The organism is Duganella sp. CF458, from assembly GCF_900113115.1.
In the GTDB taxonomy this organism is placed as follows: Bacteria; Pseudomonadota; Gammaproteobacteria; order Burkholderiales; family Burkholderiaceae_D; genus Rugamonas.
Map to the genome: position 1 here is coordinate 1 of NZ_FOOF01000018.1, position 57,105 is coordinate 57,105.

The 57,105-nt window shown below is 63.6% G+C and carries 49 protein-coding genes, 1 rRNA gene and 1 riboswitch (1 of these 51 only partly in view); of the genes, 19 read left to right on the forward strand and 31 right to left on the reverse strand.

The annotated features are described in order from the left end of the window. The first annotated feature begins 130 nt into the window (after nt 1–130). Both rrf and BM269_RS23855 read left to right on the forward strand, forming a co-directional pair. A 5S ribosomal RNA gene (gene rrf, locus BM269_RS23850) occupies nt 131–243 on the forward strand. 248 nt (nt 244–491) lie between these two features. After that, nucleotides 492–1,574 (forward strand): SEL1-like repeat protein, encoded by a 1,083-nt coding sequence (locus tag BM269_RS23855; RefSeq protein WP_170860471.1) that lies wholly within the window; start codon nt 492–494, stop codon nt 1,572–1,574. A gap of 42 nt (nt 1,575–1,616) precedes the next feature. Here BM269_RS23855 and BM269_RS23860 read toward each other — a convergent pair whose 3' ends face one another. Both BM269_RS23860 and BM269_RS23865 read right to left on the reverse strand, forming a co-directional pair. After that, a complete protein-coding gene (locus BM269_RS23860) occupies nt 1,617–2,198 on the reverse strand; it encodes a C39 family peptidase (RefSeq protein WP_090443210.1) in 582 nt (193 codons plus the stop codon). Between the two features lie 13 nt (nt 2,199–2,211). Further along, on the reverse strand, nt 2,212–2,856 hold the full coding sequence (locus tag BM269_RS23865; protein WP_229204778.1) for a hypothetical protein: 645 nt from the start codon (nt 2,854–2,856) through the stop codon (nt 2,212–2,214). A gap of 153 nt (nt 2,857–3,009) precedes the next feature. Then, nucleotides 3,010–3,104: riboswitch (glycine riboswitch) on the reverse strand. Between the two features lie 169 nt (nt 3,105–3,273). On the opposite strand from BM269_RS23865, the gene BM269_RS23870 reads away from it, so the two are divergent. The 8 genes from BM269_RS23870 to BM269_RS23905 all read left to right on the forward strand — a co-directional run bounded on the left by BM269_RS23870 (nt 3,274) and on the right by BM269_RS23905 (nt 13,526). Then, nucleotides 3,274–4,497: an ABC transporter substrate-binding protein gene (locus BM269_RS23870; protein ID WP_090443213.1), complete on the forward strand. Its 1,224-nt coding sequence runs from the start codon at nt 3,274–3,276 to the stop codon at nt 4,495–4,497. Nucleotides 4,498–4,512: 15 nt separating this feature from the next. Then, complete coding sequence (locus BM269_RS23875; RefSeq protein WP_090443216.1) at nt 4,513–5,331, forward strand: carbohydrate ABC transporter permease; 819 nt, start codon at nt 4,513–4,515, stop codon at nt 5,329–5,331. After that, nucleotides 5,328–6,173, forward strand: coding sequence for a carbohydrate ABC transporter permease (locus tag BM269_RS23880; RefSeq protein ID WP_229204779.1), 846 nt, complete (start codon nt 5,328–5,330; stop codon nt 6,171–6,173). The genes BM269_RS23875 and BM269_RS23880 overlap by 4 nt, the downstream gene beginning before the upstream one ends. A 4-nt stretch (nt 6,174–6,177) precedes the next feature. Next, complete coding sequence (locus BM269_RS23885) at nt 6,178–7,272, forward strand: ABC transporter ATP-binding protein (protein ID WP_090443221.1); 1,095 nt, start codon at nt 6,178–6,180, stop codon at nt 7,270–7,272. A 16-nt stretch (nt 7,273–7,288) separates the two neighbouring features. After that, complete coding sequence (locus BM269_RS23890; protein ID WP_090443224.1) at nt 7,289–8,320, forward strand: LacI family DNA-binding transcriptional regulator; 1,032 nt, start codon at nt 7,289–7,291, stop codon at nt 8,318–8,320. Nucleotides 8,321–8,400: 80 nt separating this feature from the next. Further along, on the forward strand, nt 8,401–9,768 hold the full coding sequence (locus BM269_RS23895; RefSeq protein WP_090443227.1) for a GH1 family beta-glucosidase: 1,368 nt from the start codon (nt 8,401–8,403) through the stop codon (nt 9,766–9,768). Nucleotides 9,769–9,779: 11 nt separating this feature from the next. Further along, nucleotides 9,780–12,260 (forward strand): glycoside hydrolase family 3 protein, encoded by a 2,481-nt coding sequence (locus BM269_RS23900; RefSeq protein WP_090443230.1) that lies wholly within the window; start codon nt 9,780–9,782, stop codon nt 12,258–12,260. Beyond that, nucleotides 12,261–13,526: a sugar MFS transporter gene (locus tag BM269_RS23905; RefSeq protein ID WP_090443233.1), complete on the forward strand. Its 1,266-nt coding sequence runs from the start codon at nt 12,261–12,263 to the stop codon at nt 13,524–13,526. Here BM269_RS23905 and BM269_RS23910 read toward each other — a convergent pair. From BM269_RS23910 to BM269_RS23925, 4 genes are read right to left on the reverse strand one after another with little or no spacing between them, the layout of a single operon-like run. Next, nucleotides 13,484–15,007 carry a tryptophan halogenase family protein gene (locus tag BM269_RS23910; RefSeq protein WP_255372313.1) on the reverse strand — a complete coding sequence of 508 codons (1,524 nt, stop codon included), beginning with the start codon at nt 15,005–15,007 and terminating at the stop codon, nt 13,484–13,486. The genes BM269_RS23905 and BM269_RS23910 overlap by 43 nt on opposite strands. Nucleotides 15,008–15,019: 12 nt before the next feature. After that, nucleotides 15,020–16,051, reverse strand: a complete 1,032-nt coding sequence (locus tag BM269_RS23915; RefSeq protein ID WP_090443237.1) for a cupin-like domain-containing protein — start codon at nt 16,049–16,051, stop codon at nt 15,020–15,022. Further along, on the reverse strand, nt 16,035–16,742 hold the full coding sequence (locus BM269_RS23920; RefSeq protein ID WP_090443240.1) for a SapC family protein: 708 nt from the start codon (nt 16,740–16,742) through the stop codon (nt 16,035–16,037). Before BM269_RS23920 ends, BM269_RS23915 begins: the two co-directional genes overlap by 17 nt. 42 nt (nt 16,743–16,784) lie before the next feature. Then, the gene (locus BM269_RS23925) at nt 16,785–19,703 is read right to left on the reverse strand and encodes a TonB-dependent receptor (protein WP_090443531.1); all 2,919 of its coding nucleotides are present in this window, start codon (nt 19,701–19,703) and stop codon (nt 16,785–16,787) included. A gap of 299 nt (nt 19,704–20,002) precedes the next feature. Here BM269_RS23925 and BM269_RS23930 point away from each other — a divergent pair, with 299 nt between their 5' ends. The 4 genes from BM269_RS23930 to BM269_RS23945 are packed head-to-tail and all read left to right on the forward strand — an operon-like array spanning nt 20,003 to nt 24,845. Then, nucleotides 20,003–21,445, forward strand: a complete 1,443-nt coding sequence (locus tag BM269_RS23930) for a family 16 glycosylhydrolase (RefSeq protein ID WP_090443243.1) — start codon at nt 20,003–20,005, stop codon at nt 21,443–21,445. Between the two features lie 45 nt (nt 21,446–21,490). After that, nucleotides 21,491–21,949, forward strand: coding sequence for a hypothetical protein (locus BM269_RS23935; protein WP_090443246.1), 459 nt, complete (start codon nt 21,491–21,493; stop codon nt 21,947–21,949). After that, a complete protein-coding gene (locus BM269_RS23940) occupies nt 21,949–23,355 on the forward strand; it encodes a DUF2868 domain-containing protein (protein WP_090443249.1) in 1,407 nt (468 codons plus the stop codon). Before BM269_RS23935 ends, BM269_RS23940 begins: the two co-directional genes overlap by 1 nt. After that, on the forward strand, nt 23,352–24,845 hold the full coding sequence (locus tag BM269_RS23945; protein ID WP_090443252.1) for a DUF3482 domain-containing protein: 1,494 nt from the start codon (nt 23,352–23,354) through the stop codon (nt 24,843–24,845). The genes BM269_RS23940 and BM269_RS23945 overlap by 4 nt, the downstream gene beginning before the upstream one ends. Here BM269_RS23945 and BM269_RS23950 read toward each other — a convergent pair. Then, the gene (locus BM269_RS23950; RefSeq protein WP_090443255.1) at nt 24,797–25,525 is read right to left on the reverse strand and encodes an SDR family oxidoreductase; all 729 of its coding nucleotides are present in this window, start codon (nt 25,523–25,525) and stop codon (nt 24,797–24,799) included. The genes BM269_RS23945 and BM269_RS23950 overlap by 49 nt on opposite strands. 100 nt (nt 25,526–25,625) lie before the next feature. Between BM269_RS23950 and BM269_RS23955 the strand changes: the two genes are divergently transcribed. Both BM269_RS23955 and BM269_RS23960 read left to right on the forward strand, forming a co-directional pair. Next, nucleotides 25,626–26,549, forward strand: a complete 924-nt coding sequence (locus BM269_RS23955) for a LysR family transcriptional regulator (protein ID WP_090443257.1) — start codon at nt 25,626–25,628, stop codon at nt 26,547–26,549. Between the two features lie 51 nt (nt 26,550–26,600). Beyond that, a complete protein-coding gene (locus BM269_RS23960) occupies nt 26,601–27,524 on the forward strand; it encodes an exopolyphosphatase (protein WP_090443260.1) in 924 nt (307 codons plus the stop codon). 64 nt (nt 27,525–27,588) lie between these two features. Here BM269_RS23960 and BM269_RS23965 read toward each other — a convergent pair whose 3' ends face one another. Both BM269_RS23965 and BM269_RS23970 read right to left on the reverse strand, forming a co-directional pair. Then, nucleotides 27,589–28,848 (reverse strand): nitronate monooxygenase, encoded by a 1,260-nt coding sequence (locus BM269_RS23965; RefSeq protein WP_090443263.1) that lies wholly within the window; start codon nt 28,846–28,848, stop codon nt 27,589–27,591. Between the two features lie 13 nt (nt 28,849–28,861). Then, entirely contained in the window at nt 28,862–29,347 is a 486-nt protein-coding gene (locus tag BM269_RS23970; protein WP_090443266.1) for a YajQ family cyclic di-GMP-binding protein, read from the reverse strand. Between the two features lie 134 nt (nt 29,348–29,481). Between BM269_RS23970 and murB the strand changes: the two genes are divergently transcribed. After that, nucleotides 29,482–30,507 carry a UDP-N-acetylmuramate dehydrogenase gene (murB, locus tag BM269_RS23975; protein WP_090443269.1) on the forward strand — a complete coding sequence of 342 codons (1,026 nt, stop codon included), beginning with the start codon at nt 29,482–29,484 and terminating at the stop codon, nt 30,505–30,507. A 73-nt stretch (nt 30,508–30,580) separates the two neighbouring features. On the opposite strand, the gene BM269_RS23980 is transcribed toward murB, so the two are convergent. From BM269_RS23980 to BM269_RS24040, 13 genes are all read right to left on the reverse strand, one after another. After that, entirely contained in the window at nt 30,581–31,597 is a 1,017-nt protein-coding gene (locus tag BM269_RS23980) for a diguanylate cyclase (RefSeq protein WP_090443272.1), read from the reverse strand. A 9-nt stretch (nt 31,598–31,606) separates the two neighbouring features. Beyond that, on the reverse strand, nt 31,607–32,635 hold the full coding sequence (gene cheB / locus BM269_RS23985; RefSeq protein WP_090443275.1) for a chemotaxis-specific protein-glutamate methyltransferase CheB: 1,029 nt from the start codon (nt 32,633–32,635) through the stop codon (nt 31,607–31,609). Further along, the gene (locus BM269_RS23990; RefSeq protein WP_090443278.1) at nt 32,632–34,920 is read right to left on the reverse strand and encodes a hybrid sensor histidine kinase/response regulator; all 2,289 of its coding nucleotides are present in this window, start codon (nt 34,918–34,920) and stop codon (nt 32,632–32,634) included. The genes cheB and BM269_RS23990 overlap by 4 nt, the downstream gene beginning before the upstream one ends. Beyond that, nucleotides 34,917–35,588, reverse strand: coding sequence for a chemotaxis protein CheW (locus BM269_RS23995; RefSeq protein WP_090443281.1), 672 nt, complete (start codon nt 35,586–35,588; stop codon nt 34,917–34,919). The genes BM269_RS23990 and BM269_RS23995 overlap by 4 nt, the downstream gene beginning before the upstream one ends. 15 nt (nt 35,589–35,603) lie before the next feature. Next, entirely contained in the window at nt 35,604–36,908 is a 1,305-nt protein-coding gene (locus BM269_RS24000; RefSeq protein WP_090443284.1) for a CheR family methyltransferase, read from the reverse strand. Then, nucleotides 36,905–37,363, reverse strand: a complete 459-nt coding sequence (locus BM269_RS24005; protein ID WP_090443287.1) for a chemotaxis protein CheW — start codon at nt 37,361–37,363, stop codon at nt 36,905–36,907. The genes BM269_RS24000 and BM269_RS24005 overlap by 4 nt, the downstream gene beginning before the upstream one ends. After that, complete coding sequence (locus BM269_RS24010) at nt 37,360–39,171, reverse strand: methyl-accepting chemotaxis protein (RefSeq protein WP_090443290.1); 1,812 nt, start codon at nt 39,169–39,171, stop codon at nt 37,360–37,362. Before BM269_RS24010 ends, BM269_RS24005 begins: the two co-directional genes overlap by 4 nt. A gap of 97 nt (nt 39,172–39,268) precedes the next feature. Beyond that, a complete protein-coding gene (locus BM269_RS24015) occupies nt 39,269–40,501 on the reverse strand; it encodes an argininosuccinate synthase (protein ID WP_090443293.1) in 1,233 nt (410 codons plus the stop codon). Between the two features lie 62 nt (nt 40,502–40,563). Further along, a complete protein-coding gene (gene argF, locus BM269_RS24020; protein ID WP_090443296.1) occupies nt 40,564–41,487 on the reverse strand; it encodes an ornithine carbamoyltransferase in 924 nt (307 codons plus the stop codon). Nucleotides 41,488–41,532: 45 nt separating this feature from the next. Further along, nucleotides 41,533–44,367, reverse strand: a complete 2,835-nt coding sequence (locus BM269_RS24025) for an ATP-binding protein (protein ID WP_090443299.1) — start codon at nt 44,365–44,367, stop codon at nt 41,533–41,535. Between the two features lie 11 nt (nt 44,368–44,378). Then, entirely contained in the window at nt 44,379–45,278 is a 900-nt protein-coding gene (gene rsgA, locus BM269_RS24030) for a ribosome small subunit-dependent GTPase A (RefSeq protein ID WP_090443302.1), read from the reverse strand. Then, on the reverse strand, nt 45,275–45,616 hold the full coding sequence (locus BM269_RS24035) for a 4a-hydroxytetrahydrobiopterin dehydratase (RefSeq protein ID WP_090443535.1): 342 nt from the start codon (nt 45,614–45,616) through the stop codon (nt 45,275–45,277). Before BM269_RS24035 ends, rsgA begins: the two co-directional genes overlap by 4 nt. A gap of 8 nt (nt 45,617–45,624) precedes the next feature. Further along, the gene (locus BM269_RS24040; protein ID WP_090443305.1) at nt 45,625–46,896 is read right to left on the reverse strand and encodes a M48 family metallopeptidase; all 1,272 of its coding nucleotides are present in this window, start codon (nt 46,894–46,896) and stop codon (nt 45,625–45,627) included. 58 nt (nt 46,897–46,954) lie between these two features. Here BM269_RS24040 and orn point away from each other — a divergent pair, with 58 nt between their 5' ends. Continuing rightward, the gene (gene orn / locus BM269_RS24045) at nt 46,955–47,542 is read left to right on the forward strand and encodes an oligoribonuclease (RefSeq protein ID WP_170860473.1); all 588 of its coding nucleotides are present in this window, start codon (nt 46,955–46,957) and stop codon (nt 47,540–47,542) included. A gap of 58 nt (nt 47,543–47,600) precedes the next feature. On the opposite strand, the gene BM269_RS24050 is transcribed toward orn, so the two are convergent. The 8 genes from BM269_RS24050 to BM269_RS24085 form a co-directional block, all read right to left on the reverse strand. Then, the gene (locus BM269_RS24050) at nt 47,601–48,956 is read right to left on the reverse strand and encodes a DUF3526 domain-containing protein (RefSeq protein ID WP_090443308.1); all 1,356 of its coding nucleotides are present in this window, start codon (nt 48,954–48,956) and stop codon (nt 47,601–47,603) included. After that, nucleotides 48,956–50,389 carry a DUF3526 domain-containing protein gene (locus BM269_RS24055; RefSeq protein ID WP_090443312.1) on the reverse strand — a complete coding sequence of 478 codons (1,434 nt, stop codon included), beginning with the start codon at nt 50,387–50,389 and terminating at the stop codon, nt 48,956–48,958. Before BM269_RS24055 ends, BM269_RS24050 begins: the two co-directional genes overlap by 1 nt. Then, the gene (locus BM269_RS24060) at nt 50,386–51,111 is read right to left on the reverse strand and encodes an ABC transporter ATP-binding protein (protein WP_090443315.1); all 726 of its coding nucleotides are present in this window, start codon (nt 51,109–51,111) and stop codon (nt 50,386–50,388) included. Before BM269_RS24060 ends, BM269_RS24055 begins: the two co-directional genes overlap by 4 nt. Nucleotides 51,112–51,128: 17 nt before the next feature. Next, complete coding sequence (locus BM269_RS24065) at nt 51,129–53,234, reverse strand: TonB-dependent siderophore receptor (RefSeq protein WP_090443318.1); 2,106 nt, start codon at nt 53,232–53,234, stop codon at nt 51,129–51,131. 58 nt (nt 53,235–53,292) lie between these two features. Beyond that, entirely contained in the window at nt 53,293–53,625 is a 333-nt protein-coding gene (locus BM269_RS24070) for a hypothetical protein (RefSeq protein ID WP_090443321.1), read from the reverse strand. A gap of 74 nt (nt 53,626–53,699) precedes the next feature. Beyond that, on the reverse strand, nt 53,700–54,077 hold the full coding sequence (locus tag BM269_RS24075; RefSeq protein WP_090443325.1) for a hypothetical protein: 378 nt from the start codon (nt 54,075–54,077) through the stop codon (nt 53,700–53,702). Between the two features lie 2 nt (nt 54,078–54,079). Then, entirely contained in the window at nt 54,080–54,901 is an 822-nt protein-coding gene (locus BM269_RS24080) for a crotonase/enoyl-CoA hydratase family protein (protein ID WP_229204780.1), read from the reverse strand. A gap of 14 nt (nt 54,902–54,915) precedes the next feature. Next, entirely contained in the window at nt 54,916–55,605 is a 690-nt protein-coding gene (locus tag BM269_RS24085; RefSeq protein ID WP_090443328.1) for a UPF0149 family protein, read from the reverse strand. Between the two features lie 66 nt (nt 55,606–55,671). Between BM269_RS24085 and BM269_RS24090 the strand changes: the two genes are divergently transcribed. Further along, nucleotides 55,672–56,649 (forward strand): serine/threonine protein kinase, encoded by a 978-nt coding sequence (locus tag BM269_RS24090; protein WP_090443331.1) that lies wholly within the window; start codon nt 55,672–55,674, stop codon nt 56,647–56,649. Nucleotides 56,650–56,694: 45 nt separating this feature from the next. On the opposite strand, the gene BM269_RS24095 is transcribed toward BM269_RS24090, so the two are convergent. After that, nucleotides 56,695–57,105: the 3' portion of a YidB family protein gene (locus BM269_RS24095; protein ID WP_090443334.1), read on the reverse strand. It continues 6 nt past the right edge of the window; only the last 411 of its 417 coding nucleotides appear in the window; its start codon lies beyond the right edge, outside the window; it ends in the stop codon at nt 56,695–56,697.

Sequence of the window (57,105 nt, forward strand, 5' to 3'; positions counted from 1 at the left end):
TGCATTAAGCTAACTGATACTAATTGCCCGTACGGCTTGTCCCTATAACCTTGCCGGTTATACAGCGCTTGCCTGTGTTTGAGACTACACCCCCCGCTTTTACTTCTTCCCGGATTGTTGACAAGTCATGCCTGATGACCATAGCAAGTCGGTCCCACCCCTTCCCATCCCGAACAGGACCGTGAAACGACTTTGCGCCGATGATAGTGCTGCAACCAGTGTGAAAGTAGGTTATCGTCAGGCTCTTATTAGAAAAATCCCCTTCGGCACCGCGCGCGATCTAGAGCGCGTGCAGGCTGAAGGGGATTTTTTGCTTTTTCCGGCTTACTTGTCCGCCTTTCACGCTGCTGTTGCAAAAATGCATCAAAGTTTTCATTTATATTATGTTGCTTAATGGAAAATTCATATAATTTTCATTTTCCACCTAGCAGAAACATAATATGGCGTTGAAGTTCCGGTACGTAGCACTCCTGGCTTGTCTGCACTTCCCCGTGCAATTTGCACATGCGCAGGCATTTTCCCGCACCCCTAATGAAGAGTACGCAAAAGGCAATTACGCGCGCGCCTTCCGCGGCTTCTTCGAGCAAGCATCGCGCAGCAATGACTCGAACGTGCAGTTCAACCTGGGCATGATGTATGAACGTGGCCAAGGCACCGACCAGAACGATGGAGAGGCTGCGAAGTGGTATTCGCGCGCAGTCGACCAAGGCCATGTTCCCGCGATGCGTCAGCTCGCAGGTTTGATGGCTGCTGGCCGCGGCGTCAAACAAGACGGTGCTGCCGCCTTGGCGCTGCTGCGCAAGGCTATCGATCAGAACGATGTTGGAGCGATCGAACAGGTGGCTGGCATGTACTTCGAGGGACGCGGCGTTCCGGCCGACCAGGCGCAAGCGAAGCAGTGGTACCAGAAGGCCGCAGCCGCCGGCAGCAAGAACGCGCAGGAAGCGCTGACCCTGATCGCTGCAATGGAGCGCCAGGCAGCCGGCCCGCTCGCGCCGATCCGCAAGCGCGCCGTCGCTGGCGACGCTAGCGCCCAGTACGACCTGGCTGTGGCCTACCACACCGGCAATACGGTGCCGAAAGATGCGACGCAGGCGCTGGACTGGTACTTGAAGGCGGCCGAGCAAGGTCACGCGATGGCGCAGTTCTATGCCGGCTTGCTTTATTCGAGCGGCGATGGCGTAGCGCAGGACCTGGTCCAGGCCCGCGCCTGGTTCACCAAAGCTGCCGCGCAGGACAACAAGGATGCCGCCACCAACCTCGCCGTGATGCTCGACCTGGGCAAGGGCGGTCCGGTTGATTTGCCGCAGGCTGCGATCGTGTACCAGCAGGCGGCAAAGCTGGGCAGCGCGCAGGCGCAGGTAAGGCTGGCGGGCATGTACTGGATGGGGCAGGGCGTCAAGAAAGACTACAACCAGGCTGCCGTCTATTATCGCCAGGCGGCGGAGCAGAACGAAGTGACCGCCATCCGCAAGCTGGTCTACCTGCTTGAAAACGGCGTGGGCACCGCCCGCAATATCGACGAGTCGAAGAAGTGGGCCGCCAAGCTGGAGCAACTGGGCGGCAGTAACTAAGTAGTGAAAAGCCCGCCAGCCCTGAGCTGGCGGGCTTTTTTCTTAAGGGCTCACGTTCATGCGCTGCGTATGCGTCCAATTATGGTCGGATGCGCTGACGGCGGATGCAAAGGTGCGATAAGTCTGTCCTTCGCCTGGCCACGGGTTCATGATGTAGATGTAGTTGGTCCCGTTATAGGTTTCGTAGCCACGTCCCACCATGATATGGCCACCGCCATTGCTCCAGCCGTAACGGATCACGAACGGGCGGTTGCCGTTGATCTCATTGACCACCGAATTCCACGACAGGTAGTTGTTGATCGCGGTATTCGGCACGCCCCAATTCGCCAGGATGTTTTGCACGCTGCCCGAGCTGCCGTACATATTGTTTGGGCGGTTGGCGTAGCTGTTCCAATTGAAGTTGGTGTTGCCGCAGGCGTAGTTGATGCCGAAGGCCCAGTTCACGATCTGGCATTGGCTGGGCGTCCGGTTGTAAACATTCAGGACAGCCTTGCTGGTGGCGGACCAGCACCACTGGCTGTGCTCCTGGATCGTCAAGGGGACGTTCAGCGTACGCCATTGTGCAAAGGCGGAGGGCAAGGCAAGCACCAGCGCAGCGCCGGCCACGATTTTTGCGATTTTCATGTGCGGCTCCTCCTTAGCGGAATGCTTCGATATTGGCTTTGACTGCGGCGCGCAATGGCTCAAGCAAGTCCGTGCCTTCAACCAGCTGGTTGCCATTTTTCTGAAGCAGCAGCGATTCGCGCGCCGAGTGCAGCGGGGCGAACTTGGCGCGGTCTACTTCCAGCAAGTCTGCGCGTGCCTGGTAGATGCGGATGAAGCGCAGGTTGGAGCGCGCGCTGTTGCCGTGCACGGCCATGGCGGCGTCCACGTCTTTCGCCAATACGGAGGCGCCGTATGCCACGGTTTCATAGCGGCCGTTCACTTGCTGCACGGTTGCCAGGCCGATCGGCTTGCCGTGCAAGGAAATCACAAAGCGCCATTCGCCTGTCGGCTTGGCCAGCGATGCCAGGTCGCCGCGCGCCAGCAGTTCTTTCGGATCGACGGTATAGACTTCGAAGCCATGGCTCACCTTGGCTTGCTTCAAGTCGCCCACGTCCGTGATATCGAGCGGGAAGTCGATCGGTGCGCTACCGGGTCGAATCGCCTGCTGGTGCTCGGCGAATTGTGCGAGTCCGCGTTTGGCGGCCTGTAGTGCCGCGCCGTTGTCTGCTTTTGCCAGGAACGGGGCGGCCATCATCGCTGCGCAGGCGATGCGCAGCCAGAGTCGATGCATATGCATGTGACTACTCCTCTGAAGGTTGATCAGATGTTTTTGAGGTGCGAGGTGATTGCCCCCTCTGTGCTGGACCTGAGAGTTTCACAGGCGTTGGCGGCCTGCTTGCTCCTTCGGTGCGCCAACGTTGCTTTGTAGGCGGCTCTTCAGAGTTTTGAAAACGCGCGACCGGTCCTTTGGCCTGAGAGATTCCGGGGGCGGCTTGCTCCTTCGGCGTTGTCCATGGGTGGGACAAACTCTCCCGATCACGCGACCGGTATGCGCCGGCGGCAAAAAACAGGATAGCCCATGGATATACGATTTCAATCGTTTTCCGCTACACGTTGCGTTTTCGCCAAGCGGGCCGTTCCTGTTATTCTATTGACACTCGCCCGGGAAATTGGTAACGTTTCCAAAAATAAGCAGCACACTACAGGAGACGGGATGTTTAAGCAGTTATTTGCTTGTGCCATGGCGCTCGGCGCCATACCCGCGCAGGCTGCCGGGCCGAGCGCGGAAGTGATCCACTGGTGGACTTCAGGCGGTGAATCCGCTGCCGTAAAACAGCTCGCGAGTGCCTATCGCGCCGCCGGCGGCAACTGGATCGATACGGCGATTGCCGGTGGCGAGCAGGCCCGTGCAGTAACCCTCAATCGCATGGTTGGCGGCAAGGCGCCGGCAGCCGCGCAGTTCAATATCTCCAAGCAGTTTCTCGATATCGTGGACCAGGACATGCTGGTGCAACTCGATGATGTCGCACGCCAGGAGCATTGGGAAAGCACGCTGCCGGAACCGATCGTGAACACGATCCGCATCGATGGCCATTACTACGCGATGCCGATGAACATCCACATGCAGACGTGGATCTGGTATTCCAAGGCGGCGTTCAAGAAGGCTGGCATCGCGAAGGAGCCTGCAAGCGTCGATGAACTGTTTGCCGCGCTGGACAAGCTGAAAGCAGCCGGGCTGGTTCCCCTGGCGCACGGAGGACAGGCATGGCAGGAGCACATCCTGTTCGCGTCGTTGCTGGCGAATATGGGCGGGCGCCAGCTCTACCTGCAGGTGATGCGCGACCGCGATCAGCGTGCCATCAGTTCGGAGCCGGTGCGCAAGGTGCTGCTGGCGTTCAAACGCCTGCAGGCTTATGTCGATGCCGCATCGCCGGGCCGCAACTGGAATGACGCGACCGCGATGCTGGTCAGCGGCAAGGCCGGGGTGCAGGTCATGGGCGACTGGGCCAAGGGAGAGTTCAACAATGCGAAGATGGCGCCCGGCGTCGATTACGGATGCATCCCGGGCCTTGGCGCGAATTCGCCCTACCTGATCCAGGGCGACGCTTTTGTCTTCCCGCGCTCGGACAGCGCGGAGGTGCAGCAAGCACAGAAGCTGATGACGAAAGTGCTGCTGGCGCCGGCCACCCAGGTCAGCTTCAACAAGCTGAAAGGCTCGGTGCCACCACGTGCCGATGCCGATACCAGCCAGCTCGACGCGTGCGCCCGCGCTGGTGCCGCCATCATGCGCGACCGCAATCGCCAGGTCGGTGCGCCCGAGATCTACCTGACGCCCGACCAGAACGGCGCAGTGCAGGATGCGTTGACCGCGTACTGGAACACGTCGATGCCGGTTGAGAAGGCGCAGAAGGCGCTGGCTGCGGCGCTGAGGAACTAGACGGTGCGCCGAGCCATGTCTTACGCGGCGCTGTTGCCGATGCTGCTCACGGTTTGCGTGGGCTATCTCGGCTCGTTCGCCTGGACCTTCTATGTCTCACTCACCAGCTCGCGCAGCATCGCGACCAATAAACTGGTTGGCATGGCGCAGTATGAGCGCTTGTTCGACAATGAGCGCTGGCTGCTGTCGCTGCATAACCTGGCCCTGTTTGGCCTGTTGTTCGTGCTGGCCTGCATGGTGATCGGCTTCCTGTTGGCCGCTGCTATCGATCGCCAGGTGGCGGGCGAGGGCGCGCTGCGCACGGTCTTCCTTTATCCCTATGCGATGTCGTTTGTGGCGACCGGGCTGGTATGGCAGTGGATCCTGACGCCGGGCGGCATTCCCGGCCTGGAGGTCGACTGGCTGGTCGACCAGGACATGGTGCTCTACACGGTGGTGCTGGCATCCGTATGGCAGGCCTCCGGCTTCGTGATGGCGCTGATGCTGGCCGGCCTGCGCGGCGTCGACCCTGAAATCTGGAAGGCCGCGCGGCTCGATGGTATCCCGGCCTGGCGCGTCTACGTCTCCATCGTGCTGCCGATGCTGGCGCCCACGCTAGCGACCGTGTTCATACTCCTGGCGACCATGGTGGTCAAGCTGTATGACGCAGTGGTCTCGATGACCCAGGGCGGCCCCGGTACCGCCAGCGAAGTGCCTGCGAAATTCATCATGGACCACCTGTTCCTGCGTGCGAATATAGGCCTGGCTTCGGCCGGTGCGGTAGTGCTGCTGCTGACGGTGCTCGCCTTGCTGGCGCCATGGGCCTATGCCCGCAGCCGGAAGAGGGCCGTATGAAGACGGCACGAATCGGCCTGTATGTGTTCCTGGCCAGCGCAGCGCTGTTCTTTCTGCTGCCGCTGTACGTGATGCTGGTGACCTCGCTGAAATCGATGGATGAAATCCGGCTGGGGAATATCTTCGCGCTGCCGTTGGCCCCCTCGCTGGATGCCTGGCGCGCAGCCTGGAGCGAAGCTTGCACCGGCGCGGCCTGCGAAGGCGTGCAGGTGGGATTCTGGAATTCGGTGCGGATTGCCGTGCCAAGCACCGTGCTGCCGATTGCGCTGGGCGCGCTGAATGGCTACGCCTTGTCTTTCTGGCGGCCGCGCGGCGCCAAGCTGTTGTTCGGCATTCTGCTGCTGGGAGCTTTCGTGCCGGTGCAAGTGATGATCTATCCGCTGGTACGCATGATGGCTGGCCTGGGCGTATTTGGCTCGCTGCCGGCGATCGTGATCGTGCACCTGGTGTTCGGCATGCCGGTATTGACGCTGCTGTTCCGCAATTATTACGCGGCGCTTCCGCAGGAGCTGTTCCATGCCGCCCGCATCGATGGCGGCGGCTTCTGGCGCATCTTCTGGCATGTGATGCTGCCTTTGTCGGTACCGATGCTGGTGGTGGCGGCGATCATGCAGCTCACCGGGGTTTGGAACGACTACATCCTTGGCCTGGTGTTTGCGGGGCGCGACAACCTGCCGATGACGGTACAGTTGAATAACGTGATCAATACGACGACGGGCACCCGTCTTTACAACGTCAATATGGCCGCCACGATCCTGACGGCGCTGGTGCCATTGGCGATCTATTTCCTGTCGGGCCGCTGGTTCGTACGCGGCATCGCTGCCGGTGCGGTGAAAGGTTGAACGGATGTCGAACGTAAGTCTGAAAAAGCTGGATATTACCCTTGGCGGCAACGCGATCATCCGCGGCCTGGACCTGGAGGTGGACGAGGGCGAATTCCTGGTGCTGCTGGGCCCCTCGGGTTGCGGCAAGTCGACGCTCCTGCACAGTATTGCGGGACTGACGGAAACCTGCGGCGGCACCATCGAGATCGGTGGCAAGGATATGTCGCGCACAGATCCCAGCGAGCGCGGGATCGGCATGGTGTTCCAATCCTATGCCCTGTATCCAACCATGACGGTCGAAAAGAATATGTCTTTCGGCCTGCGCATTGCCGGCGTGGCGAAGGCGGAGATCAAACGCCGCGTGGATCGCGTCGCCGCGATGCTGCACCTGGACGATCTGCTTGGGCGCAAGCCGGCGGCCCTTTCCGGCGGGCAGAGGCAGCGGGTGGCGATCGGCCGCGCGCTGGTGCGCGAAGCCGGCGTCTACCTGTTCGATGAACCTCTTTCCAACCTCGACGCGAAGTTGCGTACCGATTTGCGGCGCGAACTCAAGCTGCTGCACCAGCAACTGGGGGCGACCATGGTCTACGTGACGCATGACCAGGTCGAAGCCATGACTCTTGCCAGCCGCATTGTCGTGATGCGTGCGGGGCAGATCCAGCAAGTCGGCACGCCCGGCGAGGTGTATGAGCGGCCTGCCAATCTGTTCGTCGCCGGCTTCCTCGGCGCGCCGGCCATGAACCTGATTGAGGGCGAAATCGATGCAGTCGGCATGTTTGCAGGCGCCTGCCTGCGCCTGCCGATGGGCGGGGCCGCCGGAGCGGGCGGTAGGCGCAAGGCCGTGCTGGGTGTGCGCCCGGAGCATATTTCGCTGGTTTCTGGCGGCTCGCTGCAGGGCAGGGTAACACTGGTGGAGCCGATGGGCGCCCACCGCGTTGTGTGGCTGAATTGCGGAGGCAAGCAACTGTCCTGCATCCTGCAGGGCAGCCGCGCCATTGCGCCGGATGACACGGTCGCATTCGAGATTGATGCACAACGCGCTTCGCTGTTCGACCCGGAAAACGGCAAGCGCTTTGATTTGGCGGGCGCTTCAAGTATGCTCGCGATGACGCTATAAGAAGAAAAGGATTCCAGTGGCCACTATCAAAGACGTAGCCCGCCTGGCGGGCGTAGGTTTGGGCACCGCCTCCCGCGTAGTCAGCGGCAAGGGTTCGGTGTCGCCAGCCACGCTTGAAAAGGTGAAAAAGGCGATCGACGAACTGGGGTTTCGCCCGTCGCATGCGGCACGCACGCTGCTGACCGGTACCAGCCAGATGATCGGCGTCTACATACCGGTCCTGAGCGGCACCTTCTATACGCCTATCCTGCAGATCATCGATACCGAGCTGCGTACCGCCGGCCTGCACATGGTGGTGGCCTTCGGCGTCGGCCTGGGCGACGAACGCAAGCAGGCCAAGGACGGCATCCAGTTCCTGATGGAGCGCGGCTGCGACGGCCTGATCGTGATGACCAGCGCCTTGCAGGACGAAGACATCGAGGCATTGGGCACACAACAGGGCCGGATCGTGGTGCTGAACCACAACCTGGCCAGTATTCCGGATCAGTGCTTCACCTTGGACCACAAGCTGGGCGGCCGCCTGGCTGCGCGCGCACTGTTGGACCACAAGCATCGCGATATCGCCGTCGTGGCGGGCCCGGCGCGCCTGGCCGACAACGTGGCGCGTGTCAATGGCTTCATGGAGGAGCTGCAGGGCGGCGGCATCGATACCAGCCGCATGTGGGTGGCCGAGAGCGACTTCTCGCCGGCCGGCGGCTGGGCCGCGGCCAAGGAGCTGGTGGAATCGGGGCATCGCTGCACGGCACTGTTCTGCGCCAACGATGAAATGGCGGTCGGCGCGCTATCCTACTTCCAGGAGGCGGGCATCCGCGTTCCGAACGATTTGTCCGTCATCGCCTACGACGACACCCCAAGCGCGGAGTTTTCGGCGCCGCGGCTGACGACCGTCCATATGCCGTGGCGCGAGATGACGATGAATGGCCTGAGCGCCTTGTTGAACCGCTGTTACGGCCTGCGGCGCACAGTGACGCGCAGCTTCCCGGTGACGGTAACGCTGCGTGCTTCGCTGGCCAAGGCGGCCAGCGTCAAGCGCAAGGCCGCTGCATGAACTGAACCGGCAACAGGGCGCTTGCGTCCTTTTTTTCGACTGAATATGGAAACCTTTCCAAATCCTGTACACTACTGAATATGACTACTCGAGACCAGATTGAACCAGGCGCCCCGACGCGCAGCGACTTCGCCCGCGACTTCCTGTGGGGATGCGCCACTTCGTCCTACCAGATCGAGGGGGCCGGCAGGGAAGATGGGCGGGCGGAATCGATCTGGGACCGCTTTGCCGCTACGCCGGGCAAGGTGCGCGACGGTTCGAGCGGCCTGGTGGCCTGCGACCACTACCATCGCTGGCCGGAAGATATGGATATCGCGCGCGACATGGGCCTGAACGCCTACCGTTTTTCGATTGCCTGGCCGCGCATCGTGTCCGAATTCGGCGCCGCGCCCAACCAGAAGGGCCTGGATTTCTATTCGCGCCTGGTCGATGGCATGCTCGAACGCGGCATCCAGCCGTGGGCGACGCTGTACCACTGGGACTTGCCGCAATACCTGCAGGACCGTGGCGGCTGGGCCGAGCGCGACACGGTGCAGCGCTACCTGGAATTCGTGGACGCCGTAACGCGCCGTCTGGGCGATCGCGTGCAGCACTGGATCACGCACAATGAGCCATGGTGCACCGCCATCCTGGGCAATTTCGAAGGCCTGCACGCACCGGGACTGACCGATTTCGGCACGGCGCTGCAGGTGTGCCATCACGTGCTGCTTTCCCATGGAAAGGCGGTGCCGCTGATCCGCGAAAACGTGCCGGGCGCACGCGTCGGCATCTCGCTCAGCCTGCATCCATTGCGCGCCGCCAGCTCCGGCGAAGCGGACCGCGCGGCCTGCGAGCGCCACGACGGCCTGCGCTACCGCTGGTTCCTCGATCCATTGCACGGTCGCGGCTATCCGGCGGCGACGCTGGAGCGGGTAGGCGCAGCGGCGCCGATGGTGTGCGAAGGCGACATGGAAGCGATTGCGGTGGCGACCGATTTCATGGGCGTGAACTATTATTTCCCAGAGACGGTTGCGGACGCGCCCGGCCACGAGCCGCTGGATGCACGCGTGCTCCCGCCGCCGGCCGGCGCGGAAACCACCGCCATGGGCTGGGAAGTGGCGCCGGAAGGCATGAGCGAGCTGCTTGGCCGCATCCATGCCGATTACGCGCCGAAGGAGCTGTACATCACCGAGAACGGCTCCTGTTTCGACGATGAAGTGCTGGCCGATGGTAGCGTGCCCGATGTTGGTCGTCGCCGTTACCTGGCGCGCCATCTCGGCGCCATGCAGGATGCGATCGCAGCCGGCGTGCCGGTGAAGGGCTATTTTGCCTGGAGCCTGGTCGACAACTTTGAGTGGGCGGAAGGTTACCTGCGCCGTTTCGGCCTGGTCCACATCGATTACACAACACAAGAACGAAGGCTGAAGGAGAGCGGCAAATGGTACAGCGCCTTCCTGCAACAGCCATAAAAGGAGACAGGATGAAACAGGTTTCACTGCTGGCCACGGCGCTTGCCCTTGCGCTTCCCGCAGCGGCAGCGCCGCTGGCCGACTGGCCTCACATAAGCAGCGCAATCAAGGCCGACCCGGCGCTTGAGAAACGCATCGCCGGCATCGTCGGCGGGATGACGCTGGAACAGAAGATCGGGCAAATGACCCAACCGGAGATCAAGACCACCACGCCGGACGACGCGCGGCGCTACTACCTTGGATCGGTGCTGAATGGCGGCGGTAGCTGGCCCAACGGGAACAAGCGCGCCAATGCGGCGGAGTGGCTGGCGCTGGCCCAGAAATACCACGACGCTTCGATGGCAACCGATATGGCGGTCAAGGTGCCCGTGGTATGGGGGATCGACGCCATCCACGGCAACAGCAATGTTTTCGGCGCCACCCTGTACCCGCACAATATCGGACTCGGTGCTGCGCACAATCCCAAGCTGGCCTACGAGATCGGTGCCGCGACCGCCAAGGCAGTGCGCGCGACCGGCATAGCCTGGGTCTTCGGCCCGACCATTGCGGTGGTGCGCGACGACCGCTGGGGACGAACCTATGAGAGCTTCTCGGAAGATGGCAAGCTGGTGGCCCGGTATGCCGGGCAATACGTGAAAGGCTTGCAGGGGCGCTTCAAGACCGATGCCAACGTGCTGGCCAGCGCCAAGCACTTTGTCGGAGACGGCGGCACCGACCAGGGCAAGGACCGCGGCAACAACAAGGCCTCGCTGGCGGACATGGTCAACATCCACGGTGCCGGCTATGTGCCGGCGCTGGCGGAAGGTGCGCAGACAGTCATGTCTTCTTTCAATAGCTGGAATGGCGTGAAAGTGCATGGCAGCCGCGAGCTGTTGACCGACGTGCTGAAGACGAAGATGGGCTTCGACGGATTTGTTGTCAGCGATTGGAACGGCATTGCCGAAGTGCCGGGCTGCCGCAACGATAGCTGCCCGCAAGCGATCAATGCCGGCATCGACATGGTGATGGTGCCGGATGACTGGAAGGCCTTCATCGCCAACACCGTCGCCCAGGTGAAAGCGGGAGAGATCCCTATGTCCCGCATCGACGATGCCGTGACCCGTATCCTGCGCGTCAAGCTGCGCGCAGGCCTGTTCGGCAAGAGCCCTGCCCAAAACCTATATGCCGGCAAGGATGAGGCGCTGCAGGATCGCGAACTGGCACGGCGCGCCGTGCGCGAATCGCTGGTGTTGCTGAAGAACGAAGGGCCGGCGTTGCCGCTGGCACGCGGCAAGAAGATCCTGGTGGTCGGCAAGAGCGCCGACAATATCTCCAACCAGTCCGGAGGCTGGTCGCTGACCTGGCAGGGTACCGACAATACCAATGCCGATTTTCCGAATGCCGACAGCATCCTCACTGGGATCCGTGCCGCGGCGGGCGAGGGCAATGTGGAATTCAGCATTGACGCGAAAGGCGTCGACCTGGCGCGCTTCGACGCGGTGATAGCGGTCGTCGGCGAGCGCCCCTATGCGGAAGGCGATGGCGATATCGGCCCATCGGGCACGCTCCGCCACAGCAGCCGATATCCCGAAGACCTGGCCGTCCTGCAAGCGGTGGCAGGCAAGGGTAAGCCGGTGATTACCGTGTTTCTCGCAGGGCGCCCGTTGTTCGTCAACGACCTGCTCAATCTGTCCGATACATTCATCGCAGCCTGGCTGCCTGGTACCGAAGGCAAAGGTGTTTCCGACCTTCTGGTGGCGGGGACGCGCAGCTATGATTTCCGTGGCAAGTTGTCCTTCTCGTGGCCGAAATCGGCTTGCCAAACGCCTTTGAACTTAGGCGATACCGGCTATGCACCGCTGTTCGCATTGAACTACGGCTTGCACAACGGACAGCGTTCGAAGCTGGGCAAGCTGGATACGTCTTACGCCCCTGGCGGCTGCGGTTCCAGCGATACCGTGCCGGTGCATGGACAGGCTGACCGTGCGAGCTTCCCCTTGTCGATCCGCAGCGGCAGCGAGCAACTGGCGCTCGGGGCGGATCTGAACGCAACGTTCCGCCTGCCCGGCATCACGGTGCAGACGGCGCAGGTCAATACACAGCAGGATGCCAAGCTGGTGACCTGGTCGGCTGGTGCGCCATCCGGCGCAGCGCTGGTTGCGCGCGGTACCAGTCCGATCGTGCTGCCGGCTGCCGCGATACGCGATGGAGCCCTGCAGTTTGACGCTATCGTAGCCGCAGCTCCGCAGGGCAAAGTCACGCTGGCGATGCAGGACACCGAAATCGATGCGACCAGGCTGTTCACGCGCATCGCGGGAAAGGGCAAGCAGAGCGTCAAGCTGCCACTGGCCTGTTTCATAGCGCGCGGCCTGAAATTGGACCACATGGATGCGCCCTTCGCCATCAGCGCCAGTGCGCCGTTTGCAGCAGCTATCGCCAATATCGAAATTGCGGGCGGCGCCGCTGCCGCAGCGGACGCTGTGCGTTGCGAAGAACTGAAACAGGAGAACTAAATGGCCAGCATCGCACCCGGCTCCCCGGCCACCGCCCGCCAGGATAGTGCAGCCACCGCGCAGGACGGTACCAACACCAGCGCGTTGGTGATCGTCACCATCCTGTTCTTCATGTGGGGCTTGATCACTTCACTGAACGACGTCCTGATCCCGCACCTGAAGGCGATCTATACGCTGACCTATGTGCAGGCAATGCTGGTTCAGTTCTGCTTCTTTGGCGCGTATTTCATCGTATCGCTGCCGGCGGGAGCCTTGATTCGCCGCATCGGTTATCAGAAGGGCGCTGTCACCGGTCTGCTGATCGCCGCGGGCGGCTGCGCACTGTTCTATCCCGCGTCGTTCGGCGGCTACGGCTTGTTCCTGTTTGCCTTTTTTGTGCTGGCGTCCGGCATCACCATTTTGCAGGTGGCGGCGAACCCGTACGTGACCGTGCTTGGCGCGGCGCGCACGGCATCGAGCCGCCTGACGCTGACCCAGGCGTTCAACTCCCTTGGCACCACCATTGGCCCCGCCGTAGGCGGCCTGCTGATCCTGTCGACCGTTGGGGCGGCCGCCGGCGCCGCGGCCGATGCGGCAACGGTGCGGGGGCCTTATCTGGGGTTGGCTGGTGCGCTGGCGCTGCTGGCGGTGCTGTTCTTCGCGGCCAGGCTGCCGCAGATTTCGGGAAGCGACGATGTGGCGCTGCCGAGCGAGGGCCAAGGCTCCGCATGGGCGCACCGGCACCTGGTGCTGGGCGCCGTTGGCATCTTCCTGTATGTGGGCGCGGAAGTCAGTATCGGCAGCTTCCTGATCAACTTCCTCGGCGAATCGCATATTGCCGGCCTGTCGCATGCCGAGGCGGCGCACTACGTCAGTATCTATTGGGGCGGTGCCATGGTCGGACGTTTTATCGGCTTCGCCGTGATGCGCGTTGTCAGTCCGGGCAAGACGCTGGCCTTCAATTCCCTGCTGGCGATTGCGTTGGTGCTGGGAGCCGCATTCGGCAAGGGTAGCGTGGCGATGTGGGCAATCCTGGCCGTCGGCCTGTGCAACTCAATCATGTTCCCGACCGTCTTCAGCATGGCGCTGAACGGGCTGGGCAAGTACACGGGCCAAGGCTCGGGGATCCTTTGCATGGCCATCGTCGGCGGTGCACTGGTTCCTTTTGCACAGGGCGCGCTGGCTGACGCGATCGGTGTGCAGGCGTCCTTCATGCTGCCGGCCGCCTGCTATGCCTTCATTCTCTACTTCGGCGCCAAGTACTCTTCCATGTACGCGGCACAGTAGTTCTCCACGTACTGTTGGTGCGGCGGAAGCTGCGCCACGGTACGTGCCACATTGTTGCGGATGCCGTCAAGCAAGCAGGACAGCTCCGCATCCCCCATCAAATCCGCAGAGGGATGGTGCTGCAGCGGCATGATGCCCTGGCCCAGCATCACCTGGACCCACGAATTTTCGGCGAACAGTTCGTTCGACAAGCGGAACACACGGCCCGTTTCGCGGAACATGTCGATCCGGCGCCGTAGCGATTTCGGCACCTCCATCTCGGCGCAGTGGCGCCAGAAAGGGGAGTCGCGGCGGTTGGTGACCTTGTAGTGCAGGATGATGAAATCGCGGATATGTTCGATCTCGGTCCAGGCTTGCCGGTTGTATTCGTCGATCTCGGACTGGAAGATGCCGGCAGAAGGGAACATCTGCATCAGGCGGATGATGCCACGCTGGATCAGGTGGATGCTGGTCGATTCGATCGGTTCCAGAAAGCCGCTGGCGAGGCCGATCGCGACGCAGTTCTTGTTCCAGACCTTGCGCCTTTGGCCGGGCTTGAAACGGATCACGCGCGGCTGCACGAGCTGCTCGCCTGTGATGTTCGAAATCAGCCCGGCGCGCGCGGTATCGTCGTCGACGAACTTGCTGGAGAAGACCATGCCATTGCCGACGCGATGCTGCAGCGGGATGCGCCACTGCCACCCCCATTCATGGGCGATGGCTCGCGTGTACGGTACGGCGGGTCCGGTGGAAGAAGTCTGTATCGCGATCGCGCTGTCGTTGTGCAGCCATTGCGACCAGTCTTCAAACCCTTCACCCAGGGTTTCGCCGACCAGCAGGGCGCGGAAACCGGTGCAATCGATGAACAGGTCGCCTTCGAGCATGGCGCCGCCATCGAGCTGCAGCGCCGTGATATGGCCGTTCGCGGCGTCGGTGTGGACCTTGGCGATCTTGCCCTCGATGCGCTGGACACCGTAGCCTTCCGAATACCTGCGCAGGTAGCGTGCGTAGGCGCTGGCGTCGAGGTGGTAAGCGTAGTTGATGCCTTCTCGTGGCAGGTGGCCAAAGCGCTCCAGCTGCGCAGCTTTCAGCTCCAGGCAGTAGTCGCCATAGTCGCCCGCCAGTTTGCGTTCGCGGCCCTTGCGCCAGAAGTGATTGAAGCCGGCCGTCCAATGGTCGATGCCGGTCATTCCAAAGGAGTGGATGTAGTCTTCGTTGACGTTGCGCCAGTTCTCGAAGCTGATCCCCAGCTTGAAGGTGGCCTTGGTCGCGGCCATGAATTCCTGTTCATTGATCTCCAGCAGCCGGTGGAAATTCAGCAGGCTAGGAATCGTCGCCTCGCCTACGCCGACGGTGCCGATTTCGTCCGATTCCACCAGCTTGATGTCGAGGACTTTGCCGAGGCTGCGCGAAACCGCCGCGGCAACCATCCAGCCGGCAGTGCCGCCACCTGCAATGACAACGCGCCGCACGGGGCGGCGCTGGAACTGTTCGTCTCTCACTTCGTTCTCCGTTTATCGGTTGATTTTCTTCAGAAGCTGGGCGCGCAGCATGCGCGCTGAGTTGTCGTCGATGGCACCCAGCACGCGCCTTGCGCTCTTTGGGATGTGGGCTGCGGTCTGTTCATCCGCCTCGAACACGTAATGCCGGAAGATTTCCTGCCATGCGCGGCGCTGCGCGGGCGGAAGGTCGCGTATCGAGAGCAATGACAGCATGAGAGCATTGGCCGGCGTGTCCATAAAAGCGGGCGATTGCCGCCACCAGTAATTGACCAGCACGTTGAAGCACTCCAGCGCTTCGACGTGGTGCCACCACATGCTGGGAATGAATATCGCGTCACCCGGTGCCAGTTCGGCTGATTGGGCATGGCGCATCGCTTCGCCGAAGCGGGGAAAGCGTTCGATATCCGGGTGGTGCAGGTCGACCAGGCTGATTGGCTGGCCGGCCGGCGTGAAGTCCAGCGGCCCGACGTACAGGTTTTCCAGTTGGTCCGGCGGGAACAGCGTGAATCTGCGGCGGCCAGCGGTCACGCAGGCCAGATTGTCCGGCAGATCGTAGTGGGCCGGGATGCGGACCTGGTTGCCGATCCAGATGCTCATGAGTGCGTCGCGCGGAACCATGGCGAGCGCGTTCTCATCGCTGTAGCCCGGCAGCGCCGTGTCTACCGTGGTGGAACCGACGTAGATGGCGGGAGAGTTAGGATTGTCGCGCTGCCTGGCGAGTTCCATCAGGACGTGGTCAAGGCGCGTGTGTACGGAGGAGAAATTGAAGCCGCTCAGGTCTTCGTTGTAGAAGACGCGCCCGCCGATGTCCGGGCTGCCAAGCATGGCGATCACCGTGGCATCGCGGCAGAATCGGCGCAAGTAAGCATCGGCGCTCGCAGCGCGAGCGATGCTGTCGACGCCGTTGCAGCCTGCCTGTACCGCCGGCCAGCGCGCAAGCAGGCCGCGCAACACCAGCGGCTCCGTGGAGCCCAGCAGCTCGCCGCCAAGGTCGGATGGCGTTACACCATGTAGCTCGCGGATCGGTTCAGCACTGGCCTGCATGGACGCGGTTCTTGCGTTCGATCAGCGTACGGAAGTTGCTCATGGAGGCGATCACCATGTAGATCGCTTGCAGGCAGCCGGCGCGGTTCAGGCGTTCCAGCACGTCGCCCGGCAAGGTGGAAAGGCGTTCTTCGTTGATGGTGTAGAAACCGGCCAGCCGGCGCTGCGAGCCGTCATCCAGCTCGATGTCGAACACGAACGATTCGAGCAACTGGTGCTCGAGCAGGGCCGCCTGGAAGCCGCGTGCCTGCTGCAGCCCCTGGTGGATGGCAAGCAGGGTGGCGTTGACGCGCTCGAGGTAATCGGAAGTTCCGCCATGCGGCAGGAATACGCGCTCTCCGTTTGCGGTACTGAGGCGCGGATTATCCAGATCCACGTGCACCGTCAATTCGTCGCCGTTCACGCCGATCAGGAAAGGCTGGCGCTCGATCGCCAGGGGGATATAGGGCGCCTCCCAGCCGTGCATTCCGAGAAACAGGTTTTCGCCCTCCTGGAAACCGAACAAGGCATGCGCCTCAAAGTCGCCAGCGCCCCCTTTGCGGAAGACGATCGGATAGCAGGCCTGCACGTCGCGAAATTCGGACGGGAAGGTGAGGGCGGAAATGACGTTGTCGCCGAAATGGGCGCCGCGCCCGGTCTGCACGTGCAAGTCCTTGTGGTCGATGTTATTGAGCAGGACAGGTTTTGCCATGGTACTCCTTGTATGGTGGGCAGGCCGAGGCGCGGCAAGTCATCAGAACTTGTAGCGCGCACCGAGCATGTAGCGCGGCCTGGATTGCGTCACGAAGAGCGCCATCGATTCAGCGCGGCCGTGGACGCGCTGGATTTCGTTGGTCACGTTGATCGCTTCAAACTGCACGCTGAGCTTCTCATTGAATGCATAGCCGACGCTCAGGTCCAGTTGGCCGTAGGCCTCCGTATAGTTCGGGTTAGGACCCGCGCCGTCGAAGGTCGAGGACAGGAACTTGTCACGCCAATTGTAGGCCGCGCGAATCGACCAGTTCTTGTCCTCGTAAATACCCACCAGATTGGCGGAGTTGCTCAGCCCGACCAGCGCGAACTGTTCGCCGACCTTGAAGTTGTCGTACTTCAGGCCCGAATCCACCCAGGTGTAGTTGGCCGACAGCCCGAAACCGGAATTGCCGAACATATGCTGTACGTTGATCTCTGCGCCCTTCAGCTTCTCGTTCTTCTGGTTGGCGAAAGAGTTGATCTCGAACGACATCACCGGATCGTTCGGCTGGCCGACGATGGTGCCGGTGGCATTGCCGCTCGCATCGTCAGGGCCGCGCGTCACGCCCGGAGCGGTCGGGTGATTGCGGAAGATGTAGTTGCGGATGCAGACACGGTCGGCGCCGCAATTGCCCTGCTGGACAGCCTCGTTCCAGAGTGCGCCGCCAGCCGGCGTGTGCAGGTTGAACGGGGTCGCGGTGATCTTGGACTGGCCGGCGTAGTTGCTCAGATCCTTGTGGAACAGGCCGACCGAGGCGAAGCTTTGCTGGCCGTAATACCATTCCCACGACAGGTCCAGGTTTTTCGACTTGACCGGCTTCAATTGCGGGTTGCCCTGGCTGCCTGTGCCGCCGAAATCGCGCGCCAGGCGGTCCAGTGTGGTGCCGCCCTGGATCTGGTCATAACGCGGCCGGCCGATGGTTTCGCCGTAGCTGGCGCGCAGCTTCATGTCCGAGCGGATATCGGCATCCCAATCCACGCTAGGCAGCCAATGGTTGTATTTGCCATTGAGCGTCGTGAAAGTCGGCGCCCCGAAGCTGAGCGGGAATTCGTTGGCCGATACCCAGCTGACCCCTGTCGCGGCAGGCACCAGGGCGGTCGACATGACGTCGGTCTTCTCGTAACGCACGCCGATATTGGTATGCATCGGGATCGCAGTATCCCAGTCGGTCCCGAATTGGACGTAGGCGCTCTTGGATTTTTCCTGGGTGCGCTGGTCGGTGTCGAAGGTACTCTTCGGCATGTACATATCCGGCAGGCCGGTCACCTTGGCGGTCAGGGCGCGCAACTCGGCGAAGTTAAAGGTGTAGAACTGGTTGAACAGGGCTGGATTGCCGCTGCCATTGATCTTGTCGTAGTACTGGCGCAGCGACTCCCGATGGAACAGGCTGGCCGGATAGTCGGATGCCGTCGACGCGCCGCCCCAGGAATCGCGCTGCTGGGTCGACATGGCGGAGCGGTTTTTCACTTCGATCGCGCCCACGCCGAAGTTCAGGTTGGACGCTTCCAGCAGCTTCAGGCTGCCCTTGAACTGGGCTTGTTCGATCTCGCCCTTCATATAGCCGTTCTGGAACACGGAGCCGGTCACTTGCTGCGGGGCCCGGGTGAAGTCCGCGCCCTGGATGCTCAGTACCGGGAAATCGTCGCGGAAGTCGACCGTGGTGTCGCCGCGGCTGAAGCTTGCGGTGCCGATCACGTTGCTGGAGCCGAATGGGCTGTCGGCCTTGGATTCGGCGCTGGATTTATGCACGTCCAGTTCCAGTTTCAAACCGTCGGTTTTCCAGGCGGCGTTGAAGCCGAGCGATTGGTTCTGGGTCTTGGTGGCGAAATCGGCGCCGCCCATGGCGATGTCGCTGTTGGCCGCCGGCAGCAGTTCGGTGTACACCAGCGGAGCGGCGACCGGACCGTTGCTCCAGGTCGAATTGGACGCGCCGAAGTTGAACCAGGCCGACAGGTCCTGGCGGCGGGTCTGGATCTTGTTCTCGGAGTAGGTGTAGTCCAGCGTGGTGGTGAGTTCTTTCACCGGCGCCCACTGCAACGTCAATTGGCCATTGGTGCGCTGGCGCTGCACGCCGTTCATGTTGTAGTTCAGGTTCTGCGGCAGCGAATAAATGTCGCCGTCTTTCGGACGGTTGGTGGCGCCGGCTTGCGGAAGCGGTCCCGCGTTGCCCAGGAATGGACCGCGCCAGCCGTTCGCCACGGAAGCCTGGTTGAAGCCCAGGTTGCGCTCCTGGTAGCTGGCGCTCAGCGCCACGCCGAAGCGGTTGTCGTCAAAGGTATTGCTGTAGATGCCTGAGACTTCCGGCGTGGTCGCGCTGCCTTGCTTCACGTCGCCAGGAAGGTTGTTGTGGGATGTATCGTGCACCGCCTTGACGCCGACGCTGGCCATCATGCCGGGGCGGTCCAGCGGACGCGCCGTCATCACATTGACGGTGGCGCCGATGCCGCCGGTCGGGGTTTCGGCGCGGCCGGTCTTGTAGACCTGGATCTGCGAAATCGCTTCGGACGCCAGGTTGGCGAAGTCGAAGGCGCGGCCATTCAGGTCGCCCAGGTTGGAGGTCGGCATCTGGCGGCCATTCAGCAGCACCAGGTTGAAGTCGGGGCCGACGCCGCGCACGGTGATTTTGGAACCTTCGCCGATGGAGCGGTCGATCGACACGCCGCTGATGCGCTGCAGCGACTCGGCGAGGTTAGTGTCGGGGAATTTGCCGATGTCGGCAGCCACGATGCCATCCACAATGCCGTCGGCATTGCGTTTCAGGTTCATCGAGGAACCCAGGCTGGCGCGCAGGCCGGTAACCACCACGGTGGTTACCTCGCCGCTGTTGGACGGGGCGGGCGCCACGCCTGCCTGGTCCGATTCCTGCGCCTGGGCCGGTGCGATGAGCGCCGCGCAGGCGGTGGCTACTGCAAGGCTCATCAATGTCTGCTTCGCCTTTGGATAGTGCATTTGGTCTCCTTGGTTCTTATAGTCTGGCCGCCTCCCCCAACCAGCATGGAAACGTTTCCATGTCATGCTTAAAAATACTAGGGGCAGCAAAATCGATTGTCAATAAAATACGCCGGGAATCGGCAGGAAGTGTGGGGTTTCCGTCATCAAACTGGAAACGTTTCCATTCTGGTCAGCGCAATATAGCACCGTTCAAATTTCGAAGTCAACAGCTTTTCCGTGCTATATTCGCAACGAAAATGGGAACGTTTCCATGTCAGGGATAAACGATGTTGAAAACGATTTTTGTCATCTTGCTGGGGCTGCAAAGCGCGCAAGCAGTGGAAACGTGGCCACATGGGGCACGCGCAGCGGTCAGCCTGGCTTACGACGATGCGCTCGATTCGCAGCTCGATCATGCGCTGCCGGCACTGCAGCGCCATGGCCTGAAAGCCACGTTCTACCTGGCACTGGCAAACGCACCGGTGCGCCGGCGCTTGGCCGAGTGGCGCGCGGCAGCGCAACGCGGGCACGAGCTTGGCAACCATACCTTGTTCCACCAGTGCTCGGCCAGTACTCCAGGCCACGCCTGGGTCGAAGCGCATCGCAACCTCGATACCACCAGCGTCGCGCAGATGCTGGACCAGGTGCGGCTGGCCAATACGCTGCTGCAGGCAATCGACGGCAAGCGCGAACGCACGTTCAACGCTCCGTGCTTCGAACAGCAAGCGGCGGGCCAGTCTTACTGGCCAGCGATCCGCGATGAATTCGTGGCGTTGCGCACGGCAGGCATTGCACCGGTCGGCTTGACCGGCGCCCAGCTCATCGCACTGGTGAAGGAGCAGGGCGCGCAAGGCGGCGTGGTGAACCTGGTGTTTCATGGCGTCGGCGGCGACTATCTTGCCGTCAGCGATGAAGCGCATGACGAACTGCTGTGTTTCCTGGCCGCGCATCGCGACCAGTACTGGACCGACACTTACCTGAACATCGTGCGCCACCAGCGCGGGGCCAAACCAGGCTGGGTGCTCGATTGGGCCGACGAGTTCGACGGCGACGCCCTCGATACGCGCAAGTGGGTCGCGGAGCTGGCCGGCCATGGTTACGGCAATAACGAGATGCAGTTTTACACGGCCAGAAAAGAAAATTTGCGCGTGGAGGGAGGCAAGCTGGTCATCGAGGCACGCAAAGAGTCATACCAGGGCAAGCAATACACTTCGGCGCGCCTGAAGACTGCCGGCCTGATGGAGCGCCAATATGGGCGCTTCGAAGCGCGCATCAAAGTGCCGCGCGGACAGGGTATCTGGCCGGCGTTCTGGATGCTGGGGGGCGATATCGACAAGGCGGGCTGGCCGCGCAGCGGCGAGATCGACATCATGGAAAACATCGGCAAGGAACCCGGCATCGTCCATGGCACGCTGCATGGCCCGGGCTACTCCGGCGAGAAGGGCTTCGGCGCGCCATCGCAGCTGCCGCACGGGCAGCGCTATGCAGACGGCTTCCACGTGTTTGCGGTGGAATGGGAGCCGGGCGAAATCCGCTGGTACCGCGATGGCCAGCATTACCACACCGCGCAGCCGCAAATGGTGAACGGTGAATGGGTATTCGAGCATCCCTTCTTCGTGCTGCTTAACCTGGCCGTGGGCGGCTATTGGCCCGGCTATCCCGATGCAGATACGCTATTCCCGCAAGTGATGCTGGTTGACTACGTTCGGGTATATCGCAAGGAGGACTGATGGTACACTCAATGCATGAATGCAATCATTCTTGCTGCGGCCTTAATGGCCACTCCCGCCACGCCGGAGCAGGCGGTGGCCGCGCTGTGGCGCTCACTGAGTCACGACGCCGGCCAGCCCGGCGATGAAGCGGCGCTGCGCGCCATCCTCCACCCCGACGCCATGGTCTACGGCGCCCGTTACAGCAACGGCGCTGCCGCGCTGTCGGTCGCGCGAGGCGCCGATTTCGCCGCCGGCATCGGGCGTGTCGACGAAAAGGGCTTCCATGAGTGCGAAGTGGCGCGCGAGGTGCGCCAGTACGACCGTTTTGCCACCGTCTACAGCGTCGTCGAGTCGCGCAATGATCGCAGTGCACCGAAAGCGAATTTCACGGGAGTAAACAGCATCCAGCTGTTCCGCGCGGACGACGGCTGGCGCATTATCGGCCTGTACTACCAGGTCGAACGGCCTGGCCAGCCCATCCCGCTACAGGGCGGCAAGGCGGGCGCCTGCCTGGAGGGATGATGAACGAGAAGACTGCCCGCGCCATCATGCTGGTCAAGGCGATCGAAGAAGCCGACCAGCACAAGGAAGTGCTGACCGGCGATGACCGCCAGTTCGCCAGCCGCACCGCGCGCGAACTGGCGCACTGGCAGGCGGCCGAGCAGCGTTCGGCATCCACGCTGCCGGATTTTCTTTACCATCGCGCCGAACAACTGCTCAAGCGCCTGGCTGCGCGCCACAAGATGTTCGGCTCCGTCACGCGAGGGCATAGCGGCATGTGGGGGGCCAGCTTGCTGCTGCCGCTGGCGGCGCTGCTGGCTGGCGGCATGGCCGAGCGCTTTGGCGACCCGCATCGCGTCGACCTGCTGTCCATGCCGCTGCTGGGGATCATCGCCTGGAATATGCTGGCCTACCTGCTGCTGGTGCTGTGGGCCCTGCTGCCCGCGCGCCGGGCCGGATTGCGGCGCGGCCTGGCCAACCGCATGGCGCTGGGCAGCGGGCATGTTCCGCGCCGGCTGCCGCATGCGCTGGCGGGCGGGGTACTGCAATTCATGCTGGACTGGGCCCGCCTGGGCGCACCCCTGAACCTGGCCCGCATTGCGCGCATCCTGCACTGGTCGGCCGCGGCGTTTGCCATCGGCGCCATACTGTCGCTGTATGCCCGCGGCATTGTCGAACGCTATGCAGCAGGCTGGGAAAGCACCTTCCTCGACCCATGGCAGGTTTATCGCCTGCTGTCGCTGCTGTTCGCGCCCGCGGAGCGGATATTCGGCCTGGAAGGCTTCACCGCTGACGAGGTGATGGGTTTGCAGAACTGGGGCGACGCACGTCACGGCAACGGCGCGCGCTGGGTGAACCTGTACGCCGCCAGCCTGCTGCTGTACGTGGTCCTGCCGCGCCTGGTACTGGGCGCCATGGCTGCCGCACGCGCGCTCTGGCTGCGGCGCCGCTTCCCGCTCGACCTGGACCAGCCTTACTTCCACCAGCTTGGCGTGTCGGCGGGCGGCGAGCCGGGCCTGCTGCGCGTGCTGCCTTACAGCCTGACCGTGGACGAGGCCCGCAGCAAGGGCCTGGACACGGTGGCGCAGGAAATGCTGGGAGAGCAAGCCCGCGTGCGCCTGCTGCCGCCTGCGGCCTACGGCAGCGAAGCGCCGGCCCTGGAGGCGGGCGAGGGGGTGACGAACGCTGTCCTGTTCGGCCTTGCCGCCACGCCCGAGCAGGAAAACCATGGCGTCTTCCTGGCTGCACTGGGCAAGGGACGCAAGCTGGTCGCGCTGCTCGACCAGTCCGCGCTGGCCGCGCGCATGGATGGCAGCCGCTTGAGTGAGCGCATCGAATTATGGCGTGAGTTCTGCATCCTGCATGGCGCCGAACCCAAGGTGGTCGATTTGCTGGCCCCTGCGGAAGTCAGCGGAAACGCAGCATGACGGGCGCACCGGTCACCATCCAGCTTGCGCTGGTTTCCCACACCAATAACGGCAAGACCACGCTGGCCCGTACCCTGCTGGGCACCGATGTGGGACAGGTGCGCGACGCCGCCCACGTCACCACGTTGGCCGAATCGCATGCGCTGATGACGACCCAAGGCGGCGACCGCCTGATGTTGTGGGATACGCCGGGCTTCGGCGATTCCCTGCGCCTGATGAAGCGCCTGGCGCTGACCGGCAACCCGATCGGCTGGTTCCTGCGCGAAGTGGTGGACCGCTACCGTGACCGCCCGTTCTGGCTTAGCCAGCAGGCCGTGCGCACCGCGCGCGACGAAGCCGATGTGGTGCTGTACCTGGTCAATTCGACCGAGAACCCGGGCGATGCCGGTTATATTCCGGCTGAAATGCGCATCCTCGACTGGCTGGGCAAGCCGGTACTGGTATTGCTGAACCAGATGGGACCGCCACGCCCGCTGCCCGTAGAACAGGCCGAACTGCTGCGCTGGAAGGACGTCATGCTGCAATTCGGCCAGGTGCGCGAGGTGCTGCCGCTGGATGCCTTCGCCCGTTGCTGGGTGCATGAGCGCGTGTTTTACGATGCGCTCGGCGCCCTGGTCGGACCGGAAAAGCAGCAAGGCTACGAGCGCCTGTTCTCGGTTTGGGAAGACACCAATGCGCGCCGCTTCAAGCAGTCGATGGCGGTGATGGCGCACCAGTTGGCGGATGCCGCGCACGACAAGCAGATCGTGGAAACGGTGGAGCGCGGCATGATCGCATCGGCGCTGAAGATCATCGGCATCGGCAAGGGCGAGGACCGCAAGCGCCAGGACCGCGCCATGAACACGCTGGTGGCGCGGCTCAACCTGGCCATCGGCCAGGCGACGGTCAACCTGCTGGCACTGCACAAGCTCGACCCGAGCGAGGCGCCCAAGATCAATGCCCGTGTCAGCAACAACTTCGTGGTGCTGGCGCCGGTGGACAAGGGACAGGCAGCATTGCTGGGGGCCATCGTTTCGGGCGCGGCCACCGGCTTCTCGGCCGACCTGGCCGCCGGCGGCCTGACGCTGGGCACCGGCGCATTGCTGGGCGGCGTGATCGGCGCGCTGACTTTTGCCGGCGCGGCCTGGGGCTTCAATGTCGGCATGGAGCGTGAAGTGCCGACCATGTCGCTTTCAGACGATTTCCTACGCACCCTGCTGGTGTCCAGCGTGCTGCGTTATCTCGCCGTGGCGCACTTTGGCCGCGGGCGCGGCAACTTCGTTGAAAGCGAGGCGCCGCCGTTCTGGCAGGAAGAGGTGGAGCAGGCGGTGCTACTGCATGAGGCGCAAATGAAGGCGCTGTGGCAAACCCTGCGCGAGCAGGAAGAGCGCGACCTGGCGCCGGCCAGCGCCGTGCTCACCGCAATCACGGCGCACGTGCTGGCGCGGCTTTACCCGGAAGGTCAGGCAGCGAATCCGCCGTCGATATTGAGGCCGGCACCGGTCACGTAAGCTGCCTCCTCGCTGGCCAGGTAGGCCACCATTGCGGCTATTTCCTCGCCGCGCGCGTGGCGCCTGATCGCCATCAAATCGTGCAGCGATTTGGCGAAGTCACCCTGTGCCGGATTCATGTCGGTATCGACCGGGCCAGGCTGCACGTTGTTGACAGTGATGCCGCGCGGGCCCAGGTCGCGCGCCAGGCCTTGCACCAGGCCGGTCAGCGCCGATTTGCTCATCGCATAAATCGAACCGCCAGCGAAGGGCATGCGTTCAGCGTTGGTGCTGCCGATATTGATCACGCGTCCGCCTTCCTTCATGTGCGCCACTGCCGCCTGCGTCGCTGCGAACACGCCGCGCACATTGACGGCGATGGTGTGGTCGAAATCGTCCAGCGTCAGTTCGGACACGTCGCCCAGGTGCAGCACGCCGGCGTTGTTGACGAGGATATCGAGGCGGCCGAAGCGCTTGGCGATATCGTCGATGGCAGCGCGGGTGGCGGCGGCGTCGGTGGCGTCGACTTTCAGCGCGAGGGCCTTGCCGCCGGCAGCGCCGATTTCGCTGGCCAGCGCGTCGGCGGCGGCGCCCGAGTTTTGGTAGGTGAAGGCGACGGTGGCGCCGTCGTTGGCCAGGCGGCGCACGATGGCGGCGCCGATGCCGCGGGAACCACCGGTGACGAATGCGATCTTGCTCATGATTTGCTCCTGATTGGGTTGGGATGGAGCTAGTATGGCCGCGACATTGCATGTCGACTAGCTGGTAATATCGAGTATCACTTTCAACTAAATATATTAAATGGAGCCACTGAACCTGCTCGAATCCTTCCTGCAGAGCGCCGAATGCGCCGGCTTTTCCGGGGCCGCGCGCCGCCTGGGCTTGACCCCGGCGGCGGTCAGCAAGAACGTGGCGCGCCTGGAGGCAAGGCTTGGCGTGCGCCTGTTCCAGCGCAGCACGCGCCGGCTTGCGCTGACCGAGGCCGGTGAACGTTTGCTGCAGCAGGTGCGCGCTCCGCTGGCCGAACTGCAGGGCGCCATCGCCGGCGCCGCGCAGGATGCAGGCGAGCCGGCCGGCACCCTCAAGGTGGCGGTGGCCCACGGGGTGGGACGCATGTACATCCTGCCGCTGTTGACAGGCTTCCTGCAGCGTTATCCGGGCGTGCAGCACGACTGGCGATTCGACAACCGCACGGTGGACCTGATCGGGGAGGGCTACGACGTCGCCATCGGCGGCGGCATCGAGCTGGCGCCGGGTGTGGTGGCGCGCGAGCTGGGGCGGCCGCGCATCCTGGTCACGGCGGCGCCGTCCTACCTTGCTGGGCGCAAGCTGCCGCGCCATCCGTCCGAGCTGGCGGGCTGGCAGGGCATTGCGCGCCGCTCGGCCGAAACCGGGCGCCTGCGCGAATACCTGCTGCGCAATGCCGGCGGCGAGGAGGCGGTGGCCGAATTCCGGGCGGTTGCCACCTTCGATGATCCGGAGGCGATGGCGCAGGCGGCCTGCCTGGGCCTGGGTGTGGCCCTGTTGCCCGGCCCCCATGCGGCGCCGCTGCTGGAGTCGGGCCAACTGGTGCGGCTGCTGCCCGACTGGCATGCGGAGGTGGGCGCGCTCTCCATCTACTACTCCAGCAAGAAACTGTTGCCGGCCAAGACGCGCGCTTTCGTCGAGTATGTGATTGGTCAAATGCGCGCGGACGACTTTGCGGGGCGGCTCGACAGGCTTTGAAAGATCACGGTAATATTGGCTTCCAATTCATCAGCGATAGGGGTGCCTTCCATGAAGTTCCGCCTTGTTACCCGCAGTGATTTTGATGGCCTGGTGTGCGCGGTGCTGCTCAAGCACCTGGACCTGATCGACGAGATCCTGTTCGTGCACCCCAAGGATATGCAGGATGGGAAAATCGCGATCACCAGCCGCGACATCACCACCAACCTCCCTTACGTATCGGGCGCCCATCTCGCGTTCGACCACCACCTGTCCGAAACCATCCGCAATACGGGCGACCGGCAGAACCACGTCATCGACCCCAGTGCACCTTCGGCAGCGCGCGTGGTGTATGACTATTACGGCGGCGGCAACAAATTCCCGTCGGCCTGGAACGACATGATGCTGGCGGTGGACAAGGGCGACTCGGCGCAATTCAACCGCGACGAGATCCTGGACCCGCAAGGCTGGGACTTGCTGAACTTCCTGATGGATGCGCGCACGGGCCTGGGGCGCTTCCGCGATTTCCGCATATCGAACTACAACCTGATGATGGACCTGATCGACTACTGCCGCTCGCATTCGATCGGCGAGATCATGGCGCTGCCGGATGTGAAGGAGCGCAGCGACCTGTATTTCGACCACGCCGAGAAGTGCAAGGAGCAGATCCGCCGCTGCTCAAGCGTGCATCAGAACCTGGTGGTGCTGGACCTGCGCAATGAAGAGACGATTTTTGCGGGTAACCGCTTTGTCATTTATGCACTGTATCCTGAGCAGAATATCTCGATCCACGTGCTGTGGGGGCTGAAGAACCAGAATACGGTGTTCGCCACCGGGAAATCGATCTTGAACCGGACCTCGAAGACCAATATCGGGGCGCTGATGCTGGAGTACGGCGGGGGCGGGCATGAGAATGCCGGGACGTGCCAGGTCGAGAACGAAATGGCGGAGGATGTGCTGGGCGCCTTGATCGTGCGCATCAACAAGGAAGGCTGATTCGCTGAAAAAAAAGGGACGTACCCCAAAAAAAGCGGGTACGTCCCCATTTTTTTCCAGCGAATTAGAAGTCTTGTTCAGGTAAAGCTATAGAATTATCGGTCGAGAACTGGTAGTCCTTGAACACATGTTCCGCAGTCAGGATCTGGTAGGAGCCATCCGGCTTCTTGAAAGAAGTGTCCTTCAGGCGGTAGGTGTAGTGGCCGCAAGTCCAGCAGTTGAAGTTGCGCATATGGGTGCACAGGCAGGTTTTGTCCATCACCTTGATGCCCTTGTCGCTGCCGCCGTTGGCCACCACTTCGCGGTTGTACGAATTGATGTAGGCGCAGTTGCCGGTTGCATCGAGCAGGTAGCCATAGGATTCGCAGCCGGGACGGATGCCCGCGCCGATCGCAGGGGTGCTCTTCAGCATGCGCATCGGATAGCCGGTCGGCGACACGCCGTTGACGATGATGTCTTCTTCGCTGGCCTTGAAGTATTCCTGTTTCACGTCTTCCGGCAGGCCGCATTCCTTGGTCACGGTAAAGCGGGTCGCCACCTGCACGCCGGCCGCACCCATTTCCAGGAAGGACACCGCATCGCTGCCGGTGAAGACGCCGCCTGCGGCGATCACTGGAACGTCCAGGTTTTCCGCCTTCATGTAGTCCAGGATCTCCTGCACGATCTGGTGCAGGTCGAATTCCTTCCAGTCTTCCAGGCCAAAGCCCAGGTGGCCGCCGGCCAGCGGACCTTCCACGATCACGTAGTCGGGCAGGCGGTTCAGCTTCTGGTTCTTGCGCAGGAAGATCTGCAGCGCACGCACGGAGGACACGATGATGCCCAGCTTCGCTTCGCGGAAGCGCGGGTGGTCTGCCATCAAGGCGAAGGAACCGAAGTGCAGGCCGGCCGACAGGGTGATGCCGTCGATGCCCGCGTCCAGCGCCGCGTTCAGGCGGGTGCGCAAGGTTTCCTTGGGGCCGTTCATGGTCAGCTTTTCCATGCAGTTCACGAAGATCAGGCCGGGGCCTTCCTTGCGCTGCATGGTGTCGCCGATATGGCGGCGCTGTGCTTCGGCCAGGCGTCCCAGGTCGAACTGCACCTCGGACTTGTCCATATTATTGATGTTGTGCTTGTACAGGCGGGTCTTGTCCTTGACGAAGGTGGTGTCGAACTTGCGGTCCGAAACATCCTCCACCATCGCATCGGAAATATGGCCGATGCCGCCAAGGCGCGCTGCTTCCAGCGCCAGTTCGGTCGTGGAAATATCCACGCCCATCCCGCCGATCATGATTGGCACATACTCTTCGTCGCCAAACTTGAGGCGGAAATCGTCAACACGTTTCATTACAGTCCTTCGATCAATCGCGGAAATTGTTGAATTCCAGTGGCGTGTCCGGCACGTCCTTGCGCAGCAGCTGCATCGCAGCCTGCAGGTCGTCGCGCTTGGCACCGCTCACACGTACCGACTCGCCCTGGATGCTGGCCTGGACCTTCATCTTGCTTTCCTTGATTACCTTGGTGATTTTCTTGGCGGTCTCGGTATCGAGACCATTCTTCACCTTGATGACCTGCTTGACTTTGTCCCCACCAATCTTCTCTACCTTGCCTTCGTCGAGGAAGCGCACGTCGACCTTGCGTTTGGCCAGCTTGTTGGTCAGCACATCGCGTACCTGGCTCAGCTGGAACTCCGAATCGGCGAATGCCGTCAGGTCGTTTTCTTTTTGTTCTACGCGCGCATCGCTGCCTTTGAAGTCGAAGCGGGTCGAGATTTCCTTGTTGCTTTGATCGACGGCGTTGCGCACTTCGATCATGTCCGCTTCGGATACTACGTCAAACGATGGCATATTCTTTCCTTTACAATGAAGCAACCGCCCATAGGGCGGATTCAAAAGAAGCGACATTTTAACGGACAAACAAGCGAACGCTCGGTCGTTTTTGTCACAATTGCACTATAATCGAGCAAAAACTTGATCTGCCCATGCCTTTCCCCGATTTTCTCCAGCACGACTACCCACTGAAGCATTTAAATACGTTCAGTATTGATGTACGCGCCAAACATTACCTGCGCGTGACATCGGTGGAGCTGTTGCGCAGCGCGTTAGCCGATCCGCAACTGGCCGCCATGCCGCGCCTGGTGCTGGGCGGCGGCAGCAACCTGCTGCTGACGCGCGATTTCCCCGGCCTGGTGCTGCACATTGCGCTGGAAGGCCGCGAGATCCTGGCCGGCACGCCGACGCACCACCACGTCCGCGCTGCAGCCGGCGAAACCTGGCACAACTTCGTGCAATGGACGCTGGCGCAAGGCGTTGGCGGGCTGGAAAACCTGTCGCTGATCCCGGGTACGGTGGGCGCTGCTCCGATCCAGAATATTGGGGCGTACGGGGCGGAAACCAAGGATTATTTCCTGTCGCTGGAGGCGTTTGATCCGGCCAGCGGCGAAGTGCGGGAAATGGACGGCGCCGCATGCCGCTTCGCCTACCGCGACAGCATCTTCAAGCACGAAGGCCGCGAGCTGATCATCCTGGACGTGAGCTTTGCGCTGCCGCGCGCCTGGCAGCCCAACCTGCGTTATGCCGAACTGGCCAACGCAGTGGCGGAGCAAGGCCTGGCCGCGCCAACCCCGCAGCAAGTAGCCGACACCGTGATCGCCATCCGCCGCCGCAAGCTGCCGGATCCGGCGCACATCGGCAATGCCGGCAGTTTCTTCAAGAATCCCGTGGTCAGCGCCGAACATTGCGCCCGGTTGCTGGAGCAGTTCCCGGCCCTGGTGCACCACCGCCAGGCGGACGGCAGCGAAAAGCTGGCAGCGGGCTGGCTGATCGACCAATGCGGCTGGAAAGGAAAGTCGCTGGGCGCAGCCGGCGTGTACCCGAAACAGGCCCTGGTGCTGGTGAATAACGGCGGTGCCACCGGTGCCGAAGTCCAGGCCCTGGCCGCCGCCATCCAGGCCGACGTCGCCGCGCGCTACGGCGTAGCCCTCGAACCCGAGCCAGTCTTCATTTGAAAGTCGGGGTCAGCTCTGGCAACAGGACATTTTGCTGCGCAAAATGTCCTGTTGCCAGAGCTGACCCCGACTTTCATTCTGCGTTGACGACGCGGTTGCGGCCGCCGGATTTGGCGGCGTAGAGGGCGCGGTCGGCTGCCGCGACCAGTTCACTCCACGACGATTGCTTGCTCGGTACGATCGTCCGTACGCCAACCGACATGGTCAGCACGCCGTGGGGCAGGACGTTGGCGTTCTCGATCTCCAGCTTCTCCAGTTGGCGCAGGCAGGCGTTGGCGACATTCATGGCGCCGGCATTGTCGGTCTCGGGCAGGATGATGGCGAATTCCTCGCCGCCGTAGCGCGTGACCAGGTCGGCCGGGCGCTTCAGGTTCTCGGTCATCACCGCCGCCACCTTCTTCAGCGCCAGGTCGCCGGCCGGATGGCCGTAGTTGTCGTTGTATTGCTTGAAGAAGTCGACGTCCACCATCAGCAGCGACAGGGGCGTCTTGTCGCGCTGGCCGCGCTGCCATTCCAGCACCAGGGTTTCATCGAAACGGCGGCGGTTGGAAATGCCGGTCAGCGGGTCGAGTGCGGCCAGCTTTTGCAGCTCCACGTTGGCAGCAGCCAGTTTCTGTTGGCTCTCGCGCAGGAAGCGGAAAGCCTGGTCGCGCTGCAGGCGGTGGATGTGGGCGTTCGAGTGGTGGCGTACGCGCGCCAGTAATTCCAGCTTGTCCGGCAGCTTGACCAGATAGTCGTTGGCGCCGACCGCAAAGCCGTGCGCTTTCAGTTTGGGGTCTTCGCGTGCCGACAGCACGATGATCGGCACTTGCGCCAGCGTCTCCTCGGCGCGAAAGCGGCGGATCAGCTCAAAACCGTCCACCTCCGGCATCACCAGGTCCTGCAGGATCACGGTTGGCTGCAGCGAATTGGCGCTGGCAATGGCTTCACGCGCGTCGGTGGTGAAGTGGAATTCGATATCGTCCTGGTCGGCCAGCATGCGCCGCACCGCTTCCGCAATGATCAACTGGTCGTCGACCAGCAGCACGCGTACCTTGAAATGGGTCAGGCTTGGCTCGGTTTCCAGGTTCAAGGTGAGTACGTCAGGCATCGCTTTCCTTCAAATCAGTTTGCCTCCGATCGAGCTTCGCAGGAATGGGCCGATCTTATCGAGAGGCAGGATGGTTTGCGCCGCATCCAGTTCTATCGCGGCGCGCGGCATGCCATATACCGCGCAACTGGCCTGGTCCTGGGCGATGGTGTTCTTGCCCGCGCGGCGCAGTGCCAGCATGCCTTCGCCGCCATCGCGCCCCATGCCGGTCAGTAGCACGCCGAACGCGTCGCCTTTCCAGTGCTGTGCCACGCAGTTGAAAAACACGTCGACTGAAGGCCGGTAGGCGTACTCCTTCGGGTTGGCATCGTAACCCAGTTGGTGCTTTTCATCCAGCACAAGATGGTCGTTGCTTTTGGCGACCATCACAATGCCCCCCTGCAGCGCTGTGCGATGTTCGATCGCGCGCACGGGCACGGCCAGTTGTTCCGACAGCCACTTGGCGAAATGGTCGGCAAAGTTTTCGTCGATGTGTTGTACCACGACGACGGCGCAATTGGCCGGCGGCGTCCAGCCGGCGAGGATGCGCGAGATGGCCATCGGGCCGCCGGTCGAGGCGCCGATGGCCACCAGGGTATCGAGTGCCGCTTCGCGCGGCTGCGGCAAAACCGCATTGCGGCGTGGCGGCATGGACTGGTTGCCGCCGCTGTGGCGGATCAACCGGTCCATGGTCTTGATCTTGTGCAGCAGTTCGGCGTCGCCGCCTTGCTTCCCCTGCAGCACCGGGGTGGCCGTCACGTCGAGCGCCCCGGCGCCCAGGGCGCGGAACACCTGGTTGACGTTGTCCTGTGGGCGCCCGGTCACCACCAGGATGGCGCAGGGGCATTCTTCCATGATGCGGCGCGTCGCTTCGACCCCGTCCAGCTCCGGCATATTGAGGTCCATCAGGACCAGGTCGGGCCGGTCGACGGAGCACTTATGCACCGCTTCCAGGCCGGTGCGGGCGATCCATGCCACCTGGTGTTCCTGCGTGCTGGCGACCACGCGCCGCAGCGCTTCAGCCGCCATCGGAACATCATTGGCGATGGCGATCCTCATTGGTAAGCTTCGCCTATCAGGTCGGACACCGCATCCAGCAGTGTCTCGTCGTGGAAGCTGCCCTTGGTCAGGTAGTAGTCCGCCCCCGCAGCCAGGCCGCGCGCGCGGTCTTCGGGCCGGTCTTTGTAGGAAACGATCATGACGGGCAGCTTATGCAAGTGCAGGTCCTTTTTGATCAGGGTGACCAGTTCAATGCCATCCATGCGGGGCATGTCGACGTCGGTGATGACCAGGTCGTAATCGCCGCTGCGCACCACGTTCCAGCCATCGATGCCGTCGATCGCGATGTCCACTTCAAAACCGCGCCCCACCAGCAGTTTGCGCTCCATTTCGCGCACCGTAAGCGAATCGTCCACGACAAGGATGCGTTTCATTCTACGCCGTCCCGCGTGATCTGCGCGCGTCAGTTGATGCAGGCCGCCTTCTTCCAGCAGCTTTTCAACCGATAGCAACAGGTCCGGCACGTCCAGGATCAGCACCGGCTCGCCGTCGTCCAGCAGGGCGGCTGCGGAAATATCGCGCATCTTGCCGAAGATCGGATCGATGGCCTGTACTGCCAGGCTTTGTTCGCCGCGGATCTTGTCCACCACCAGGGCATAGCGGCGCGTGGCGCTGCCGATCACCATCACCGGCATTTCCTCGGCATGCTGCATATCGCCCAGTTCCAGCACCTGGGCGGCCGCCACCAGGCCAAGATGCTCGCCGTCGTGGTCGAAGAACTGCTTGTTTTCCAGCGTGTGCACGGCACCCTGCGGCACCATGATGACGCGTTCGACCTTGACGATGGGGACGGCATAGGCTTCGCCTTTGACGTCCACCACCAGGGCGCGCACGATCGACTGCGTGAGCGGCAGGGTGATCGAGGTGCGGAAACCCTTGCCCAGCTCGGACTCGATGCGCACCGTGCCGTTCTGCTGGCGGATGGTGTCGTGCACGATGTCCAGCCCGACGCCGCGGCCGGAAATTTCGGTGATGCCGCCTTTCAGGCTGAAGGCCGGCAGGAACAGGAATTCCATCAGCTCGGCATGCGACATGGCGGCCACCATCTGCTCGGTGGCCATCTTGCGCTCGATGACGGTGCGGCGGATCTTGTCCGGATCGACACCGCGGCCATCGTCGCTGATCTCGATGTTCAGCATGCCGGCGCGATGGCGGGCTTCCATCACAATGGTGCCGGTGGCAGGCTTGCCGGCGGCGAGCCTTTCCTGCGCGGTTTCCATGCCGTGGTCGACGGCGTTGCGCAGCATGTGGTTCAGCGGACTTTCTATGCGCAGCAGGATGTCGCGGTCGACCAGGGTGTCTTCGCCTTCGACCAGCAGCACCACGTCCTTGCCCAGGTTGCGGGCCAGGTCGCGCACCATGCGCGGGAAATGCTGGATGCCGTCGCGGAAGGGACGCATGCGCAGGGACAGCACTTCATCGACCATGTTCTCGGAACCCATCAGCAGGCGGCGTTCGTAGTTTTCCATGTCGGTGATGTGCTCGAGCATGAACTGCTTGAGCGGCTGGCTTTTCTGGATCGCCAGCAGGGCCTTTTCCTTCAGCGTCGGATCGCTGGTGTGGGAGGCGGCTTCCATCACGTCTTCCAGCACGGCGAACAGGGTGGCCTGGTTGCGCTTGTAGCGCTGCATGCCCTGGATCAGGGGATGCAGCTGGTGGGCGTTGATGCGCGCTTCGCTGGCCAGCGCGAGCAGGCGGTCGAAGTTTTGCGCGTTCTTCATCGGCGGCAGGCTGCGGCCGGGGATGGCCGGCTCCCCAGCGCCGTCGGCCGGCGCTTCCGGTACTGGCGCCGGTGCAGGCGCGGATGCCGCAGCAGGTGGTGCTGCGGGTACTGCGGGCATTGCGGGCATTGCGGACTGCAGCATCACCGGCTCCGGCAGGAAGGCAATACCCTGCACATCGTTCATGGTCTTGCTGACTTGAGCGCCATTGGCCGCCAGCCAGCCATCCAGGTCGTCGTTGACGCGCGAGCACTGCACGATCAGGTCGACCGCCGCCAACAGGGCATCGACACGGTTCGGCGTCAGTTTCAGCTTGCCCGCCTGGGCGGCGATGAATGCGTCCTCCATGCCGTGCGCCAGCTGCACGATCATTTCCAGCCCGACGATGGAGGCGGCGCCCTTGATCGAGTGCGCGGCCCGCATCATGGATTCCACGGCGGCCGGATCGTTGCGGCGCTCGAAGGCCAGCAGGCCGTCGGTCAGGAGCTGGGTCTGGCTGTCGGCCTCCATGCGGAACAGGTCCAGCATGGAGAACTGGCTCAGGTCATCCTTCTTGTCGCTCATCGCAAGGTCCTCGCGAGTTGGTAGCCGAGCAGGCTGTCGTCCAGGCAGCCGACCTGCAGGTCCTGGTGCGGCAGCACGCCGGCCAGGTAACGCTCGATGCCCTTGTTGATGGTGGCGGCAGGCGGTTTCAGTGCGCTGGCGGCGTAGCGGATGATGCCGTGCAGTTCCGCCACAGGCAAGGCGTAGGCCTGGGCTTCCCATTGCACCAGCAGCAGGCGGGCGAAGGTATGGCGGCCGCTGATCGCCTCGCCGCCCGATTCGTCGATCCCCAGCAGCTCGGCCAGCGAAATGCAGGGATACAGCTTGCCGCCGGCATTCACCACGCCGCGCAGCCCGCGTGCATCGCGGTGCGGCAGGCGGTGCGGGATGGCTTTCGGCGCGATCTGCTGGAACATGCTGGTCGGCAGGGCGAGCCACTCGCGGCCAATGCGGAAGGCGACGCAGGAGCTGTCCTGGCGCGCGCCCTGGTCCTGCGGGGCGCGGAAGTGTTCGGCCCATTCGCGCAGGTAGCCGGGATTGACGGGACGTTGCAGGTTGCGCACGGCGGCGTCGGCATATACCTCGCAATTGCGGCAATGGACAGCCTGGTCGAGCACCTCGCAACTATGGTCGCCGGCGACGCCGATTCGGTTCCAGCAGGCGTCCATGTCTTGGATTTGATCAGTCATTGTTTTCGTCGGCTATCACTGTGGCTGCTGGCGCTGGAATGCGCGCGCCGCGCGTGCCTTCAACGTGGCGGCGGCGCTGCTGTTGCCGCCTTGCTCTTGCAGCAGGGCCAGGTGGCACAGGGCTTCGTAATGGTCGGGCTGCAGGTAGATGCAACGTTTCAGGTGCGCTTCGGCATCGGCCGGCTTGCCGGCAGTCGCGGCCAGCATGCCGAGGATGAACCAGGCTTCGGCCGACTCGGGTTGCTGGGCGAGGAATTCGCGGCAGGCGGATTCGGCTTCCAGCAACTTGCCGGCGTCGGCCAGCTGGCGCGCGTGCGCCAGCAGCGATCGGTCGCCGGCCGCTATCATGGGCGGCGTTGCGGATGCGCCGGCGCGGCTGGCATGGGGAATGCGTGGCGTGACTGCTGCCGTAGTGGGCGACTTCCCGATGGGATGTACGCTGGCGCCCTGGGCGTTTGGGAAGCCGGGCGCGCCGCTTGGACGCGGGCGGGCGGCGCCAGGGGGCAGCGCGGCGCTGAAGGGCAGGGCAGCGCCGGCTGGGGCGCCGGATCGCTTGATGTCCTTGCGCAGGGCGAAAGCCTGGCGGTGCGGTAGCGGCGCAAAGCCATGCCGGACGAAAGACGGCACTTCCGCGTAGCCCGCCAGGAGCATGCCGTCGTTGGCAAGGTGCGCCGCCAGGCGTTCGATGGCGGCGGCGGTTGTCGGTTCGTCGAAATAGATCAGCAGGTTGCGGCAGAAGATCACGTCGTATTGCCGCGCCGTGCCAAGTTCGCCCTCCAGCAGGCTGCCCTGGCTGAAACGGATGCGCGCGCGCAGGGCCTCGTTGATGCGGTATTGCTCGTCCTCGCCAAGCCAGGTGAAATAGCGGTCGCGGAAGGACAGGTCCTGCCCGCGAAACGCGTTGCGGCCGAACACGCCCGCTTCGGCGCGCGCAATGCAGGCGGCGCTGATATCGATGGCGTCGATCACGAACGACTGCGGCCTTACGCCTGCATCGCACAAGGCCATCGCCATGGAATAAGGCTCTTCGCCGCCGGCGCAAGGCACGGAGAGGATGCGCACGATCCGCGCCCCCCCGGCCAGCCGCTGGCGCACGAACCCGACTGCCGCGGCAAAGGCTTGGGGATCGCGGAACAGCCAGGACTCCGGCACCACCACCAGCTCCACCAGCTCGCGCAATTCCGCCTCGTCGAGTTTGTCGGCGTACGCCTTGCGGGTCGTTGCGCCGGTCGCCTCCATGCGCCGCTTCACGGCCTGTTCGACCGTGTTGCGGGCCAGGTTCAGGCCGGTCAGGCGGCGCAATGTGGAGAGTACGTTCATCCCGCGGCGGCCTCCGCGGGGAACAGGCGCGCCCGCAACTCGGCAGGCAGCAAGTCATTGACCTCGACCAGTTGCACCATGCCTTTGGCGTCGCCGGCCACCTGGCCCAGGAAAGGAGCGGCTTGCACGCCGCTCGGCGCCAGGTCTTGCGCCGATACCTCCTGAACCCCCTGCACGCGCTCAGCCATCAAGCCCAGCGCATGTGTCGTGCCATCGGGCGCCGCGTAATCGGCCACTACGATGCGCGTGTCGAAATGCTGCCGCGACGGCGCACCGCCGCTAATGCGCGACAGGTCGATCACCGGCATCGGATCGCCGTGCAGGTTCAATAAGCCCGCCACACTGTCCGGCGCCAGGGGAATGCCCTTCAGTTCCAGCAAGGGCAGCACGCGCCGCACCTGCCGCAACGGCAGGCCGTAGCGGTCGGCGCCGATGTGGAAGACTAATACCTTCATGCGTTCACGGCGAAAGTGGAGACGCTCGATTGCAGGTCGCCTGCCGCGTACTGCAACTGGTGCACGGCTTCGCTGGTGGCCTTCAGCGATTCGACGGTCTGCTGGGTGGCATCGTTCAGCTGCATCATGGTTTCGGTGATCTGTTGCGCGCCGACCGCCTGCGCCTGCATGCCTTGCAACACGGCGTCGAACTGCGGCGCCAGCTTTTGCACCTGGTCCATCACAGCCGACAACTGGTCGGTCACCTGGCGCACTTCGCCCACGCTGCGGCGGATCTCTTCCGAGAACTTGTCCATGCCCATCACGCTGGCCGACACCGCCGACTGCATTTCCTTCAGCATCTGTTCGATATCCCAGGTCGACACCGAGGTCTGGTCGGCAAGGCGGCGGATCTCCGTTGCCACCACCGAGAAGCCGCGGCCCGCTTCGCCCGCCTTCTCGGCCTCGATGGCGGCATTCAGCGACAGGATATTGGTCTGGTCGGCCACCTTGGTGATGGTGGTTAACACGGAGTTGATATTGGAAGCCTTCTCTGACAGGGCCGCCAGCTTGGCATTGATCGAATCGGTCGCGTTGACCATGTTTTGCATGGTCTGGTCCATGCGGCGCAGGTTGCCTTGCGCCTCGGACGTTGCGCTGGTCGTGTAGTCGGCCACGGCAGTCGCGTCTTCCATGGTTTTCAGCAGCTGCGAAGTATTCGAAGAAATCTCCTTGGTGGTGCTGAGCACTTCCACGGAAGTCTGCGCCTGCTCGACGCCGGTCGCTTCCTGCTGCTTGGCCGATGCTGCGATCTCGGTAGCCGAGGTGGTGACCTGGATGCCGGCCTTCTGCACATTGGTCAGCAACTGGCGCAGGTTGTCGAACATGCGCTGCAGGCCTTCGCCCAACTGGCCGATGGCATCGTCGCCGGCCACCGGTATCTTGCCGGTAAGGTCGCCGCTGGTGGCGCGCGATACTACGCCGAGGAGGGCGTCGACCTTGGACCGCAGCTCGTTGGTCAGCGCCTGCTCGCGTTGGCTTCCTTCTTGCAGCAACTGTGCCATTTTATTGAAGTCTTCACTCACTTTGCCCAGCTCATCGCGCGAAGAAACGGCGACGCGGGCCGCTTGCTCCCCGTTGCCCAGGCGCGCCAATGCCGTGGTCAGGTTGGACAGCGGGCCGAGAATTGCCCGCCCCAGCGTGTAGGCGATCAGTAACGACAGCACGACCACCGCCAGGCCGCCGCCGAGCAGCAAGTTGTTCTGGCTCGCATGCAAATCGACGGCCTTTGTGCTGCGCTCCGCCAACAGGCGCCGCTCTTCATTGGCTGCCAGCTCCAGCACCTCACGTGCGCTGCCGACAATGGCGCTGGCCTCTTTCAGCTCCGCCGATTGCCCCAGAGTTTCTGCTGCCCCCTTGCTGTCTGCCAGCGCCCGGCGCTTGTCGATTTGGCGCCGGATATTCACATCGGCCCAAGTTGCCAGTAAAGCCTGCACCCGTTTCAGGCGTTCGTTTTGCTGGGGGTTGTCGGCGGTAAGCTGTATCGCTTTAGCCATGTGCTGGCGTAGCAGTTCTGCATTTTCCTTTTCGCTGGCGATAAAGCTTTCGTTGCCGGTCAGGATATAGCCGCGCGCATCGACCTGGATTTGCAGCGACGCGTTGTTGACGCGCTCAATCTCGATCAATACTTCCATCGTGTGCTTGTCCCATTTATTGGCTTCGGTCAGGCTGCCGAAGTTGTTATAAGCCAGGACTAACAGTAGCAAGATGATTGCCACTATGCTGCCGAAGCCGATGTACAGTTTATTTTTGATACTTAGATTATTCATGCGCTGGTCTCCGGGAACGAGGGGCTTTCTTCCAAGGCAATGTAGCAAAAAAAACGGGCCGCGCAAAGCGGCCCGTCTTGGGGAGCGGGGGCAGGGCTTACTGTCCGCGCTTATTCCTTGCGTTGGCAGCGATGCGCATGCGCAGCGCGTTCAGCTTGATGAAGCCGCCGGCGTCGGCCTGGTTGTAGGCGCCGCCGTCTTCGTCGAAGGTGGCGATGGTCTGGTCGAACAGCGAATCGGTCTTCGAATCGCGGGCCACCACGATCACATTGCCTTTGTACAGCTTGACGCGTACCCAACCGTTCACGGTTGCCTGGGTGTGGTCGATCAGGGTTTGCAGCGCAACGCGCTCAGGTGCCCACCAGTAGCCGTTGTAAATCAGCGAAGCGTAGCGTGGCATCAGGTCGTCCTTCAGGTGGGCCACTTCGCGGTCCAGGGTGATCGACTCGATGGCGCGGTGCGCCTTCAGCATGATGGTGCCGCCAGGGGTTTCATAGCAGCCGCGCGACTTCATGCCGACGTAGCGGTTCTCCACCAGGTCCAGGCGGCCGATGCCGTGCTTGCCGCCCAGGCGGTTCAGTTCGGTCAGGACGGTGGCGGGGGACATGCGGCTGCCGTTCAGGGAGACGATGTCGCCCTTTTCGAATTCGATGTCCAGGTATTCAGGCTGGTCCGGTGCAGCCTCGGGGCTGACGGTCCAGCGCCACATCGATTCCTCGGCTTCGGCGCTCGGATTTTCCAGGTGGCGGCCTTCGAAGGAGATGTGCAGCAGGTTGGCATCCATCGAGTACGGCGCGCCGCCGTTCTTGTGCTTCATGTCGACGGCGATGCCGGCGTCTTCCGCGTATTTCAGCAGCTTTTCGCGCGACAGCAGGTCCCACTCGCGCCATGGAGCGATCACGCGCACGCCTGGCTTCAGTGCATAGGCACCCAGTTCGAAGCGCACCTGGTCGTTACCCTTGCCGGTGGCGCCGTGCGAGATGGCGTCCGCGCCGGTCTGGTTGGCGATTTCGATCAGGCGCTTGGCGATCAGCGGACGTGCGATCGAGGTGCCCAGCAGGTACTCGCCTTCGTACACGGTGTTTGCGCGGAACATCGGGAACACGAAATCGCGCACGAACTCTTCGCGCACGTCGTCGATGAAGATGTTCTCAGGCTTGATGCCGAACTTCAGCGCCTTGGCGCGTGCCGGTTCCAGCTCTTCACCCTGGCCCAGGTCGGCGGTGAAGGTGACGATTTCGCACTGGTAGTTATCCTGCAGCCATTTCAGGATCACGGAGGTGTCCAGGCCGCCGGAGTAGGCGAGGACTACTTTCTTTACGTCGCTCATGATTTTCTCAGTCAGTTGGTATTGGTTGGTGTTGCCTGAAAAATGGGGTACGTCCCCATTTTTCAGGCAATCTTGCCCAGCAGCAGATATTCGATCAGGGCCTTTTGCACGTGCAGTCGGTTCTCGGCTTCGTCCCAGACCACCGATTGCGGGCCGTCGATGACTTCGGCTGCGACTTCCTCGCCGCGGTGGGCCGGCAGGCAGTGCATGAACAGGGCGTCCGGCTTGGCGCGCGCCATCTTGGCGGAGTCGACGATCCAGCCGTCGAAGGCTTTCAGGCGGGCGGCGTTCTCTTCTTCGTAGCCCATCGAGGTCCACACGTCGGTGTTGACCAGGTCCGCGCCTTCGCAGGCGTCCGACGGGTTGGCGAAGAAGGTGTAGCGGTCGGTCGATACCAGCGACATGTCCATGTCGTAGCCATGCGGCGTGGAGACATTGACATGGAAGCCGAAGACTTCGGCCGCTTGCAGCCAGGAGTACAGCATATTGTTGGCGTCGCCCACCCAGGCCACCACCTTGCCCTTGATCGAGCCGCGATGCTCGATAAAGGTGAAGATGTCGGCAAACACCTGGCAAGGATGGTGTTCGTTGGTCAGGCCGTTAATCACCGGCACGCGCGAATGCGCAGCGAAACGCTCGATGATGTCCTGGCCGAAGGTGCGCACCATGATGATGTCGCACATGCGCGACATCACCTGTCCCGCGTCTTCCACCGGTTCGCCGCGGCCCAGTTGGGAATCGCGGGTATTCAGGTAGATCGCGGCACCGCCCAGCTGGTGCATGCCGGCCTCGAAGGACAGGCGGGTACGGGTCGAGTTCTTGTCGAACACCATGACCAGGGTGCGGTCGATCAGGGGATGGTAAATCTCGTAGGCTTTGAACTTGCGCTTGATTTCCGCTGCGCGGGCGATCACATATTCGTACTCCTCCAGGGTCAGGTCGTTGAACTGGAGGTAGTGCTTGATGCTTTTAGGTGGTATAGACATCTTTGCAAAGTTTTGCTGCGGTGGACTAAAGATTATACGGGCATTTCAATAAATCGTGGCTGGGCGTTCGGGATCATGCCGCGGCGCCGATAACGGCAGGTCCAGCGTGAAGGTGGTGCCTGCGGCGCTGCTGTCGACGGCGATCTGGCCGCCCAGCAGGGAAGTGACGATGTTATAACTGATCGACAGTCCCAGTCCCGAGCCGCCTTGCCCCAGCTTGGTGGTGAAAAACGGGTCGAAGATGCGCGTCAGGTTTTCCGGCGCGATGCCGCCGCCGTCGTCGCTGAATGATATCAGCACGCGGCCTTCGGCCGGCGTGGTCGCCAGCAGGCGCAGTTGGCCGCCTTCGCGGCCGTCGAAGGCATGCAGCAGGGCGTTGTTGATCAGGTTCGTGATGACCTGGCCGAAGGGCCCGGGATAGCTGTCCAGCATGATCAGTTCCGGCACCGCGAATTCGATCTTGTGGGCGTCCTTGCGGATGCGGTTCATCACCGTGGCCACCACTTCGTGCGTCACCTGGTGCAGGTTGAAGATGCGGCGCTGCTCGGTGGTGCGGTCGACCGCCACCTGCTTGAAGCTCGATACCAGGTCCGCCGCGCTGTGCAGGCCGCGCATCACCAGGGTGGACGCCTTGCGCGCGTCGTCGATGTAGGACAGCAGTTCCGACTTGCGCAGCCCGCGGCCATTGACGGCGTCTTCCAGCGCGGTGGTTTTCTGTTCCAGCGTGCTGGCGATCAGCAGGCTGTTGCCGATCGGTGTATTCAGTTCGTGCGCCACGCCCGCCATCAGCGCGCCCAAGGCCGCCAGCTTTTGCTGCGACACCAGTTGCGACTGGGCTTCCTGGAGCTGCCGGTAGGCCAGGGCGTTGTCGAGGGCGATCGCGCCGTAGGCGCACAGTGTGCGGAAAATCAGGCGCTCGCGTTCACCGTAGGCGTTGGCGTGCATGGCCTGCACCGTCATCACGCCCAATACCCGTTCGCCTACCAGCAGCGGCACGTACAGGGCGCTGCGGCTGGCCGCGGTACCGGGCGTGACGGTGCTGTCGCGCTCGGCCGGGATCTGGTCCATGTACACCTCGCGCCGTTCGCGCAGGCATTGCGCGGTATATGCCGTGGGGTGGTCGAGCGCGATCGCGTTGCGGGGCAGGGCCTGGCCGGCCTCCACGCCGAAGGCGCGCTCCAGCTGGCTGCCGGAGGGATCGACCAGGTAGACCGCGAAGGTATTGGCCGACAGCAGGGCGTGGGTATGGCGGTCCAGGGCCTGGAATACGGCGCCGGCGTCGAGGTGGGTGGTGATCTCCTGGCCGATGGCGGACAGGCGCTCCAGCAGTTTGCTGGTCTGCTGCAGCACTTCGGCGCGACGCGCCTCGGACATGGCCAGTTCGCGGTGATGCAAGCCTTCCGCGCGCGCCTGCTCCGTCTGGTGGTGCACCTGCATGGCGATGGCGCGGCTGGTGGCTTCCAGGGTGTGGGTCTTCTCGCGCGCGGCGCTGGCGGCAGTCGCCATTTCATAGGCGCGGGCAAAATCGCCCAGGCGTGCATATTCGGCGCCCAGGGCGTCGTACAGGTCGCCCGGCACCGTATAACCCTTGATGGTCTGCGCCGCTTCCAGCGCCTTGTGCAGGTAATGCAGGCGCGCGTTCGGCGCTCCCATGCCGGGCGGCGCCGACAACTGGAGTTGGCCGTGGATCAATGCCAGGACGCGCAACGCGGCGATATGGTGGAAGGCATTGTGGTGGCGCGCCGCGCGCTCCACCGCCAGCAGCGCCATGTCCAGCGCTTCCAGCGAACGATTGAGGTAGCTCAGGGCATGTGCCTGGCCGCGCAGCGCGACGATCTTGAAGTCGCCCTGCTGCAGCGCTTCGGCACGGTCCGACAGGCGCTGGAAGGCGTCCAGCGCTTCGCCGTAGTCTTTCTTGTCCAGGCACAGTTCCCCCAGGTGCTGCAGGGCGATGGCGTAGGTGCGGCCATTGGCTTGCGGCGCCAGGATCACCAGCGCTTCGCGCAGCAATTCCTCCGCCGCATCCAGGCGGCCCAGGCGGCGCACGATGTCCGCCGTGTGCACCAGGCAGGAGGCGATGCTGCGCGGCCAGCCGGTGGGCTTGGCCAGCTCCATGGCGCGCTGCATCCATTCCAGCCCGGAATGGTGGTCGTTCAGCTGCGAGAATTTTTCCGCGATATTGATGGCGGCGGTGGCGGCAGCGCGGATCTGGCCCGTTTCCAGTGCCGCCTCGTAGCTGCGGATGTAGAAGCCGGCGGAATTGCCGATGTCGCCACTCTGGCTGGCGGCGATGGCGAAGAAATCGTTGATCCAGCAATCGACGCTCGGCGGCACATCTTCGGCAAGGTCGAAGCGCGAGCCCCAGCGCTCAGTCGCGGCGTGCAGGTCGCCCAATGCCGCCCAGCGTGCCTGGACTGCATCGGCGATGGCGGCGCGCTGCCGGTCGCCGGCCTTATGCGCCCACAGGGAACAGGCTTCCAGTTCCGCATCGCGCTGGCCATGGTTGCCGCGGTCGACCGAGATCCAGGCTCTCAGCCAATGGGTGTCGGCGCGGCCGATGCAGTCGTCATGGGTTTCGAATGCCTCCATGGCGCGCGCCGCCAGGGCCCAGGCGGCGTCGAGCTCTCCCTGCAGCCAGCGGATTTCGCCGTCGATCAGCAGCAGGCGCGCTTCCAGGCAGGCGCGTCCAAGGTCCGGCAGTTGTGCCGCGGATGCCAGGGCGGCCGCTTCGCGCGCCAATTCCTGCGCGCGCTTGCCGTCACGCTGCCGGAGATGCCAGGCCAGGGGCAGCAGCACTGGAAGCCGCATGACGCCACGCAATGGCAGGAGCTCAAGCTCCCACTGCGCCACGGCATCGTCATCGGCAAACAGAAGCTGCATCGGCGTCCCGGTCAATAGAGCGTTTGCGAGGACTCGTGCAATAACTGGCCGTAAAGCGTATGCCGCATTTTCGCGATCTTGCCTTCGTTGACGGCCTCCAGCACCGCGCATTGGGGCTCGCTCAAATGCCGGCAATTGTAGAACCGGCAGCCGCCCAGGTAGGGCTGGAAATCGCGGAAGGCCCGCTCCAGCATGCCTTCGCTCAGGTGGTACAGGCCGAACTCCTGGAAACCCGGCGAATCGATCACGCTTGATTCGGGGCCCACGTGGTACAGGCGGGTGAAGGTGGTGGTGTGCTTGCCGGTGTCGAGCGCCTCGCTGATCTCGCGCGTGGCGATATCGGCGTCCGGCACCAGGATGTTGATCAGCGAAGACTTGCCCATGCCCGATTGCCCGATCAGGATCGAGGAATGCCCCTGCAGCAGCGGCGCCAGGGTGGCGCCGGTCTGCTCCGGCTGGCCGGTGGCCGACACTTCGATCACTTCATAGCCCATGGCCGAATACACCTGCAGGCGCTTGCGGGCGTGCTCCAGCATCTCAGTCACGTCAACCTTGTTCAGCAGCAGGCGCACGTGGATGCCGGCCGCTTCCGCCGCCACCAGGGCGCGCGATACCAGGTCGTCCGAGAAGCTCGGCTCCGTGGCGACCACGATGAACAATTGGTCCACATTGGCCGCCAACAGCTTGGACTTGTACTGGTCGGAACGGTACAGCAGCGTCTTGCGCTCCTGGATATTGTCGATCACCGCCTGGTCGGGCGAGGTCAGGGTCAGGTCGACGAAATCGCCGACCGCCACATTGGTCTTCTTGCCGCGCGTGACGCATTGCAGGCGCTGGCCTTCCGCTTCCGCCAGGTAGTGGCGGCCGTGGGCTGCGATGATGGTGCCGGTTCGTTTGGTCCCCTTGCTCATGCCTGGCCCAGTGCATCGGCCTTGGCGGCGCAGATGAAATCGTTGATCGACAAGCCGTTGACCGAGTGCGTGTCATAGCGCACCTGGCAAGTCTTGTAGCCCACTACCAGCTCGGGGTGGTGGTCTTCGCGGTGGGAGATGTAGGCCAGTGCATTCACGAAGGCCATGGTCTCGTGGTAGTTGTTGAAGCCGAAAGTGTTCACCAGCTTGCCGCTGGCCATGCTCCAGCCATCCAGCAACTGGCACAGGCGCAGCGCTTCGGCTGCATCCAGGGCTTGCGTCTGGTGGCTGCAGCGCAGGGTGCGCAGGTCGGCCGCGGTGTGGATATTCGCTGTCATTGGCGCATTCATTGGGAAACCGCCAGGTTGAGTTGACGGATCCGCACGCTGGCGGGCGGGTGCGAATCGTAAAAGGCCGAATGCAGCGGGTCAGGCGTCAGGGTCGACGCATTATCCTCGTACATCTTGACCAGCGCCGACACCAGGTCGCGCGCGTCGGTATGCTTGGCGGCGAAGGCATCGGCCTCGAATTCGTGCTTGCGCGAGGTGAGCGATGTCAGCGGGCCAAACAGGAAGGTAAAGACCGGCAGCACCAGCATGAACAGCAGCAGCGCCAGTGCGTCGTTGGCCTGGCCGGGCACGATGATCGGGTTCACGCCCAGGCCGGTGTAGAACCAGAGCTGGCCTTTCAGGTAGCCCAGCAAGGCCAGGAAGCCAAGCGACAGGCCGAACATCACCACGATGCGCTTGACGATGTGTTTCAGCTTGAAGTGGCCCAGTTCGTGCGCCAGTACCGCTTCCACTTCCTGCGGCGACAGGCTCGACACCAGGGTGTCGTAGAACACGATGCGCTTGGCCGCGCCGAAGCCGGAGAAGTAGGCGTTGCCGTGCGCGCTGCGCTTGGAACCGTCCATCACGAACAGGCCTTTGGAAGCAAAGCCCACGCGCGCCATCAAGCCTTCGATGCGCTGTTTCAGCGATTCGTCGGCCAACGGCGTGAATTTGTTGAACAGCGGAGCGATCAGGTTGGGGTAGAGCGCCATCACCAGCAGCTGGAAGCCGCACCACACGAACCAGGCGTACAGCCACCACAGGCTGCCGGCTTTTTGCATCAGCACCAGGATCACCCACACCAGCGGCAGGCCGATCACGGTGGCGATGCCGACGCCTTTGACCAGGTCCAGGAAGAACAGGCGCTTGCTCATCTTGTTGAAGCCGAAGCGCTCTTCCAAGGTGAACTGGCGATAGTAATCGAGCGGCAGGTCGATCAGGCCCGACACCATGCCAAAGGCGACAATCAGCCCGAGCTGGTAAGCCATGCCGCCCCCAGTCAGGTTGAACAAAGTCGCCGACAGCCATTGCAGGCCGCCCAGGAAGGTAAATCCGATCAGCGCACTGCTCGAAATGAGCATATTCACCAGGCCCAGCTTGGTGCGCGCGATGGTGTAGTCGGCGGCTTTCTGGTGGGCGGCAAGGGGGATCTTTTCCGCGAATTCAGCCGGCACGGCGGCGCGGTTCTGCAGCACATGGCGGATGTGGCGCGAGGCGAGCCAGAAGCGCACCGCCACGGTCAATGTTAAAAATGCAACGAACAAAAACGAAAACGCGTGTGAATACATTCTGTGCCTGTGAGAAAATGGCGGATTAATCCTGCCTTATATTGTCTTAGAGAGAATTATGTCACAAGCGAACGACACCCCGGCAACCCCGGCCACCCCGCAGCGCCCGAATGAAATGAACCTGGTGTGGGTCGACATGGAGATGACCGGCCTGGAGCCTGAGACCGACCGCATTATCGAAGTGGCAATGGTGGTCACCGACATGCACCTGAACGTGCTGGCCGAAGGCCCGGTGTTGGCAATCCACCAGTCGGACGAAACGCTGGACAAGATGGACGCCTGGAACAAGGGCACCCACGGCCGCTCCGGCCTGATCGAGCGCGTGAAAGCGTCGACCGTGAGCGAGGCGCAAGCCGAAGCCGAACTGATCGCCTTCATGCGCCAATGGGTCCCGAACGGCAAATCGCCAATGTGCGGCAACACCATCGGCCAGGACCGCCGCTTCATGGTCAAGTACATGCCGAAGCTGGAAGCGTTCTTCCACTATCGCAATATCGACGTCTCGACCCTGAAAGAACTGGGCCGCCGCTGGAAGCCCGACATGGTCGCCGGCTTCAAGAAAGCGCAAAAACACACCGCCCTGGCCGACATCGTCGAATCGATCGAAGAACTGAAGTACTACCGCGAAAACTTCATCAAGCTGTAATTGCCGCAACAAATGTCCACCCGGGGTCAGGAACCAAGTGGACATTTCGCCTTGCGGGTTAGCCCACTACACGGGCAGTGCGGCGCAGGCCCAGGAACAGGGCTGCCGCGGAGAGCGCCGCCAGTGCGGCGACCAGTGGCCAGGGCGGAACCCCGTCCCCGCCCGCAGGCGAGTACACCGGCAGGCGTGCGAAGTCGGCCGGGCCAAACGGCTTCCCGTTGAAGACGTAAGGATAGAAGTGGCGCCGTACCCGCTCGTGGTAGGCCGCCACGCGATCCAGGTAGGCCAGCCGCGCCTCCATGTCGCTGCCGGCCAGCCGGTGCATTAGTACCTGCACGTTCACACCCGCCAGCAGCAGGCCTGCATGTCGCGTCCATTCTTCACGCGACCATAGCGCACGGCGGTACTGCGCCGCCTGGGCCGACACCATGTCATCTCCAGCCTGGTGCATCGCGTAATACCATTTCCAGTGAAAGCCTTCCGGCAGGGGCGCAGTGTCCTTCCATTCCGGATGCGTACCGAAGAAGCGCTGCATCGTTTCGTCCCGCGGCGTATCCCATGCCGTATGCACGGCCTGGCGCTGTGCCAGCGCCAATTCAGCGCCTTGTGCGACCGGAAGTGCGCGCTCCAGCGCGGCGTTGACTGCCGTCGGCAGCACCAGCGCAAGCAGCACGAAGGCGGCCAGCAGCAGTGCGGCGCCGGCGGCCGCGTTGCGCGCCACGGCTGCGCCCCAGGCAGCCAGACCGCACCAGAAGGCGACGTACAGCAGGGCGGCCACGGCCAACATGGCGGTTTCGCCGGCAGCAGCCCGGGACAGAAGCGCACCCAGGGCCAGCGGCAGCAGCAAGGCGGCGGCAACCAGCGCAAGGCGCAGCACAATCCGCCGCCGCCACAGCGCACCGGACTCGCCGGGAAGGGATGACAGCAGCCGCAATCGTCCCGCTTCGCGTTCCCCGCTGACCAGGTCGTGCATCAGCGCGATGATGAACAGGGGCGCGAGGTAGACCAGCACGAAAGCAAAATCGAAGCGCCCCGGCGCCGCCAGCTCCGGGTTGAAGGCCTCCGATTCGTAGAGCTGCGCCTGCAAGCCCAAGGCGCGCACCTGCAGCGCGAAAGGCTGGACGTCGCGCTGGCCGATGGCGGCGAAAGCCAACGGCGCCGCGGGGGAGAAGGTCAGGTGCGGCGTGTAGTAGGCCGTGAGCCCGGCATCGCCGTCGGCGGGCTGGCGCCCCGCCCGCTCGGCAAGGTCGGCGGCGTGGACCGCTGCAATCCGCTCCAGCGCTACCCGCTGCGCAGCCACCGTCCGCATGCCGTTCCAGACCGCCAGTGCGGACAACAGTGCCAGCACCGCAAGCGCCGCGATTGCAGGCCGCGCGCGTAACAGCAGCAGGATTTCAAACTTCCAGTTCTTCATCAGATTTTCCTTTCCAAACGGCGCGCTACATACAAGGCGGCCAGTGCTGCCGCGGCCAGCCAGCCGGCGAGAATGGCCAGTGCGGGCCAGACGCGCTGCGCGACGTTGCGTTCCAGCGGGGAGGGCGGGTGCCGGTAGCGCGGCAGGGCGCGCCAGTAATCGGCCGAAATGCGCTGGGCGCGGTCGTCGTGGTATTTCACTTTTTCGGCATGCAGGCGGTTCAGGGCCTGGATCAGGCGATAGCGATAGTCCTCGCCGGCCAGCAGGAAGCGTTCATGCGCGCCGCGATCGGTATCGGCCAAGGCTGCCGACATGCTGCGCAGGGCCAGCAGCGGCACCGCCATTGCCGCCGTATCCAGCAGGCTGCCCTGCATGGCCTGGCGCGCGAAGTCGCGCTGCATGCTGGACAGGAACAGCTCGCTGGTCAGCCGCTCGCCTTCTTCGATCACCAGCCCCTTGTAGTTGACCGGCAGGTCTTCGACCTGGCTGACGCCATAGCGTTTCAACACGCTGTCGCGGAAATTCCTGAAATAGGGATCGTCCGGGTTATGGCTGTCGCCGATGCGGGCCAGTTCCGCGTGGACGGCAGCCTCCATTTCGATGCGGGTCGGGCGCGGCACCATGCCGGCTGCCACGTCGGGCAGCACGCGCGGCAGCAGTACGGCCATCAGGGCCCAGGCGCCGACCAGCAACAGCAGGGCATCGCGGGCCCGACGCGCCAGCGCCGACAGCAGGACTGCAGCGGCCGACCATAGCAGGAGGTAGGCGGCGTAGCCCAGTACCAGCCAGGCGGCCGGCTCGGCCAGCAGCGGATCCACCGCGGCAATCGCCGCCAGCGCAGCCAGCGCCGGTGCCGCCAGCAGCACGGCCAGGATGCCGTGCGCCGCCAGCTTGCCGGTCATCAGCGCGCCGCCGCTGACCCCATGCGCCAGCATCAGGCGCAGCTGTCCTCGTTCGCGCTCACGTGCCAGCGAGCCGAAGGCAAGGAACACCAGCAGCAAGGGTGCCAGCACCTGCAACACGAAGGCCGGCGTCAACTGGCCGAAGCGCAGCAGCAGGGAGGATTGGCCCGCATCGCTGAAGTTGGCGCTGTTCTGCCGATGCCCCTCCAGGTACAGCGTGCTGCCGGTGAAGGGCGCCACGCCGAAATCGAAAAAGGCAAGGGCGGTCAGGGGCCGGAACACGTAGTGCCCGTAATGCACCACACGGTGCGGATGGCGGTCCGGCTGGCTGTCCCACTGTTCATCGGCATGGTGTTGCAGCCGTTGGCGCTGCGCTTCCACGCTGTGGGCGCGTTCCAGGCTGACCATGATGGCGGCCAGCGTCAAGACCAGCAGCAGGCCTGCCGCCGCGACAGCGACCTTGCTGCGCCGCAGGGCGCGCCATTCTTCGCATGCGACGCGCCAGGCGGTGGCCGAAAAAGCCGGCCTCATGCCGCCCTCCGCGCGTCGGCATAGCGCTGGAACAGCTGCTGCACGTCGAAGCGCTGCGGCCCTTGCGCGGACAGTTCATGCGCGATGCGGCCGCGGTCCAGGAAACCGATGCGGTCCGCCACTTCGGCCGCGCCCAGCAGGTCGTGCGTCACCATGAATACGGTGACGCCGTGTTCGCGCAGCTTGAGCAGCAGGGCATTGAATTCGCTGGTGGCGTGCGGGTCCAGGCCGGTCGTCGGTTCGTCCAGCAGCAGCACCGGCACCAGGCGTGCCACCGCCAGCGCGATCGCGACTTTCTGGCGCATGCCTTTGGAATAGCCGCCCAGGCGGCGCTCCCAGTCCGCCTGCGCCAACCCGACATCGTCAAGGGCGGCTTCGATGATGGCCGGCGCGGCGTCGGCCCCGCCCATGCGCAGCAGGTACTCAAGGTTCTCGCGTGCCGACAGGTGCTCGTACAGCGCCACGTTCTCCGGCACATAGGCCAGGCTGGCGCGTGCGGCCAGCGGCTCGAACGCAGGATCGATGCCGCACACGCGCGCATAGCCGTCCAGCGGGCGTGCGAAGCCCAGGAAGGCGTTCAGGGTGGTGGATTTGCCGGCGCCATTGCCGCCCAACAGGGCGTAGATTTCGCCGCGCCTCACCTGCAGGTCGAGGCAGTCGAGTACCGTGGCCGTGCCATAGCGGACGGTCAGGCCCACAGTTTCAAGTGCGATGTTGTTCATGCGTGTTCTCCTTAAGGTCAGTAGGAAGCCTGCAGTCCGAGCGATACCGCACGCGCCGATCCGGGCGCCACCCAGGTGCGCTGGTAGGAACTGGTGTAGTAGGTCTTGTCGAAAACGTTGTCGATGTCGAGCGACAGGCGCAGGCCGCGGGCGATATGCCAGTGCGCGACCAGGCGGGCCACGGTGTAGGCAGGCAGTTCGAAAGGCGCGGCACCGGCGTTGGCCTGTGCCTGCGTGCGGGATTCGCCCAGGCGGCGGCCGGTATGGGTGGCGCCGCCTCCAAGCGCGAAACGTTGGCCCGCCAGGATGCCTTCATACACCAGCATCAGGCTGCCGTTCACACGCGGCACGTTCAGCAGCCGTCCCCCTTGTTCCAGCGTGTTGTCGCGCAGGACTTCGGCATCGAGCAAGGACAGGCTGGCATTGGCGCGCCAACTGCGGCCAAGCTGGCCGGCCAGGTCGAAGTCCAGGCCCCGGCTGCGCACCTCGCCTGCCGCCACGGAGTAGGAAGGCTGCACCGGATCGGTGGTCAGGGCATTGCGCTTGCGTATATCGAACACGGCCAGCGTGGCGCCCAGTCGTCCGCCAGCCTGTTCCCACTTCAGGCCCGCTTCACTGGCTCTGCCGCGTTCCGGTGCGAAGGCGTTGCCGCGCGCATCGCTGCCGGTGTTGGGGCGGAACGAACTGCCCCAGTTGGCGAACAACGTCCACTCGGGCGTGGCGAGGTAGCTGGCGCCGACGCGGGGCGAACTGGCGTGCGGCTGCTGCTCTGCGATGCTGCCGTTGCGCCGGTTGCTTAAGGTTTGCCCATGCCGGTCGTGGCGCATGCCGGCCACCGCGCGCCATCGTTCGCCGAGGTGCATCGTGTCCTGGGCGTATAGCGCCACATTGCGCTGCTTTTCCAGCGTGTCGGTGAATGGCGATGGCATCGGCTGCGGCTGGCCGTACACCGGGGCCAGCACGTCGATGGCGTACGGCGCCGCCGCGCTCGGGCTGGCGCGCGACATGCGCAGGTCATAGTCGAAGCGGAAGGCTTCCACACCAAGCAGCAGTTCGTGGCCGGGCGCGACGCGGCCCGCCAGCTCGGCATGCGCCCCCAGATCGTCCGAGGCATAGTCGCGCAAGCGGCGCTGGCGGCGCAGGGTACGCTGGTTGGCATCCAGCGCGGCTGCCGGTTCCGTTGCGTAGCCGTCGAGCGTGCCGCGCTTCCACAGCAAGCCGGCGCGCAGCTGCCACTGGACGGACAACGTATGCTCCAGCATCAACTGCTGTGTGCTGTTGAAAATGCGGATATCGCCGTCAGCCGGCTCGCCGAGAAAGCGTTCGCGCGGCACCGCCCCCAGCACGCCGTTGACTGCGGCGACGCCGCGGTCCAGCGTGCCGGTATGGCGCAGCAGCTCGCCGCGGTACTCGAGGCGGGTGTCCGGTCCGGCCTTGATGGTCAGCGCCGGCGCCAGCAACGTGCGGCGTGATTGCACATGATCGCGGAAACTGTCGCGCTTTTCGCTGGCGGCATTCAGGCGCCAGGCCAGCACGTGGCCCAGCGGGCCGGTGGCGTCGAGCGCTGCGCGGCGCAGGCCAAAGCTGCCGATCACGGCGTCCAGCGCATAAGCAGGGCGCCACAAGGGCCGCTTGCTCACGATGTTCAGCGTGCCGCCCGGCTCACTGGCGCCGTATAGCGCGGCCACCGGGCCTTTCAGGAATTCGATGCGCTCGACCGCCGCCGTATCGCGCGGCGCGTTGATGCCGCCCCGGTTGGCGGCGAAGCCGTTCAGCAGCAGGGCCATGCCGTTGTTCGGATCGCCCGCCAGGCCGCGGATGGCGATGTTGTCCCACAGTCCGCCGAAGCTGTTCTGGCGCGATACGCCGCCGGCATAATCAAGCGCATCGTCAATGCGCAGGGCACCCAGGTCGTCCAGCACCTGGCGCGGCATGATGCGTACTGCTTGCGGCAGTTCGCGCAGCGCCAGCTCTGTCTTGCTGCCTTGCGCATCGTCGGCGAGGTAGCTGCCGGAGTCGCGGCGGCCCACGACTTCGACCGATTGCAGGTCTTCGGCGCCTGCCGTAAGGGCGAGCAGGGCCAGCGCGCCCGGAACGGCGCGCAATTGGAAATTCTTCTTCATTTTTCAATCTCGTCTTGCTTGAACAAAGCGCCGCCGTGGCAGGCGGTGCAGGGCTTGGTCAGGGCAAGGCGGGCTTGGGCGGCCCGCGCGGCAAGCGGGCTATGGCGATGCGGCGGCCGAGCGGCAGCGCCATGGCGCAGGGCTGCGGCCGGACCAAAGGGGTTGCCGGCGCCAGCGCGCTGGCGACTGCGGGCAGGCGTTCGGCCAGCGTGGCTGCGTCGTAAGCCAGGCAGGTATGCGCAGGCGCGGCATCGCGGGCTGCATCGGGCCAGGCGTGGAGTATGCGGTGCCGCAGTCCGGCGGCCGCTGCCAGCAGCAGCGCCATCGTCAACATAGCGATCAGCGCAGTGCGGGCAGCGGGCCGCGACGGCACACCGGTGCGTCGGGTCATTTGCATAGCGGAAGGCGGCACGGGGCCGCAGTCGTGGCTAGGAACCCTGCGCGCAAAAGGGCAGGGGCGTCAGGTCACGAAGCGATGCAGGGCGGCGCTTGCCGCGGGGGGGTCAGGTAGCGGGGAGAGGCGAACCAGCCGGGCGCGGATGGCAGGCGCGCCAGCAGGTAGGCCACAGCGAGGAAGATCGCCAGCAGGGCCGGCGGAGTGCCGGGCAGGTCGGCCGGGAAGTGACTTGCCATCTGGCAGGCCACGCAGTCATCGAGCTTGTCGGCCAGGTCGTGGCTGTGGGTGGACGCGGCCAGCAGTTGAAGGGCAAACACGATCGCGCACAGCGCAAGCATCCAGCGCCACAGGCGTTTGCCTTGGCGCGGTGTGCGGAGCTGCTGCGTGAAGGGAGTTTGCATGGGCAGCGAGTATAGCATCGCTTTTGCCGCCCGTGCGGCCGCCATGCCTAGTCCTTGAATGCCGGCGGACGTTTGGCCATGCTGGACATCATGGCTTCCTGCAGGTCGGCCGACATCAGCATGGCCGCATTCCAGGTGGCGTTGTAATGGAGGCCGTCGGCGATCGAGTGGTCGCGCGCGTAGGTGATCATTTCCTTGACGCCGCGCACCGCCAGCGGAGCCTTGGATGCGATATCGGCGGCAATCGCACGCACGCCTTCGCGCAGTGCTTGCGGCGTTTCGAACACACGGTTCACCAAACGGATTTCCCTGGCTTCGGCCGCGCCGACCTTGCGTGCGGTGTAAGCCAGTTCACGCGCCATGCCTTCGCCGATCAGGCGCGGCAAGCGCTGCAAGGTGCCTACGTCGGCCGTCATGCCGATATCGATTTCCTTGATCGAGAACCAGGCGTCCGCCGAGCAGTAGCGCATGTCGGCGCAGGTGACCAGGTCGATGCCGCCGCCCACGCAGGCGCCGTGCACTGCTGCCAGCACCGGCTTGCGGCAGCGCTCCAGGCTGGTCAGGGTGTCCTGCAGATCGAGGATGATGCGGCGCAGCGACTCGCGCATGCGGCCATCGCAGTCGTTCTGGATCTGCTGGCCCAGGCCCATCATCATCTGCAGGTCGATGCCCGCCGTGAATGCCTTGCCTTCGCCTTCCAGCACTGCGACGCGGATCCCGGGCGTATCGTCCACGTAGCGGAACGCGCTGCGGATGTCGTGCCACATCTGCAGGTTCATGGCGTTCATCTTCTCCGGCCGGTTCAGCCGCACGGTGGCGATGTGGGCCTCTACGCTGATGGTGACCGTTTCCAGCACTGGAATGCTCATGGGGCTCTCCGCGCTTATTGGTCAGCGCCGTGGCACTTCTTGTACTTCTTGCCGCTGCCGCATGGGCAGTCGTCATTGCGGCCGACCTTCGGCTCTTCGTGCTTGACGGTGGTCACGCCGGTTTTGCGGCGCGGTACCCACCATTTGTGGACGGCCGGCAGGTTGGCTTCGATATCGAGCGCCAGCTGGTGCGCTTTCACCGGGTCTTCCACTTCCGCCAGTTCTTCCGGCTTGATCTCGTCGGCGCCAAGCAGGTAGATCGGGCGCATCAGCGGGGCTGCTTCGGAATCCCAGATCTCGTCCCATGACCCTTCGCGCAGTTCCATGCCTTCCCAGAAGCCCCAGCACCAGGCTTCGGCGTTCAGCAGGACCTTGCCTTCATGTTCGTGCTCGACGAACAGCGGCTCGAACTCTTTCGGCGCCACTTCAAAGGTCACCAGCACTTCGTTCATGAAGCGGGTGATCAGGTTGTAGATGCGCTCTTCCTGCTTGGGATTCTTGAACTTCGGGCCATCCTTGCGGTCTTCGCCCCAGATGCTCGGCAGCCATTCGGCCGGGGTGATCGGCTCCGGGCCGATGGCGATAGCGGTCAGGTAGCCATGCAGGTGGTCCATCGTCATGGAATCCTCCGGGCTCTGGTCGCCCAGCAGGAAGTTGTCGAGTTCGTCGAATTCTTTGTCGGTCAATGGCTGGTCGAGTTGCATGGCTTGGCGCTCTATATATTGGGTCGAAGGGCGACAGTATACGCCCTGGCCCTTACAATAGCGAGAATGACGCATCCTTTCATAGATCTGAGCCCGGACCGGGTACTCGACGCCCTGGCCAGCATTGGCCTGTATGGCGATGGCCGCCTGCTGGCGTTGAATTCCTACGAAAACCGTGTCTACCAGGTGGGCATGGAGGAGGGGCCGCCGGTGGTGGCCAAGTTTTACCGCCCCGGGCGCTGGACCGACGGGCAAATCCTGGAGGAGCACGCCTTCGTACAGGAGTTGCAGGAGCGCGAGGTGCCGGCCGTGCCGGCCCAGCAACACGATGGCCGCCCCCTGCATGCATTCGAGGGTTTCCGTTTTGCCGTCTTCGCGCGCCATGGCGGGCGGGCGCCGGAGATGGATGACCCCAAAGTGCTTGAATGGACCGGCCGCTTCATCGGCCGCATCCACGCCGCCGGCGCCGCGCGCCCGTTCGCGACCCGCCCCACGCTGGACCTGGCCTCCTTCGGCGAGGAGCCGCGTGACTGGCTGCTGGCCAACGATTTCCTGCCGCCGGAACTGGTCACCCCCTGGCGTTCGGTGGTCGACCAGGCGCTGGATGGCGTAAGGCGCTGCTACGAGCGGGCAGGGCGGGTGAAACTGATCCGCCTGCACGGGGATTGTCATGGTGGCAATGTTTTATGGACCGACGCCGGCCCGCATTTCGTCGACTTCGACGATGCCCGCATGGGCCCGGCCGTGCAAGACCTGTGGATGATGCTGTCCGGCGAACGCAGCGACATGGTGCGCCAGATGGGCGATATCCTGGCGGGATACGAGGATATGCGCGAGTTCGACCCGCGCGAGCTGTACCTGGTGGAAGCGCTGCGTACCTTGCGGCTGATTCATTATTCCGCCTGGCTGGCACGCCGCTGGGACGACCCCGCCTTCCCGGTGGCATTTCCCTGGTTTAATACCCAGCGCTATTGGCAGGACCGCATCCTCGAACTGCGGGAGCAGATCGCGCTGATGGACGAACCGCCGCTGTGGCCGGTGTGATGCGATGACCGGGGAGCGGCGGATGCGCGCCAGCTTGATTACCGGCTAGTTGAAAAACCTGTTCTGCAACAGCTTGATGCCTTGCTCCAGCAGCGCGTTCTGAGGCACGTTGCCGTCCGGGGTAAGGTGATCGACGATTTGCGGCAGAAGCTGCGCCAGGCCGGTCGATGCATGTTCCGGCGCCAGGCCAGCCTGGGCGGCAATGGCCTGCACCTGGTCCTGGCCCAGGGCGTTGGCGATCTGGTCGCCGGATACCGGCTGGTTTTCGCCGGTCCCGATCCAGGAGGCAACCTGGTCGGCAAGGCCGCCGGATTGCATTTTTTCGAGAATCGCGGGAAGGCCGCCATTCGCTTCTATCATTTGCAGCAGGCCGCCCAGCAAGGCGCCCTGGGGAACAGCGTCCTGTTTCTGTGCGCCGAGTGCGCCCGTTACCTGTCCCACCAGTTGATCCAATAT

Bases quoted from the DNA above. Each gene is read 5' to 3' on its own strand.
- BM269_RS23860 (WP_090443210.1), bottom strand. From the start codon at position 2,198: ATGAAAATCGCAAAAATCGTGGCCGGCGCTGCGCTGGTGCTTGCCTTG.
- BM269_RS23865 (WP_229204778.1), bottom strand. From the start codon at position 2,856: ATGCATATGCATCGACTCTGGCTGCGCATCGCCTGCGCAGCGATGATG.
- BM269_RS23870 (WP_090443213.1), top strand. From the start codon at position 3,274: ATGTTTAAGCAGTTATTTGCTTGTGCCATGGCGCTCGGCGCCATACCC.
- BM269_RS23875 (WP_090443216.1), top strand. From the start codon at position 4,513: ATGTCTTACGCGGCGCTGTTGCCGATGCTGCTCACGGTTTGCGTGGGC.
- BM269_RS23880 (WP_229204779.1), top strand. From the start codon at position 5,328: ATGAAGACGGCACGAATCGGCCTGTATGTGTTCCTGGCCAGCGCAGCG.
- BM269_RS23885 (WP_090443221.1), top strand. From the start codon at position 6,178: ATGTCGAACGTAAGTCTGAAAAAGCTGGATATTACCCTTGGCGGCAAC.
- BM269_RS23895 (WP_090443227.1), top strand. From the start codon at position 8,401: ATGACTACTCGAGACCAGATTGAACCAGGCGCCCCGACGCGCAGCGAC.
- BM269_RS23900 (WP_090443230.1), top strand. From the start codon at position 9,780: ATGAAACAGGTTTCACTGCTGGCCACGGCGCTTGCCCTTGCGCTTCCC.
- BM269_RS23905 (WP_090443233.1), top strand. From the start codon at position 12,261: ATGGCCAGCATCGCACCCGGCTCCCCGGCCACCGCCCGCCAGGATAGT.
- BM269_RS23915 (WP_090443237.1), bottom strand. From the start codon at position 16,051: ATGCAGGCCAGTGCTGAACCGATCCGCGAGCTACATGGTGTAACGCCA.
- BM269_RS23920 (WP_090443240.1), bottom strand. From the start codon at position 16,742: ATGGCAAAACCTGTCCTGCTCAATAACATCGACCACAAGGACTTGCAC.
- BM269_RS23925 (WP_090443531.1), bottom strand. From the start codon at position 19,703: ATGAGCCTTGCAGTAGCCACCGCCTGCGCGGCGCTCATCGCACCGGCC.
- BM269_RS23930 (WP_090443243.1), top strand. From the start codon at position 20,003: ATGTTGAAAACGATTTTTGTCATCTTGCTGGGGCTGCAAAGCGCGCAA.
- BM269_RS23935 (WP_090443246.1), top strand. From the start codon at position 21,491: ATGGCCACTCCCGCCACGCCGGAGCAGGCGGTGGCCGCGCTGTGGCGC.
- BM269_RS23940 (WP_090443249.1), top strand. From the start codon at position 21,949: ATGAACGAGAAGACTGCCCGCGCCATCATGCTGGTCAAGGCGATCGAA.
- BM269_RS23945 (WP_090443252.1), top strand. From the start codon at position 23,352: ATGACGGGCGCACCGGTCACCATCCAGCTTGCGCTGGTTTCCCACACC.
- BM269_RS23950 (WP_090443255.1), bottom strand. From the start codon at position 25,525: ATGAGCAAGATCGCATTCGTCACCGGTGGTTCCCGCGGCATCGGCGCC.
- BM269_RS23955 (WP_090443257.1), top strand. From the start codon at position 25,626: ATGGAGCCACTGAACCTGCTCGAATCCTTCCTGCAGAGCGCCGAATGC.
- BM269_RS23960 (WP_090443260.1), top strand. From the start codon at position 26,601: ATGAAGTTCCGCCTTGTTACCCGCAGTGATTTTGATGGCCTGGTGTGC.
- BM269_RS23965 (WP_090443263.1), bottom strand. From the start codon at position 28,848: ATGAAACGTGTTGACGATTTCCGCCTCAAGTTTGGCGACGAAGAGTAT.
- BM269_RS23970 (WP_090443266.1), bottom strand. From the start codon at position 29,347: ATGCCATCGTTTGACGTAGTATCCGAAGCGGACATGATCGAAGTGCGC.
- murB (WP_090443269.1), top strand. From the start codon at position 29,482: ATGCCTTTCCCCGATTTTCTCCAGCACGACTACCCACTGAAGCATTTA.
- BM269_RS23980 (WP_090443272.1), bottom strand. From the start codon at position 31,597: ATGCCTGACGTACTCACCTTGAACCTGGAAACCGAGCCAAGCCTGACC.
- cheB (WP_090443275.1), bottom strand. From the start codon at position 32,635: ATGAGGATCGCCATCGCCAATGATGTTCCGATGGCGGCTGAAGCGCTG.
- BM269_RS23990 (WP_090443278.1), bottom strand. From the start codon at position 34,920: ATGAGCGACAAGAAGGATGACCTGAGCCAGTTCTCCATGCTGGACCTG.
- BM269_RS23995 (WP_090443281.1), bottom strand. From the start codon at position 35,588: ATGACTGATCAAATCCAAGACATGGACGCCTGCTGGAACCGAATCGGC.
- BM269_RS24000 (WP_090443284.1), bottom strand. From the start codon at position 36,908: ATGAACGTACTCTCCACATTGCGCCGCCTGACCGGCCTGAACCTGGCC.
- BM269_RS24005 (WP_090443287.1), bottom strand. From the start codon at position 37,363: ATGAAGGTATTAGTCTTCCACATCGGCGCCGACCGCTACGGCCTGCCG.
- BM269_RS24010 (WP_090443290.1), bottom strand. From the start codon at position 39,171: ATGAATAATCTAAGTATCAAAAATAAACTGTACATCGGCTTCGGCAGC.
- BM269_RS24015 (WP_090443293.1), bottom strand. From the start codon at position 40,501: ATGAGCGACGTAAAGAAAGTAGTCCTCGCCTACTCCGGCGGCCTGGAC.
- argF (WP_090443296.1), bottom strand. From the start codon at position 41,487: ATGTCTATACCACCTAAAAGCATCAAGCACTACCTCCAGTTCAACGAC.
- BM269_RS24025 (WP_090443299.1), bottom strand. From the start codon at position 44,367: ATGCAGCTTCTGTTTGCCGATGACGATGCCGTGGCGCAGTGGGAGCTT.
- rsgA (WP_090443302.1), bottom strand. From the start codon at position 45,278: ATGAGCAAGGGGACCAAACGAACCGGCACCATCATCGCAGCCCACGGC.
- BM269_RS24035 (WP_090443535.1), bottom strand. From the start codon at position 45,616: ATGACAGCGAATATCCACACCGCGGCCGACCTGCGCACCCTGCGCTGC.
- BM269_RS24040 (WP_090443305.1), bottom strand. From the start codon at position 46,896: ATGTATTCACACGCGTTTTCGTTTTTGTTCGTTGCATTTTTAACATTG.
- orn (WP_170860473.1), top strand. From the start codon at position 46,955: ATGTCACAAGCGAACGACACCCCGGCAACCCCGGCCACCCCGCAGCGC.
- BM269_RS24050 (WP_090443308.1), bottom strand. From the start codon at position 48,956: ATGAAGAACTGGAAGTTTGAAATCCTGCTGCTGTTACGCGCGCGGCCT.
- BM269_RS24055 (WP_090443312.1), bottom strand. From the start codon at position 50,389: ATGAGGCCGGCTTTTTCGGCCACCGCCTGGCGCGTCGCATGCGAAGAA.
- BM269_RS24060 (WP_090443315.1), bottom strand. From the start codon at position 51,111: ATGAACAACATCGCACTTGAAACTGTGGGCCTGACCGTCCGCTATGGC.
- BM269_RS24065 (WP_090443318.1), bottom strand. From the start codon at position 53,234: ATGAAGAAGAATTTCCAATTGCGCGCCGTTCCGGGCGCGCTGGCCCTG.
- BM269_RS24070 (WP_090443321.1), bottom strand. From the start codon at position 53,625: ATGACCCGACGCACCGGTGTGCCGTCGCGGCCCGCTGCCCGCACTGCG.
- BM269_RS24075 (WP_090443325.1), bottom strand. From the start codon at position 54,077: ATGGCGGCCGCACGGGCGGCAAAAGCGATGCTATACTCGCTGCCCATG.
- BM269_RS24080 (WP_229204780.1), bottom strand. From the start codon at position 54,901: ATGAGCATTCCAGTGCTGGAAACGGTCACCATCAGCGTAGAGGCCCAC.
- BM269_RS24085 (WP_090443328.1), bottom strand. From the start codon at position 55,605: ATGCAACTCGACCAGCCATTGACCGACAAAGAATTCGACGAACTCGAC.
- BM269_RS24090 (WP_090443331.1), top strand. From the start codon at position 55,672: ATGACGCATCCTTTCATAGATCTGAGCCCGGACCGGGTACTCGACGCC.